The sequence below is a fragment of the Subtercola sp. RTI3 genome (assembly GCF_035018625.1).
Lineage (GTDB): Bacteria > Actinomycetota > Actinomycetes > Actinomycetales > Microbacteriaceae > Subtercola > Subtercola vilae.
In genome coordinates, this window is the sequence record NZ_JASJXO010000014.1 from 1 (window position 1) to 56,954 (window position 56,954).

The window sequence follows — 56,954 nt, forward strand, 5'->3', positions numbered from 1 at the left end:
AGATGTGTATAAGAGACAGTCCCTACTCCGCGACCTTCTGCAGCAGCGCGATGAACATGGCATCGGTACGGTGCCGATGCGGCCAGAGCTGCACCTGGGTGGGGTCGCTGCCGAGCACCAGCGGCTGCCCCGCGAACGACTGCAGCACCGACTGGGTCGACTGCGGCAGGGCGACGAGTGTGCCGGTGTGGCGCCGCAGAGCATCCGCAACCTGACCGCGCGTCTCGGCGACATGCGGCGAGCAGGTCACGTACGCCAGAATGCCTCCGGGCTTCAGCGCCGCGACTGCTGCATCGATGAGTTTCGCCTGCAGCAGCACGAGCTCGGCGACATCGCGTGGTGACTTGCGCCAGCGCGCCTCTGGCCGGCGGCGCAGTGCCCCGAGACCGGTGCACGGCGCGTCGACGAGAATGCGGTCGAAGTGGGCAGGAAAGGCGTCGCCCAGGGAGGTTCCGTCGAGCTCCCACACCTCGGGTGGTTCGGGTAGCGCGGCGACCGCATTGCGCACGAGCTCGGCCCGCGCCGCGATCGGCTCGTTCGCGATGACCGTAGCCCCGGCAAGCCCGGCCGACGCCGCGAGCACGGCCGTCTTGCCTCCGGGCCCGGCGCACATGTCGAGCCACAGCTCGCCCGCGGTCACGGGGGCAGCGTTCACGAGAGCCAGCGCAGCGAGCTGCGACCCCTCGTCTTGCACACGAACAGTGCCCTCACCCACCTGTGGAATGTCACGGGGGTCACCTGAATCGGTGATGAATCCGTACGGCGAATACGGTGCCGGATGCCCGTCTGCCCTGATCTCGCCCCGATCGGCCAGCCCGGGCAGGGCGATGAGCCCGAGCCGCGCGGCTTCGTTGTCGGCTTCGAGTAGTTCGACCAGGTCGACCTCCGCCTCGTCGGCTGTGGCGCCGTCGCTCAGCAGTGCGCGGCGGAACGCGCGGATGATCCAGGCCGGATGCGAGTACAGCACCTCGAGGCGCTCGTCGTCGTTCCGGGCCGACTCCAGCACCAGGTCTTGCCACTGCTCGGGCGTCGACCGGGTGAGGGTGCGCAGAACGCCGTTGACGAAGCCGGTGGATGATCGGGTGCCGACGGTTCGCGCCAGCTCGACGGCCTCGTTCACGGCCGCGTGACTGGCTACGCGCAGCGACAGCAGCTGGTGTGCCGCAAGTTCGAGCACGTCGACGATCACTCCATCGATCTCGGTGATGGGGCGCCGCGCCGCGAGTTCGATGACGCGGTCGTAGTACCCGCGCATGCGCAGGGTGCCGTAGGTGAGCTCGGTGGCGAGACCCGCGTCGGCGGTGTTCAGCTTCGCGCGGCTGAGCTTCGTGGGAAGCAACAGGTTGGCGTAGGCGTCGTCTTCGCGCACGGCACGGATGACCTCGAACGCGATGCGGCGGGCGGGCTGTACGGCGGTGGCGCTCTGTGTGCGCTCGCGGGGGCCGGGAGCGGTGCCCGAGCGGTCGCGAGGGGCGCCGCCGCCCTGACGGCCGCGGTCGCGGGTCGCGTTGCTACTGCCGGAGCCGGAACCAGACCGCGAGCCCAAACTCGCATTCGTGCCGTCGCGTCGCGGGCTCGACCCGTTGCGGCCCTGGTTCGAGCCTGCTCGGCCGTGCTTGGGGCGATCGCCGTGGCTGCTCGAGCCGCCAGAGCTGCCCGAACCACCCGAACCGCCCGAGCTGCCAGAACTACCCGAGCCACCAGAACCACCCGAGCCGCCCGAACCCGCCGCGCGCCCTTCGGCGCCGTTCTGCTCGTTCGACTCGCTCACTCTGCCACCACTTTCTCTGTCTCGCCGTTCTCCGTGTCGCCGTTGCCGTTGCCGCTACTGCTGATCCCGCGCCACCAGTCCTCGGCCCGCATGGGTTTCTTGCCGGCGGGCTGTACGCTCAGCAGCCGCAGTGGATGATCGCCGGTACCCACAACGACGACCCCGCCCTGCAGCCTGAACTCCCCCGGCGGCAGTTGCACCGCATCACGCGCGGGCTCGGCTTCGAGAATCTTGAACCGCTGGCCGCTGAGGAAGGTGAACGCGCCGGGTTCTGGCGTGACGCCGCGGAGACGTTGGTAGAGGAGGGCCGAAGGCTCGTTCCAGTGCAGCCGGGCGTCGTCGAGCGAGAGCTTCGGTGCCAGGGTGGCCTCGCCCGTCTGCTCGCGCGCCACGGCAACTCCGCTGGCGAGTTCGTCGACCACGCGAGCCGTGAGCGCGGCGCCATCATCAGCGAGGGAGGTGAGGAGGTTGCCCGCGGTCTGGTGCGCCCCGATGGTCTGGGTGATGGTGCCGAACACGGCCCCAGCATCCATCGCCGGCACCAGCTGGAAGACGGCGGCACCCGTGACCGCGTCGCCCGCGATCACGGCGTGCTGCACGGGCGCCGCACCGCGCCAGCGTGGCAGCAGGGAGAAGTGCAGGTTTACCCAGCCGAGGCGCGGGATGCTCAGCAGCGGCTCGCGCACGAACCCGCCGTAGGCCACGATGACCCCGAGCTCCGCTTTGAGCGCGGCGATCTGTGCGGTGACGTCATCGTCGAGGCGATTCGCTTTGATCACGGGCAGGCCGAGCGAAACGGCGACATCAGCGATGGGTGACGGGGTGAGAATGCGGCGGCGGCCCTGCGGCGCGTCGAGCCGGGTGATGACGGCGACGATCTCGTGCTCGGCGGCGAGTCGGCGAAGCGTGGGTTCTGCCACGCTCGGGGTACCGGCGAAGACAATTTTCAATCGAGGATCTCCGTGTCGTCGAAACGAACCCGCAGGCTGGGTGGCGGGCGGAAGTTGGCGGGGCGGCCGGGTATTTTGCGCCTGCTGGTGGCGTTTCTGATGACAGCAGCCCGCAGGGTGGCGGCCACGACCTGGCCGACCGAGTAGTCGAACCGCACGATGGATCGCACGAAATCGTCTTCGTCGGGTACGGGGCCCAACACGTCTATCTTCGCGCTATCTTCACCGTGAACCGAATCGTGGAGTTCTTTCACAGCGCCGGCCACGGCCTCGGGTGTTCCCTTCACTGTGGCGACGCGCACGGCCGGTGGAAACCTCAGCCGGCGGCGGTCGGCGAGCTCGTCGCTGGCGAAGCGGTTCTGCTGCCAGGTGACGAGGGTGCGGGCGAGTTCTCCGCCCACGCCCACGATGATGGCGGGAGCTCGCGGAGCGGCAAGGGCGATGGCGTTCGACCACCACCGCAGGCAGTCTTCGGCGACGGTGAGCGACTCGCGGGCGAGCATCCGTTCGCCGTCGAGAAGCAGAACTGCATGGTAGCCGCCGGCTGCGACGGGCTCGGCCCCGCGGGTGGCGATGACGAGTGCGGGGGCTTCTGAGACATCGGTGAGCGAGCGGGTACCGTCGGAGACGATGATGCGGGTGGCCGGAAACGCACGGCCCAGTTCTTCGGCGGTTCGTGCGCTGCCCTGGCCGATGAGCCGAAACGTGGTGCCCTCACAGTGCCGACACTGCCACTGGGCGGCGATGGCGCCGCACAAGACGCAGGAGGGAGGCGAGTTCTTCGACTGTGTGCGCAGCGGCCCGTCGCAGACCAGGCAGTGCGCCGGGTTGGTACAGCTCGCGCAGGCCAGAACCGGGGCGTACCCGGGGCGGGCGACCTGAATCAGCACGGGGCCCGTCTCGAGCGCTTTGCGGGCGGCCATCCACGCAGACGATGGGATGCGCGCCGACTGGGCGAACGCGTCGCCAGACACCTGCGCCGAGGTGGGGATGACGTTCGGCAGGAACTTCGGGTTCTGTGGCACGTCGTCGACGAAGCCGAGTTCGACGAGTCGCTGCACCTCGCTGCTGCGCGAGTGCGACACGAATGCGAGCGCCGAGCCCGACTGCGCCTGGCGGATGAGAGCGACATCGCGCGACGAGACGTACGGACTGAGGGGTTCGTCGTGCAGGGGGTCGCCGTCGTCCCACAGTGCGATGAGCCCGAGCTCGAACGCCGGCGCGTACACAACAGAGCGGTTGCCGATGATGATGCGTGGCCGCTCTTCGAGGCACGACAGAAAGTGGGCGTAGCGTTCGGGGTTGGTCTGGCGGGCATCGAGCCGGGCGATGTCGGCGTCGTCGACGTGGGCGCGGAGGGCCGTCTCGAGCTGGTCTTGGTCGCGGTAGTCGGGAACGACGAGAATGGATGACCGGCCGAGCCCGAGGGTGAACGCAGCCATGGCTGCCATGGTCTCGGCCCAGGCGCCCACCCATTCGCCGGCCGAGGTCTGCCGCACGGTCGGTATCGCGGTGATCGACAGACGCGCCCGGCGGTACAGCGCGGTCTCGATCACGTTGTCGCCGTAGCCCGCGATGGGGGTGCGGTTGGGAGTGTCTCCAGAGGGATCTGCGCTTTCGGGCGACTCTGTGTTTCCAGCAGCAGCAACAACCGCCGCAGTAGCAGCCGCCTCCGCGGCCTTCGCCCGACGCGCCACGAACGCCTTCTCGACCCGAACCTGTCGCGGCGGAACCGCGAGCCGCACCACGTCGCTCGCGTTGCCGGCGGCACGGTCGGCCACACTGCGGGCGAGCGCCCACACCTCGGGGGTGAGCACGGGCACCGCGGAGACGACCTCTTCGAGCTCGCTGAGGGTTCCGCTGAAGTCGGCGTGCGCCGTGACCTCGACGATGTAGCCCGAGGTCATGCGGCCGGCGGAACGGAGGGGTACTTTGACCCGAACGCCCGGCCGGGCATCCGGTGCCAGACGCTCGGGGATCCGGTAGTCGAACAACCGGTCGAGCTGGGGCAGCAGCGATTCGAGCATCACCCGGGCGATGAGGGTGATGCCGCCGTCACTCACAACTTCGCGGCGACCTGCAGGGCTTCGACGCGGTCGAGACGCTCCCACGTGAAGTCGGGCAGCTCGCGCCCGAAGTGACCGTACGTCGAGGTCTGCGCGTAGATGGGCCGCAGCAGGTCGAGGTCGCGGATGATGGCGGCCGGCCGCAGGTCGAACACCTCGCCGATGGCCGCGATGATGTCGTCGTCGGGCAGGTGGCCCGTGCCGAATGTCTCGACGTAGAGACCGACCGGAGCCGACTTGCCGATGGCGTACGCCACCTGAATCTCGAGCTTGTCGGCGAAACCGGCCGCGACGGCGTTCTTTGCCACCCAGCGCATGGCGTATGCGGCAGAACGGTCGACCTTCGACGGGTCTTTGCCGCTGAAGGCGCCGCCGCCATGACGGCTCGCGCCGCCGTAGGTGTCGACGATGATCTTGCGGCCGGTGACCCCGGCGTCGCCCTGGGGGCCGCCGATCTCGAACCGACCGGTGGGGTTGATGAGCAGCTGAGCGCCCGACACGTCAAGCGGGGCGTCGGCGAGCACGGGCCGGATGATCAGCTCGGCGACATCGCGCTGCAACTGTTCGGTCGACACCCGCGGCGTGTGCTGGGTCGACAGCACGACAGTTTCGACCGTGCGCGGGATGTGGCCCTCGTAGCCGATGGTGACCTGCGTCTTGCCGTCGGGGCGGAGGTACTCGAGCTGGCCGGTCTTTCGCACCTCGGCGAGCTTCTCGCTGAGCCGATGCGCGAGCCAGATGGGAATCGGCATGAGCTGGGGGGTCTCGGTGGTGGCGAAGCCGAACATGATGCCCTGGTCGCCCGCGCCCTGGCGGTCGAGCGGGTCGCCGTCGCCGCCGTCGGCCGTCTGCCGGGTCTCCCACGCGTTGTTCACGCCCTGCGCGATGTCGGGTGACTGGGCCCCGATGGAGACGGAAACACCACAGCTGCTGCCGTCGAACCCGATGTCGGAGGACGTGTAGCCGATGGCGTTCACGCGGTCGCGAACGATGGTGGGGATGTCGACGTACCCCTTCGTCGTTACCTCACCGGCGACGTGCACGAGCCCGGTGGTGACCATGGTCTCGACGGCGACCCGGCTCGCCGGGTCGACCTCGAGCAACGCGTCGAGGATGCTGTCGGAGATCTGGTCGCAGATCTTGTCTGGGTGGCCTTCGGTGACCGATTCTGAGGTGAAAAGACGAAGTTTAGACATTCTTCTCCTGGTGGTTCGGGTGCGCGTGCGTGCGGCTGGGAACAGCCAACGCACTGAGTATGCTGTGGGCCACTGACAGCTTGCTGCCCGCGGCCTCGATCACTATATGCCCGGTGCGATCGAGCAGAACGACCGTGTTGTGGTCTGTGGTGAAACCTTCGCTCCAGCCCACCCTGTTGAGGACAAGATAGTCGCAGCCCTTGCGCGCGATCTTGGCCTGACCGAGTTCGAGCAGTTCGTCGCGCGTGGCGGCGGTCTCGGCGGCGAAGCCCACGATCACCTGGTCGTCAGCACGCTGCGACGACAACTCGGCAAGAATGTCGGCGTTCTTCACCAGCTCGAGCGTCAGCACGTCTCCCGCGACGTCTTTTTTGATTTTGCCTTCGGCCACCTCGCTTGGGCGGTAGTCGGCCACGGCGGCAGCCATGATGATGATGTCGGCTCCGCCCTGGAGCGCCAGCATTTCGACACGCAGTTCTTCGGCCGTCTCGACGGAGTGCAGTTCGGCTCCGCGCGGTGGTGGCACTTCGAGGTGGGCGCCGACGAACGTGACCCGCGCCCCCTCTGCAATGGCAGCATCGGCGAGGGCGACACCCTGCTTGCCGCTTGACCGGTTGCCGATGAAGCGCACGGGGTCGAGGGGCTCGCGGGTTCCGCCGGCCGAGATGAGGATGCGGAGGCCTGCGAGGCTGGAACCCGCAGCGGCAACACCCGAACCCGCAGAACTGGCGTCTGCCGGCTCGCGCCCGTCGACGACAGTCGCCACCAATGCGAGCCCCGCCGCCACGATCGCGTCGGGCTCCGAGAGCCGCCCCGGCCCCGAGTCGGCGCCGGTCAGCTGCCCGCTGTCAGGCCCGATGAAGTGAAACCCGCGCGAGCGGAGGGTGGCGACATTCGCGACCGTCGCCGGGTTCTGCCACATCTCGGTGTGCATGGCAGGGGCCAGAAGAATGGGCGCGCGACTGGCCAGTATGGTGTTGCCGAGCAGATCATCCGCAATGCCGGCCGCGAGTTTGGCCAGGCTGTTCGCCGTGGTCGGTGCGATCACGATGAGGTCGGCGGCCTGGCCGATCGCCACGTGCCGCACCTCGGCGACACCCTCGTAGAGGTCGGTGTGAACCGTATTGCGCGAGATGGCTTCGAGCGTCGGCTTGCCCACGAAACGCAGCGCGTGCTCGGTGGCGATGACCTGAACCGAGTGACCGGCCAGCACAAAACCGCGAATCACGCTCACCGCCTTGTACGCAGCGATGCCCCCGGTGATGCCGACGACGATATTCATGTACCTACTCTGGCAGATCGGCGGGGGCGACGGCCCGGCCGGGATGGGGTTGCCCCCGCGGTGAAAAAGATGAAGCCCGCCACAACCAAGCGACGGGCTCCACGAAAGAAAATATAAACGCTACTCAGGGATGGGCGCGTTGGCCTTGACCGTGAGCTTGTCTTCGTTGATCTCGTGCAGGGCGATCGACAGGGGCTTGTCGTCGATGCCGGAGTCGACCAGCGGGCCGACATTGTCGAACAGGCTGCCTTCGTGCAGGTCGGCGTAGTAGTCGTTGATCTGGCGCGCGCGCTTCGAGGCAAAGATGACCAGGGCGTACTTCGAATCGACTTTCGACAGCAGTTCGTCGATGGGCGGGTCGATGATGCCGAGTGGCTTGGCTGGCATGGTGATGCTCCTTGGTTCGGGATAGGGGGAGAATTGCAAAGACGGGAGGCGAACGTCAGCCTACGAAATATTCATCAAGTCTACGACCTCGCGGGCCGCCTCGTCGACTTTGTTGTTCACGACCCGAAAATCGAACTCATCCTGGGCTGCGAGTTCGACCTTCGCGGTGGCCAGTCGGCGGGCCTGTTCTTCGGGCGATTCTGTGCCGCGCCCGATGAGCCGGCGCACCAGCTCATCCCACGTGGGCGGCAGCAGAAACACCAGAACCGCTTCAGGCATGGATGCCCGTACCTGCCGTGCACCCTGGATGTCGATCTCCAGCAGTACGCTCTTGCCTTCGCGCAGCGCCCTCCGCACGGGGCTTCGCGGCGTACCGTACCGGGACTGGTTGTGCACCACAGCCCACTCCAGAAACTCGCCTGACTCGACCATGCGGTCGAACTCGTCGTCGGTGACGAAGTAGTAGCTCACCCCGTCGACCTCGCCGGGCCGCGGCGCGCGAGTGGTGGCCGACACCGACAGCTGTACGTCGGGGTAGTTCTCGCGAATGTAGGTCGACACCGTGCCCTTGCCCACCGCGGTGGGGCCGGCCAGAACGACCAGCTTCGTCGACACCTCCGTCGGCGGCAGAGCATACCCCGTGCCCGGGGCGCGCACAGCGAGGTAGTCGAGCAGCTTCACCTGCTGGTGCCGGCCGAGCCCGCCGATGCGTTTCGAGGGCGAGATGGCGAGTTTCTCGAGTGCCTTGTCGCCCCGAACGGGCCCGAGGCCCGGGATGCACAACAGCAGCTCTCGTACCCGCAACCCCGCTTCGGGCGTGTCTTTGTCGGCGAGCCCCACGGTCACGACGCTGCTCGCGCTCCGTTCACCGGAGACAACGGCGTTCTTCACGCTTGCCCGCGCTCGGCGGGCGGCAACGGCTGCCCGTGACGCCGCGACGCGGTCGACCTCGGGGGGCTTCACGAACGGGCTCCGGCCAGCGCGTCGGCGAGTTCGCCGCTCTGCCGGGTGATCGCGTCGGCCATGCCGGCGGTACCCGAGCCACTGGCTGAACCTGCGGCGAGCACCGAACGCGAGACGGCCACCACCGTGCCGGGCGTCAGCGGCCCGAACACCGAGTGCACGTCACTGAAGCGCGCACCCTGAAAACCGAACCCGGGTGCAAGCACCGGGGTCATCGGGTTGGCCGCGAGGGCGTCGCGGTCGATCGAGTAGTCGAGAAGATTTTTTGTCGCACCTAGCACCAGACCGATGTTACCGAGGTGCGAGCCGCCGCCCGACCGCGCGCGGTTGTGTGTGCTCACGTCGTGCGCAACCAGCCCGGCAACGGAGTAGTCAGCTGCTGCCGCTGCTGCCTTCGCAGCCGGTGTCGACGTCGCAGCCGTCGCGGCCGGTGTCGACGTCGCTCCTGATATCGTCGGCGCCCCGACCGTACGCGCTGACTGCAGCGTGAACGACTCGGGGTTCGACGTGGCGCTCAGCACGAACGCACCCTTGCCCGTACTCTCGGCCAGGTCGAACACGGCCTGCAGCGAGCCGACACCGGCGTACGCCGTCAGCGTCACGGCGTCGGCCTCGAGCGGTGACCCCGGTTGGAGCCACGCGCGCCCGTAGGCTTCGGCGCTGGTGCCGATATCTCCGCGTTTGGCGTCGGCGATCACCAGCAGGCCGGCCGCGCGGGCCGCGGCCATGACCTCTTCGAGCGCCGCCACCCCGGCCGAGCCGAACAGTTCGAAGAAGGCCACCTGCGGCTTGACGATGCCCACGCGGCCCGCGGCGGCATCCACCACGCGGAGCCCGAACTCACGAACCCCCGCGGCCGTTCGGGGCAGCTCCCACGCGTCGAGCAGGTAGTCGTGCGGATCGATGCCCACACAGAGCTGCCCGAGCGTCGCGAACGTGATCGCAAGCCGCTCACCGAACGGAACGGGAGTGGTCACTGCCCGGCGCCCGCCCGCACGAGCTCTTCGGCCCGCTCGAGCGATTCGGCGCGTTCCCACGCGTACTCCTGCAGGCTGGTCACGGTGAAGCCGTCTTTCATGCCGTCGAACGACGCCACGGCCGCGCCGAGTTGCGCAATGGTGGTGAACAGCGGCTTGTCGGCCGCCACCGCCGCTGCTCGAATCTCGTAGCCGTCGGCCCGCGCCGAGCGACCGGAGGGCGTGTTGATGACGATGTCGACCTCGTTGCGATTGATGAGATCGACAATGGTCGGCTCATCGTTCGCCAGGTCGACGCCCTCACTGTACTTGCGAACGATTCGTGTGCGAATACCGTTGCGATTCAGCACCTCTGCGGTGCCGATGGTGGCCAGAATCTCGAAGCCGAGCTGCTGCAGCCGCAGCACCGGCAGCACGATCGCGCGCTTGTCGCGGTCGCTGACCGAGACGAACACGGCTCCGCTCAGCGGCAGCCCGCCGTACGCGGCCTCCTGGCTCTTCGCGAACGCCCGCGGGAAGTCGCGGTCGATGCCCATGACCTCACCGGTCGAGCGCATCTCCGGCCCGAGCACCGAGTCGACGACCAGACCCTCTTTCGTGCGAAAGCGTTTGAACGGCAGAACCGCTTCTTTGACCGAGACCGGCGCGTCGAACGGCACAATCGAGCCGTCGAGCTTCGGCAGCATGCCTTCGGCCTTCAACGCGGCGATCGAGTCGCCCACCATGATGCGCGAGGCCGCCTTGGCCAGCGGAATACCGAGTGCCTTCGACACGAACGGCACGGTTCTGGATGCCCGGGGGTTCGCCTCGAGCACATAGAGAACTCCCGCACCCACCGCGAACTGCACGTTCAGCAGCCCGCGCACACCCACGCCCTCTGCGATGCCGAGCGTGGCCTTCTTGACTCGGGCGATGACATCCTGACCCAGCGTCACGGGCGGAAGCGTGCAGCTCGAGTCACCCGAGTGAATACCGGCCTCTTCGATGTGCTCCATGATGCCGCCGATGTAGAGCTCGGTGCCGTCGTAGAGCGCGTCGACGTCGATCTCGATGGCGTCGTCGAGAAAACGGTCGACGAGCAGCGGATGCGTCGGCCCGACGATGCCCTGGCCGGCCACGCGCACAAAATAGTCTTCGAGCGAGGGGCTGTCGTAGACGATCTCCATGCCGCGACCGCCGAGCACGTACGACGGGCGCACGAGCACGGGGTAGCCGATCTCCTCGGCCACGACGACGGCCGAGTCGTAGTCGTGGGCGACGCCGTTCTTCGGTGCGAGCAGGCCCGCGGCATCGAGGATGCCCGCGAACAACCCGCGCTCTTCTGCAAGGTCGATCGCCTCAGGCGTGGTGCCGAGGATGGGCACGCCGGCCGCTTTGAGACCCTTTGCAAGCCCGAGCGCCGTCTGGCCGCCGAGCTGAACCACAACGCCGACCAGCTCGCCGCTCTGGCTCTCGGCGTGGATGACTTCGAGCACGTCTTCGAGCGTCAGCGGCTCGAAGTACAGCCGGTCGCTGGTGTCGTAGTCGGTCGAGACCGTTTCGGGGTTGCAGTTGATCATGATCGTCTCGTACCCGGCATCAGATAGGGCGAACGAGGCGTGCACACACGAGTAGTCGAATTCGACGCCCTGGCCGATGCGGTTCGGGCCCGAGCCCAGGATGACCACCTTGCGGCGTTCGCTCGGCATCACCTCGGTCTCTGAGTCGTACGACGAGTAGTGGTACGGCGTGAGCGCGGGGAACTCCCCCGCGCAGGTGTCGACCGTCTTGTAGACCGGGCGAACGCCGAGGCCGTAGCGAATCGCGCGGATCTCGTTTTCGGTCGTGCCGCGGAGCGCCGCGATCTGCACGTCGCTGAAGCCGTGGTCTTTCGCGAGCCGCAGCGTGTCTTCGTCGGTCAGGGGTGAGGCGGCGACCGCGTCGGCCACCTCGTTGATCAGCACGATCTGGTCGATGAACCAGGGGTCGATCTTGGTGGCTTCGAAGACCTCGTCGATGCTCGCACCGGCACGCAGGGCCTGCTGAACCGTCACGATGCGGCCGTCGGTCGGCACGGCGGCAACGGCGAGCAGCTCGTCTTTCGACAGTTCAGAGGCCGGCCCGTCCCAGTGGAACGACGATCCGCGCTTCTCGAGCGAACGCAGCGCCTTCTGCAGGGCGGTGGTGTAGTTGCGGCCGATGGCCATCGCCTCGCCGACCGACTTCATGGTGGTCGTGAGCGTCGCATCCGCTGCCGGGAACTTCTCGAACGCGAAACGCGGAACCTTCACGACCACGTAGTCAAGCGTGGGCTCGAACGACGCCGGAGTCACCTTCGTGATGTCGTTGGGAATCTCGTCGAGGCGGTAGCCGATGGCCAGCTTCGCCGCGATCTTGGCGATGGGAAAGCCGGTGGCCTTCGAGGCCAGGGCGGATGACCGGGAGACGCGCGGGTTCATCTCGATGACGATCACCCGGCCGTTCGAGGGGTCGATGGCGAACTGGATATTGCAGCCGCCGGTGTCGACGCCCACCGCGCGGATGATGTCGATGCCGATGTTTCGGAGGTTCTGGTACTCGCGGTCGGTCAGGGTCAGCGCGGGCGCAACCGTGATCGAGTCGCCCGTGTGCACACCCACCGGGTCGACGTTCTCGATCGAACACACCACGACCGTGTTGTCGGCCGTGTCGCGCATGAGCTCGAGCTCGTACTCCTTCCAGCCGAGGATGCTCTCTTCGAGAAGCACCTCGGTGGTGGGGCTCTGGTGCAGGCCGTCGCCGACGATGCGGCGGAGCTCGGCCTCGGTGTACGCGAACCCCGAACCGAGCCCGCCCATGGTGAACGACGGGCGCACAACGAGCGGGTAGCCGAGGTCTTCGGCGAACCCGACGGCCTCCTCCACGGTGTGCGCGATGTGCGAGCGGGCCACGTCGGCACCGCACTGCAGCACGAGTTCCTTGAAGATCTGGCGGTCTTCACCCTTGTTGATGGCCTCGAAGTTCGCGCCGATCAGCTCGACGTTGTACTTCTCGAGAATGCCGTGCTTGTGCAGGTCGATGGCCGCGTTCAGCGCGGTCTGGCCACCCAGGGTCGGCAGAATGGCATCCGGCATCTCTTTGGCGATGATGCTCTCGATGACCCGCCAGGTGATGGGCTCGATGTACGTCGCATCGGCGAAGTCGGGGTCGGTCATGATCGTGGCCGGGTTCGAGTTCACCAGAATGACGCGTACGCCCTCTTCGCGAAGCACGCGGCAGGCCTGCGTGCCCGAGTAGTCGAACTCGCACGCCTGGCCGATCACAATGGGGCCGGAGCCGATGACCAGAACGCTCTTGATGTCTTCTCTCTTGGGCATTACTTGCTTTCCGTTTCGAGAGTTGCGGTTGAAATATCGAGTCTGCCCGTCAGCACCATTTCGCGAAAACGGTCGAACAGGTACATCGAGTCGTGCGGCCCCGCGGCCGCCTCGGGGTGGTACTGAACCGAGAACGCATTGATGTCGAGGCACCGGATGCCCTCCACCACGTCATCGTTCAGACTCACATGGCTCACCTCGACCCGGCCGAAACCGGCGGGCGACTCGATGACGCCCTCGCGCGGCGCGTCGACGGCGAAACCGTGGTTCTGGCTGGTGATCTCCACGCGGCCGGTCGTGCGGTCGAGCACGGGCTGGTTGATGCCGCGGTGGCCGAACGGCAGCTTGTAGGTGCCGAAGCCGAGCGCGCGGCCGAGCAGCTGGTTGCCGAAGCAGATGCCGAAGTACGGCACCCCGGCGCGCAGAACGTCTTGCAGAACCTGAACATGGCCTTCGGATGCCTCGGGGTCGCCGGGCCCGTTCGAGTAGAACAGCGCGCTCGGCTCGAGGGCGAGCACCTCGGCGGTGGTCGACGACTCGGGCAGCACCTCGACGTCGAATCCGCGGTCGGCGAGATAGTTGAGGGTCGACTTCTTCACGCCGAGGTCGAGCACGGCCACAGATCCGATGCGCTCGCCCACGGCGGGAACGGTGTACCGCACGGCCGTCGAGACGGTGCTCGAGAGGTTCAGGCCGGTCATCTCGGCTCCCTGGCGCACGAGGTCGAGCTGGGCATCCGGTGACAGAGCGAAGTCAGCACCGGAGAAGATGCCGGCGCGCATGGCCCCGGCCGAGCGGATGTGACGGGTCACGGCCCGCGTGTCGATGCCGCTGATGCCCACGACCTCGCCCTCAACCAGGTCGTCGTCGAGCGAACGGATGGCACGGTGGTTCGAGACGACGCGCGAGGGGTCGCGAACGACGAAGCCCGCCACCCAGATCTTGGCCGACTCGAGGTCTTCGTCGTTCGTACCGGTATTGCCGATGTGCGGGGCCGTCATCATGACGATCTGGCCGGCGTACGACGGGTCGGTGAGGGTCTCTTGGTAGCCGGTCATTCCAGTGGCGAAGACGGCCTCGCCGAACGTGCGGCCACGGGCGCCATACGCCTTGCCGACGTAGCGGTGGCCGTCTTCGAGAACGAATACGGCGGGTTCAGTTACGATCACGCGATCGAGCCTTCCTGCATCGGGAGTTGAGGTTTCTGAAGAAGCGACTGCACGGTGCTGAGCACGCGGATGCTGTCGCCTGAGTCGAGAATGCGGGCGTACGATTCGACATCGGCGGTGGTGGCGTCGCCTGTCGTTGTGATCTCTGAAATCCAGTCGAGGCGCACAAGGCCGCCGGACTCGACCACGCGGTCGATCGTGTACGTCGAGGTGCCGATCGAACGGATGCGCGCGAGAGGTACGAACACGTCGCGTTCGCCGTCGAGCGAGAGGGTGATGCCCTTCTCCCAGACGATGAACGTTCCGCGGGCGCGAAAGGCGAGGCCCGGGATGGTGAGGCGTTCGAGCGGCTGGTTCGCGGGGGTCGTCGCCACGTAGAGCATGGGGGCTTCGAGCAGCAGCTGCCCAGCATCCTGAGGCGTCTCGGGCGCGGCGCTGTACCCGGCCTGGCGGCGCTTGCGGGCACGCCAGCCGAGCGCCATGCCCGCGTACAACAGAAGCAGAATGGCGAGAACGATGAGGGCGGGGCCGAGTCTATCCATGGGTTCTGCCTGCTTTCCAGGCCGCGGCGCTGGCCGCGACGGTCGTGCTGTCAACAACGGTGCCGCCGAGAACCGTAGGGTAGCCGTGGTGGAAGGTGTACTGAACCCGGCCGGGGAGCGTCAGCCCGAGGTAGGGCGAATTCGTGCTCTTACCAGCGAGCCGGTCGAGGTCGAATGTGCTCGAGCTCGACGGGTCGTAGAGGGTGAAGTTCGCCGGGGCACCGGGTTCGAATGCATGCGAGTGGTCTGCCAGGCGGCCGATCTCGGCCGGTTTCTGCGAGAGCACGCGGGCGATGTCGGCCCACTGCAGCAGGCCCGTGTCGACCAGGGCAGTCTGAGCCACCGAGAGAGCCGACTCGAGACCCACCATGCCGAACGACGCGGCATCCCACTCCGACTCCTTCGACTCGGTCGGGTGCGGGGCGTGGTCGGTGGCGATGATGTCGATCGTGCCGTCGGCGAGGCCCGCCCGCAGCGCCTCGACGTCTTCGTCGCGTCGCAGCGGCGGGTTCACCTTGTAGCGCGCGTCGTAGCTTCGCACGAGATCTTCGGTGAGCAGCAGGTGGTGCGGAGTGGCCTCGGCCGTCACGACGATGCCGCGGCTCTTGGCCCACCGGATGACCTCGACCGAGCCGGCCGTCGAGACATGACACACGTGCAGGCGTGCGCCCACGTGTTCGGCGAGCAGCACGTCGCGGGCGATGATCGACTCCTCGGCCACGGCGGGCCAGCCCTTCAGCCCGAGCTCGCTCGAGAGCGCACCCTCGTTCATCTGCGCGTTCTCGGTGAGGCGCGGGTCTTGGGCGTGCTGCGCGACCACACCGTCGAACGTCTTCACGTATTCGAGGGCGCGGCGCATCAGCAACGAGTCGTGGATGCACTTGCCATCGTCGGAGAAGACCCGAACCTGGGCGCGCGAGTGTGCCATCGCGCCGATCTCGCTCAGTCGTTCGCCGGCGAGGCCCACGGTGACAGCCCCGATGGGCCGAACGGTGGCGAACCCCGCGTCGTCGCCCAGGGCCATGACCTGCTCGACGACGCCCGCGGTGTCGGAGACCGGCATGGTGTTCGCCATGGCGAAGACGCTCGTGAAACCACCGGCTGCGGCGGCGCGCGACCCGGTCAGCACGGTCTCGCTCTGCTCGAATCCGGGTTCGCGAAGGTGGGTGTGCAGGTCGACGAGGCCGGGCAGCGCCACGAGGCCCTCAGCGTCGATGCGGATGGCGCCCGCCGTGCTGCTGTTCGACGTGTTCGGGGCGACGGGGGTGAGCCGGGCATCCTGAACCAGAAGATCAGTACGCTCGCCGGAGACAAGCGTGGCCCCGACTATGAGATAACTCGGGTTGCTCACGGTTGTACCTCTCGATCGCCAGACATGAGCAGGTAGAGAACTGCCATGCGTATTGACACCCCGTTCGTGACCTGCTCGAGTACCGTCGACTGGGCTGAGTCGGCGGCACCCGCCGAGATCTCGAGGCCGCGGTTCATCGGGCCGGGATGCATGACAATCGTATCGGGGCGAAGCGACGCGAGGCGTGCGTCGTCGAGGCCCCACTCGCGCGAATACTCGCGGGCGTTGGGAAAGAAGGCCGCGTTCATGCGTTCGCTCTGAATGCGCAGCATCATCACGACATCGGGGCGGGTGTCTCGAATGGTCTGGTCGAAGTCGTAGCTGATGCCCACGGGCCAGTCGGTTTCGGCGCCGAACGGTACCAGTGTGGCAGGAGCGACGAACGTGACGTGGGCGCCGAGCGTCTGCAGCAGCCAGAGGTTCGAGCGGGCGACCCGCGAGTGCATCACGTCGCCCACGATCACCACGCTGACGCCGTCGAGGTCGCGGCCACGACTTCTGTCGCCGAAGAGCCGGCGGCGAATGGTGAAGGCGTCGAGCAGGGCCTGGGTCGGATGCTCGTGGGTGCCGTCACCCGCGTTCACGATGGGTGCGTCGATCCAGTTGCTCTCGGCCAGAACGTGCGGAGCGCCGCTCGCATGGTGCCGAATGACCACGCCGTCGGCCCCCATTGCTGCCAGGGTCTGGGCGGTGTCTTTGAGGCTCTCTCCCTTCGAGACGCTCGAGCCTTTGGCACTGAAGTTGATCACGTCGGCGCTCAGCCGTTTAGCGGCCGCCTCGAACGAGATGCGGGTGCGGGTGGAGTCTTCGAAGAAGAGGTTGACCACAGTCTTCCCGCGGAGCGCGGGCAGCTTCTTGACCTCGCGCGTCGAGACGGCGGCCATGTCTTCGGCAACATCGAGAATCTGCAGCGCTTCGCCCTGGCTGAGGGTCTTGGTCGAGAGCAGGTGCCTCATCGGGTTCCCCCGTCGGGCTCGTCGCTGCCGTTGCCTGGTTCGGTGGGCTGCTCGGTGGGTTGTTCGGTGGGCTGCTCGGGCATCGTGCGGCTCTCGATGCTCACCTCTTCGACCTCGTCGACCTCGCTGAGGCGCACGTTGATACGTTCGTCGGTCGAGGTGGGCAGGTTCTTGCCCACGAAGTCGGCGCGAATCGGCAGCTCGCGATGCCCGCGGTCGACCAGCACAGCCAGTCGTACAACGCGGGGGCGCCCGATGTCGCTCAGCGCATCGAGCGCGGCACGAATGGTGCGGCCCGAGTAGAGCACATCGTCGACCAGCACGACGGTCTTGCCGTCGACTCCCCCGGCCGGAATCTGCGTCGGCTGCGGGGTACGCGTGACGTTGCGGCCCAGGTCGTCGCGGTACATCGTGGCGTCGAGGGCCCCCACGAGAGACGCCGGTGCGCCCGGTTCGATGCGCTGGATGATCGCAGCGATGCGCTGGGCCAGAAACACCCCGCGGGTCGGTACACCGAGGATGACAAGATCGCCGGCCCCCCGGTTCCACTCGAGGATCTCGTGCGAGATACGCGTCAACGCCCGGTTGATGTCAGCCTGAGACAGCACTACTCGTGCCATGACCGACTCCCTTCTCCGACTCACAGGCCGACTCTTAAAGGTTGTCTACGTCTTCCACACTATCGCACCGAATCGGTGCAACGAAGTTCTACTGCGTGACGCCCTTGGTCTGCGAGATCTTGGCCAGGATTCCATTGATGAAACCCGACGAGTCGTCTGTCGACATGAGCTGGGCAGCTTCGACGGCCTCGGAGATGGCCACAACATCCGGAACCCCGTCGTTGTAGAGAATCTCCCAGATACCGATGCGAAGAAGTGCACGGTCGATGTGCGGCATGCGGCCGAGGGTCCACCCCACGGCGTACGTCTCGATGAGCTCATCGATCTCGTAGCCGTGCTCGACCACGCCACCGACGATCTCGCGCGCGTACTCCCACGACGCCTCGCGGGCAGGCTCGGTGAGGGCGCGGGCAGCTTCGGCGGCCAGTGACTCGTTGATCGAGATCTGGCGCACGTCGGCGGCGTACAGAACGTCGAGGGCCCGCTTACGGGCCTTGGTTCGGGAACTCATCGGTGTTCGTCAGTCCCTAGTCGCTGACGCGGCCGAGGTAGTCGCCGGTACGCGTGTCGACCTTGACCTTCGTGCCCTGCTCGAGAAACAGCGGAACCTGGATCTCGTGGCCGGTCTCGACCGTGGCGGGCTTGGTGCCGCCGGTGGAGCGGTCGCCCTGCAGGCCCGGCTCGGTGTAGGTGATCTCGAGGATGACCGAGGCCGGCAGCTCGACGTAGAGCGGCGCGTCTTCGTGCAGAGCGATGGTGACGGGCTGGTTCTCGAGCATGTAGTTCTTGGCGTCGCCGACGACGGCGTCGGTCACGCTGAGCTGCTCGTAGGTCTCGGTGTCCATGAAGACGAAGTCTTGACCGTCGTTGTACGAGTAGGTGTAGTCGCGGCGGTCGACGTTGGCCGTCTCGATCTTCGCGCCCGCGTTGAACGTGCGGTCGACGACCTTGCCCGAGAGCACGTTCTTGATCTTGGTACGAACGAACGCACCACCCTTGCCGGGCTTGACGTGCTGAAACTCGATGACAGCCCACAGCTGGCCGTCGATCTTCATCACTACGCCGTTACGGATGTCGCTTGTCGAAGCCATAAAAAGGTGGTTCCATTCGGTTGAGAAAGTTCGGTCGTGCGGGTTTTCACCCGACAGTAGAGTGTAGTCGCTTTCGGCTACGAACCGATCTCCTGGTACGCGGCGAACAGCAGGGCGGTCTCCGGCCCCTGCAGAACGGTGGGCTTGGCGATGTCGTCGAGCACGATGAAACGCAGCATGCTGCCGCGCGCCTTCTTGTCACGTTGCATCGCTGCGAGCAGGGTGTTCCAGCGGCCCACGGGGTAGCTCGTGGGCAGGGTGAGCGATTCGAGCACGCTGCGGTGCCGGTCGACCGCGGCGTCTGACAGGCTGCCCGTCAATCGGCCGAGCTCTGCGGCGAACACCATGCCCACCGCCACGGCCGCACCGTGCCGCCACTGGTAGCGCTCGGTGTGCTCGATGGCGTGGCCGAGGGTGTGGCCGTAGTTGAGAATCTCCCGCAGGCCGGCTTCTTTGAAGTCTTCGCCCACGACGCGGGCCTTAAGGCCGATCGAGAGTTCGACCAGGCGCCGAAACTCGGGGCTGGTGGGGTCGGTTGCCTTCGTCACGTCAGCCTCGATGATGTCGAGGATCTCGGGTTCGGCGATGAAGCCCGCCTTCACCACTTCGGCGAAGCCGGCCAGCAGGTCATTACGCGGCAGGCTCACCAGGGTGTCGAGGTCGGCGATGACCTTGGTGGGCGCGTAGAAGGCGCCCACCAGGTTCTTGCCCTCGGCGGTGTTGATGCCGGTCTTGCCGCCGATGGCGGCGTCGACCATGCCGAGCAGCGTGGTGGGCATCTGGATGAGCTGCACCCCGCGAAGCCACGTGGCCGCGACGAAACCGGCGACGTCGGTGGTCGCTCCCCCGCCGAAGCCCACGATGGCATCGGAACGGGTGAAGTCGGCCTGACCGAGAATTTGCCAGAGGAATGACGCCACTTCGATGCGTTTGGCACCCTCGCCGTCGGGAATCTCGGCGAGCAGCACCTCGTAGTCGGCCTTGAGCTCAGTTCTGATCGAACTGGCCCAGTCGGCGAGCTGCGGGGCGTGTACGAGCAGTACCTTGCGAACGCCCGGAGCGAACGAGGACGCCAGGGTGTCGAGCACACCGCGGCCGACCACCACGTCGTATGGGTCGACACCCGAGACGCGGATGACCGTGGGGGTGCTGGGGGTGCTGGCAGTGCTGGCAGTGCTGGCAGTGCTGGCTGCTGAGTCGGTGGTGCCCTCGGTGGTCATACGTTCTCCTTCGTGAGCTGCGCTCGCACCCAGGCGGCGACCTCTTCGGCGATGTCGTCGGCTTTGCGGTGTGAAGTGTCGATGGTGAAGTCGGCCAGGTCGGCGTAGAGGTCGCGCCGGGCATCCACCACCCGCTGCCAGGCCTCGACGTCGGGTACGAGCGGTCGTTTCGAATTGCCGAGCCTGGCCTTGACCGCGTCGCTCGTGACAGTGAAGAGCACAACAAGGCAGGTCTCGAGGTCGAACTGGGTCGCCACGTTCAGTACGGCGCCGCCGCCGAACGACACCACTCCCCCAGCCGAGAGAGCGTGCACGACTTCGGCCCGTTCGAGCTGACGAAAATACGGTTCACCGTGTGTCTCGAAGATCTCGGGAATGGCGCCGTGCAGCGCGACGATCTGCTTGTCGGTATCGGTGAAGCTCTGCCCGAGCAGCTTGGCCACGCGACGGCCGATGCGGGTCTTGCCGGCGGCGGGCGGCCCGATGATGACGACGGTCATGACCTCGAACGAAGCGCTGGTGGGATGTTCGCGAGGTACGACTCGAGGTTGCGGCGCGTCTCGGCGATGGCGTCGCCGCCGAACTTCTCCTGAACAGCGTTGGCCAGCACGAGAGCGACCATCGCCTCGGCCACCACTCCCGCGGCGGGAACGGCGCAGACGTCAGAGCGCTGGTGATGAGCCGAGGCAGCCTCTCCCGTGGCGATGTCGACCGTGCGGAGGGCGTGCGGAATCGTGGCGATGGGCTTCATGCCCGCGCGAACGCGCAGCACGGTGCCCGTACTCATGCCGCCCTCGGTGCCGCCGGCCTTGTCGCTCGAGCGCTCGATCTCGCCGTCGACCTGAAAGAGTTCGTCGTGTGCATCGGAGCCGCGGCGAGTGGTGGTCAGAAAACCGTCGCCCACCTCGACACCCTTGATGGCCTGGATGCCCATCAGCGCAGCCGCGAGCTGCGAGTCAAGCCGCCTGTCCCAGTGCACGTGCGAACCGAGGCCCGGCGGCAGGCCGTACGCGAGCACCTCGACGACGCCGCCGAGCGTGTCGCCGTCTTTGTGGGCCTGGTCGACTTCGGCCACCATGAGCGCCGAGGTCGCCGGGTCGAAGCAGCGCAGCGGGTCTGCATCGAGGCGGTCGACATCGGTGGACAGGGGCAGGGGTGAGTTTTCGGGAACACGCACCGGGCCGATGGAAAGAGTGTGGCTCACGAGGGTGATTCCGAGTTCGCCCAGAAAGTTTCGGGCCACGGCGCCGAGTGCGACGCGCGCTGCCGTCTCACGGGCACTGGCGCGCTCGAGAATCGGGCGGGCCTCGTCGAAGCCGTACTTCTGCATTCCCACCAGATCGGCGTGGCCCGGGCGAGGCCGGGTGAGGGGTGCACCGCGGCCGGAGGTGGGCGTGGCCGGGCCGCCCGACTCGAAGTGCTCTTCGGGGGTCTGCTCGGGGCCGGTGACCGGCTCAGAGCCCATCACGTCGACCCACTTCGGCCACTCGGTGTTGCCGATGCGGATGGCCACCGGGCTGCCGAGCGTGAAACCGTGCACCACGCCGCCCGACACCGTCACCTCGTCTTGCTCGAACTTCATGCGGGCGCCGCGCCCGTAGCCCAGCTTTCGTCGAGCGAGGTCGGTGCGGATATGAGCGAGAGTGACCGGGACACCCGACGGCAGACCTTCAATGATGGCAATGAGTTCTGGGCCGTGCGATTCTCCGGCTGTGAGCCAACGAAGCATGACTAAAATCCTCCCACAGTCTCAGCGCCCAGGCCGACCGCTGAGGCCCACTGCGTCGGCCATGGCCTCGAGAACAGCAGGTTCGTCGTCGAGCACGAGCTCGGGATCGCCCAGCGTGAAGACGCGAACCTGCAGCAGTGCCTGGTGCAGCAGCATCGACAGCCCCGAGACGACGGTGCCGCCGGCACCCTGCCAGCGCGCAGCGAGGGTGCTCGGCCACGGGTGGTACGCCACATCGAGGAGGGCTGAGCCCGGGCTGACGCGCAGGCCGCCGATGTCGTCGGCGGTGAGGGCTTCCCCGGGCAGGGTGCTGATTGTGAGGTCGCCCGACGTGCCGGCGAGTGCTGCGCTGAGCGGAACAAGCTCGACGATGACGCCCACCTGGGCACCGAGCGAAATGAGCTCGGCTGCCTTCGAAGGCGTACGTGCGGCCACGGTGACCAGTTGGGCGCCGAGTTGCGCGGCCGCGACAAGAGCCGACTTCGCGGTGGCGCCGGCGCCCAGAATGAGCACGTGCCGGGCCTGATGGATGCCCGCCGCTTCGACGGCGCGAACGATACCGGCCACATCGGTGTTGAATCCGAGGAGGGTCGGCCGCCCATCCGGTGCCGACGACGAGGCCGAAGCGAGCGCGGCACGCTGCTGCATGTCACCCTGCTGCATGTCACGCTGCGGCACCGCCGGGCCGAACAGCACGGTGTTGGCCGCGCCGGTGAGGCCCGCCAGGCGATCGACAGACGCGAGCAGGGGCAGAACTTCTTCTTTGAGCGGCATTGTGAGCGAGAGGCCACGCCACGAAGCGTCACGGCCGCCGACAAAGTCGGCCAGCTCGCCAGAGCCCACCTCGATCGCCGAGTACTCGGCATCGAAGCCGAGCACCCGGTAGGCGGCTGCGTGCAGCAGCGGCGATTTCGAATGTGCGATGGGAGACCCGAGCACAGCGAGTCGGAGCCGCGGCGGCATCAGACCTACCCGCCCGAACCGGGGTTCGCCGCCGACCAGGCCTGGTACTGCGCGACGGCCTTGTTGTGGTCGTCGAGGTTGCTCGAGAAGACCGTCTCGCCCGTGTCGAGGTTCACCGTCACGAAGTAGATCCAGTCGCCGGCGACAGGGTGCAGCGCCGCGTCGATGGCGGTGTCGCCCGGGTTCGAGATGGGGCCGACGGGCAGGCCCTTGTACACATAGGTGTTGTATTTGTTCGACTCGTCGTTGCGTTCGGCGTCGGTTGTGTCGACGCGCTTCGCACCGGTGCCGTACGCGACGGTAGCGTCACTCTGCAGCGGCATACCGTCGGCAATTCGGTTGACGAACACCCGGGAGACCTTGTAGAAGTCGGGTGTCTGCGCGGCCTCCTTCTGGATGACCGAGGCCAGCGTCAGCGTCTTCTCGCGGTCGGCGGGTGCGACCCCTGCGGCATCGAGCGACTGGAACGCGCGGTCGACCATGGTCTTGATCAGGTCGTGCGCGCTGGTGTTCGGTTCGAACGTGTACGTCGCCGGAAAGAGGTAGCCCTCGATGTTGGGCGCCGAAGCGTCGATTCCGAACTGCGTGAAGTTGGCGGCCTGGGCCTGCAGATCGGTGAGAGCCACCCCGGTGGCGTCGGCGACTTTGGTCAGCACATCGGCGGCGACGGTTCCCTCGGGAATCACCACACTGATCGTGACATGGTTCGTCGGGTTCTCGAGGGCGGTGAGCGCCGACTGCGAGCTCATCTGCTTCGCCAGCGTGTAGGTGCCGGGCTGGAATACCACTGCCGTGGGTTGTTTCAGCAGCAGTGCGTAGAAAGTTGCCGACGACTTGACCACGTCGGCCTTCTGCAGGTTGGTGCCGATCACGTCGCCGGTGTCGCCGCTGGCGATCACGAAACTGACCTTGTCGGCCGTCCCGTCGCCAGAGTAGTCCTCGACGGTCTTAGCGCCGAAGATCTTGTTGATCTGGGGCTCGTACGAGAAGTAGATCGACGTACCGATGGCGCCGAGACCACCCACCAGCACAATCGCCACGATGAGGGTGATGATTCCCCGCAGCGGCCGTCGACGCCGGGGCTCACGGGGGTGGCGGCCAGGATTCGCCGCCTCGCGGGCAGCCCGTCTGCCGTGGTGCTGTGAGCCTTCGGGGGCTTCACGAAAGAATTCGGCAAACGGGTGAGAGTCGGGTGGCTGCGGGTCAGTCACTATGAAATCCTTGAGGTCTTGTCGACGACGACGCCGGGCGGTCTGCCCGAGGCGCGCTCGACATCGAGGGCGTGCTGCAAAAGTATAACGGCGGCAACTTGATCGATCACTGAGCGTGAGTTCTTCGTGGTGCGACCGGTCTTGTGCAATGCGGACTGCGCCGAAACAGTGGTCAACCGCTCATCGATCATGCGCACCGGATGCTCGAATACCTGCGCACATCGGGCCGCGAACTCTTCGGCGTCGGCCGTCGAGGCCGTCGAACCGCCCGACATCGACAGCGGCAGCCCCACGATGAACTCGATCGCGTCGATCTCCCGGGCGATGCTGAGGATGCGCGCGATGTCGGCACCGCCGCTCGCGGCCCGGGCGACGGTCTCGACGGGGGTGGCGAGAATGCCGTGGAAGTCGGAGCGGGCGATGCCCACCCGAGCCTTCCCGACATCGATGCCCAGCCGAACGCCCGAGCGCATGGCTGGGCGTTCGGGCGAGCGTTCGGCTGCCGTGCTGTTGTCGCTAATGCGTCGAACCCACGGCCTGGCGAATGCCCGCGAGAGCATCGTCGAGAGCGTCGACGTTCGTGCCGCCGCCCTGGGCGAGGTCGTCTTTGCCGCCCCCGCCACCGCCCAGAATCGAGGCGGCGAGCTTGGCCAGCGCGCCCGCCTTGAGCGAGGCGCTGCGTGCTTCTGCCGTGGTGGCCACGATGACGACAGGCTTGCCGGCCACGGCGGCGGCCAACGCGACGACTGCCGCGTCGGAGCCGAGGCGTTCGCGAACACCGGTGACGAGCATCCGGAGGTCATCGCTCGAGCGAAGCTCCCCCACGTTCTCTGCGACCAGGCTGACGTCGCCGACGCGCACGACGTTCGCGACAAGTGCAGGCACTCGGGAAGAGAGCGCGCTCGCTTCGTAGGCGGCGATCTTCTTCTCAGCGGCCTTGAGGTTCGCGGCCAGGTCTGCAATGCGCGCGGTGAGTTCGTCACGCGGGGCCTTCAGCGACGACGAGAGCTGCGAGACGATGGCACGCTCGGTGGCGAAGTCCCTGAACGCGTCGGCGCCGACAAGCGACTCGATGCGGCGGTTGGTCGACCCGACAGACGATTCGCCCAGCAGGTTGATCAGACCGATCTCTGACGTGTGCACCACGTGAGTGCCGCCGCAGAGCTCGCGCGACCAGGGGCCGCCGATCTCTACCATGCGCACGACATCGCCGTACTTCTCACCGAACAACGCCATCGCGCCGAGCTTCTTGGCGTCGTCGACGGCCATTTCGCGGGTGATGACCTCGAAGTCGTTGCGCACGGCCGTGTTGGAGATCTCTTCGATCTCCGACTTGGTCTCTGCCGATAGCGGCTGGCTCCAGGTGAAGTCGAGTCGCAGGTAGCCGGCCTTGTTGTACGAACCCGACTGGTGCGCGGTCGAACCGAGAATCTCGCGAAGCGCGGCATGCACAATGTGGGTTCCCGAGTGCGACTGGGTCGCGCCCTTTCGCCACTCGTGGTCGACCACGCTGCGCGCGGGGTCGCCCACGGCGACCTGGCCGCTCACCACGCGGGAACGGTGGCTGATGAGCCCCCTAACCGGCTTCTGCACGTCGAGCACCTCGAGCTCGAACCCGTCGCCGACGATGGAACCGGAGTCGGCCTCCTGGCCCCCCGACTCGGCGTAGAGGCTCGTCTCGGCGAGAATGACCTCGACGAGCTCACCGGTCACGGCCGTGGCCACCGACTGGCCGTCGATGATGAGGCCGAGCACGCGCGACTCTGTCTCGAGCTCGGTGTAGCCGGTGAAGACGGTCTCACCCACAGCGCGGAACTCGGCGAAAGCCGACAGATCGTTCGCGCCGAGCTTCTTGGTCTTCGCGTCGGCCTTTGCACGCTGCTTCTGTTCGGTCATCAGACGCTCGAACGCAACGCGGTCAACCGCGAGGCCGGCCTCTTCTGCGATCTCGACCGTGAGGTCGATGGGAAAACCGAAGGTGTCGTGCAGCTGAAAAGCGGTGTCTCCGGCCAGAGCCGTGGTGCCCTCTGACTTCGTCTTGAGCACGGCGAGATCGAGGATGCTCGTGCCACCCGTGAGCGTGCGGAGGAACGCCTCCTCTTCGGCGTACGCCGTGCGGGAGATGCGCTCGTAGTCGGCCTCGACCTCGGGGTACGCGGCCGACATCGCGTCACGCGACGCAGGGAAGAGTTCGGGAAAGGTCGAACGGTCGACACCGAGCAGTCGCATGCTGCGCACGGTGCGGCGCATCAGGCGGCGAAGTACGTAGCCGCGCCCCTCATTCGACGGAGTCACACCGTCTGACATGAGCATGAGCGCCGAGCGAACGTGATCGGCAACCACGCGCATCCGTACGTCGTCGTCGTGGTCGGCGCCGTAACGGCGACCAGAGAGGTCGGCCGCGAGGTCGAGCACGGGCCGCACCTGGTCGATCTCGTACAGATTCTCGACCTTCTGCTTGATGAAAGCCACCCGCTCGAGACCCATTCCGGTGTCGATGTTCTTGCGCGGCAACTCACCGAGGATGTCGAAGTCGACTTTCGACTTCACATTGCCGATGAGGTACTGCATGAACACGAGGTTCCAGATCTCGATGTAGCGGTTCTCGTCGGCCGCAGGGCCGCCTTCGGCGCCGTACTCGGGGCCGCGGTCGAAGTAGATCTCCGAGCAGGGGCCAGCGGGGCCGGGCTGGCCGGTCGACCAGTAGTTGTCTTCTTTGCCGAGGCGCTGGATGCGGTGGTCGGGCAGGCCCGCCGTCTTCTTCCACATCGCGATGGCTTCGTCGTCGTCTTCGTAGACGGTGACCCAGAGATCTTTTTCGGCAAAACCGAGCCCGCCGTCGGCTTCGGGCGTTGTCAGAAGCTCCCACGCGAACTCGATGGCCTGCTCTTTGAAGTAGTCACCGAACGAGAAGTTGCCGTTCATCTGAAAGAACGTGCCGTGGCGGGTGGTCTTGCCCACCTCTTCGATGTCGAGGGTGCGGATGCACTTCTGCACGCTGGTGGCACGTTTGAACGGCGCGGGTACCAACCCCGACATGTACGGGATGAACGGCACCATTCCGGCGACCGTGAAGAGCAGTGTGGGGTCTTCGCTGACCAGCGATGCAGACGGAACGACCGTGTGCCCGCGATCGGCGAAGAACGTCAGCCAGCGCTGGCGGATGTCGGCGGTGAGCACTACTTCGCAGCTGCCTTCTTCACGGTGTCTTTCACCGTGTCGCCGGCGTCGCCGATGGCGGCGCGCAGTTCGGATTCACGCTCGTGATAACCGTCGACCAGTGCGTCGGAGAAGTCTTTGATCTTCGAGTCGAGCTCGGCGAAGATCTTCTTGCCCTGGGCGGTCTGGTTGAACTGGTGTGCGGCCAAGACGCCGACCGTAATACCGGCGGCAAACCACAGAACTTTCTTCACGACGCGCTCCTTGTGTTTCATGTGTGTATCAGTGTGAAATCGATGACCAGTTTAGTGCGTGTCAATAGTCTGACCGCGGGGCCTTCGGCTTCTTTGTGGATGCCCGGGCCGCGCGTCGCCCGGTGGAGGAGTTGCCTCCCGTATTGGTGTTCTCCTCAGCAAGGTCTCGGCCGCCGCGGATGGCCGCGCGCACCGCTGCGCTGAAGCCCGCGATCTTGATCAAGGGGCCGCCGACACTCGCTGCGAACAGCGCCACAAGCGAGTTCACGTTGCCGGTGACCTCTGCCACGTTCGACGTGATCGCGTCGACCCGGGCGAGCTGCTTGTTCGCCTCCTGAATCGTGACGGTGCTCTCTTCGAGGATGGGCGTGATGCCCTTGCTCACATCACGGATGGCGAGGGTGGTCTCATCGAACACCTTGCCGAGTTTGACCAGTGGGAGCGCCAGGATGGCGACCAGAATCGCGAACACTCCGGCGGCAATCAGACCTGCGATGTCTCCACCCGACATGGGGCACTCCTCTTCGGTTCGATGATTCAGGGTTTGTGATGCACGAGTGATGAAAAAAGGGCGGGCCACCCGAAGGTGACCCGCCCCAAGCGTAGCTGGCACGAACTGCCAGAACGACGTCGCCGGTCAGGCGAAGACGAAAACTAGCGAGCCGCGTAGTACTCGACGACGAGCTGAACTTCACAGGTCACGGGAACCTCGGCGCGCTTGGGGCGACGCTCGAGACGGGCCTGAAGCTTGTCGATCTCGACCGAGAGGTAACCGGGAACCTTGGGCAGAACGTCGACGTGGCCACCGGCTGCGGCAACCTGGAACGGAGGCAGCGCCTCTGAACGAGCGTGAACGTGAATCATCTGGCCGGGCTTGACGCGGAACGACGGGCGGTCGACGCGCGCACCATCGACGAGGATGTGACGGTGAACGATCAGCTGGCGAGCCTGGGCCGTGGTGCGGGCGAACCCGGCACGCAGAACCAGTGCGTCGAGACGCATCTCGAGCAGCTCGACCAGGTTCTCACCGGTCAGTCCGCCGCCGCGACGAGCCTCTTCGAACGCGATCTTCAGCTGGGCCTCGCGAATGCCGTACTGGGCACGCAGACGCTGCTTCTCGCGGAGGCGCACCGCGTAGTCGGAGTCGGTCTTGCGCTTCGTGCGGCCGTGCTCACCCGGAGCGTAGGGACGCTTCTCGAGGTACTTGGCCGCCTTGGGGGTCAGCGCAATGCCGAGGGCCCTCGAAAGGCGGGTCTTGCTGCGGGTACGTGACTTGGTAGACACAAACATCCTTCAAAAGTAGAGATCTGAATAAGAAATGAGACGTGCACTCGTTCGCCCACTGGGCTGTCGAGTTTCATACGCGTTCGCCGGCCGAGGGCAGGCGAAGCAATATATTCAGAGGGATGGGCCAGGCGGTTCGGCTAAAGAACTCGCTCTTCCTTGTCTGGGGTCTCTCGCAGCCGCGCTAAAGACGCCCAAAAGTAGGCCTTGAGAAGATTATCACAGTCACGGAGCCGAAACAGGCTCAACCACGCGTGATCTTACGGATCTTCTCCAGCCGCGCCGCCACATCCCGCTCGTTGCCGTGCTCGGTGGGCCGGTAGTACTCGGTTCCGGTCAGTTCGTCGGGCAGGTACTGCTGCGCTAGCACCCCGAGCTCGGCATCGTGCGGGTATTTGTAGCCCTTGCCGTGCCCGAGTCGTTTCGCGCCCGGATAGTGCGCATCGCGCAAGTGTTTGGGCACGCGCCCGGCCTTTCCCGCGCGCACATCGGCGATAGCCCTATCGATCGCCAGGTACGACGCGTTCGACTTCGGCGCCGTCGCGAGGTACACGACGGCCTCGGCCAGTGGGATGCGCCCCTCCGGCATTCCGATGAACGCCACTGCGTCGGCCGCGGCAGTTGCAATGACCAGCGCCTGCGGATCGGCCAGCCCGATGTCTTCGGCCGCCGAGATGATGATGCGCCGGGCGATGAAGCGTGGGTCTTCGCCCGCCTCGATCATGCGTGCGAGGTAGTGGATGGCCGCATCCACGTCAGACCCGCGCACCGACTTGATGAAGGCGCTGATGACGTCGTAGTGCTCATCACCGTTGCGGTCGTAGCGCAGCAGCGCCCGGTCGACGGCCTGAGCCACGATCTCCGCGGTGATCTCCGGCGTGACGTCGGAGTCGAGAGACACTCCGGCGAGCACCGCTGTCGACGCGGCTTCGAGGGCGGTGAGGGCTCGCCGGGCATCGCCTGATGCGAGCCGGATGATCGTGGCCCTCGCCTCGTCATTCAGGCTCACCCGCCCGGCGAGCCCCCGGGCATCCAGAACCGCCCTGTCGACGAGAAGACCGAGGTCGTCGTCGCTCAGCGGCTCGAGGGTGAGCAGTAGGGAACGCGAGAGCAGCGGTGAGATGACCGAGAACGAAGGGTTCTCGGTGGTGGCCGCCACCAGGATGACCCAGCCGTTCTCGACCCCGGGAAGCAGAGCGTCTTGCTGCGCCTTCGAGAAGCGGTGGATCTCGTCGAGAAAGAGAACCGTCGACACGCCGTAGAGGTCACGGCTTCGAAAAGCCTCTTCCATGACTTGGCGCACGTCTTTCACGCCGGCGGTCACGGCCGACAGCTCGACGAACTTGCGGTTCGAACTGTGCGCGATGGCCTGCGCCAGCGTGGTCTTGCCGGTACCCGGCGGGCCCCACAGGATGATCGACACCGACCCCTGCGCACCACTCTCGTCGGTCGCCAGATTCACCAGCGGTGAGCCGGGCCGCAACAGGTGTTTCTGGCCCGCGACCTCATCGAGGCTCTTCGGGCGCATGCGTACCGCCAGCGGAACGGCTCCCGCGTGGAGCCCGGGCTGCGAGGTGACCATGCTCTTATTGTAAAGTTCTCGGGGGCCTGCGCGTTTTTCGCGCCGGACGCAACACAACGTTCTGCCGGTCGACCCGGTGGTGGAGGATTCGTGGCACCGACCAATTCCGAGCGCGAGGCACGCGAAGCCAAGCAGAGGCTCCGCAACTACCAGGCGCGCCAGAGCGTGCATGCCAGCCAGGTCACCCGTCGAAAGCGCGACAACATCGTCTCGGTGATCGTGGTGCTCGTCGTCGTGGCCGTGGCCATCGTGGTGCAGACCCTCTACTTCACGGGTGGCCCGGGCGCGCCGGTGCCGTCGCCCTCGGCCACGGCGTCTGTGGCCCCCACTCCGTCGGCCACGCCGAACGCCTCGGCCAACAGCGGAACCGTGCCCGCAGCCACCATCGCCGCCGGTCGCGACTGGACGGGTACGCTCACCCTGAACCAGATCGCTCTCGGCTTCACCCTGAACGGTGCCGCAGCGCCCCAGGCCGTGTCGTCGACCATCTCGCTCATCCAGGCGGGCTTCTACACCGGCGTCACGTGCCACCGCCTCACCGTCACGGGTATTTTCGTACTGCAGTGCGGCGACCCCACCGGCACGGGCAACGGTGGCCCCGGCTACTATTACGGCCCCGTCGAGAACGCTCCGACCGACAACGTCTACAAGGCGGGCACCATCGCCATGGCTCGTGTCGGAGACCAGGCCTACAGCGAAGGCAGCCAGTTCTTCATCGTCTACGCCGACAGCACGATTCCGGCAGACACGGTAGGGGGCTACACCGTCATCGGCCAGGTCACCAGTGGCCTCGACCAGCTGCGGAGTGGGGTGATTGCCGCCGGTGTGACCTCAGGAACCGAGACTCCGGCTGTTCCCACCACAATCACCAGCGTCACTGTGCAGTAGGGTGAATTTCGTGACCAGTACTGACCAGCATCCATGGGGACGCGTTGACGAGACCGGAACGGTCTACCTACGCGAAGCCTCTGGCGAGCGTGTGGTGGGCCAGTTTCCCGACGGCACACCCGAAGAAGCTCTCGCCTATTTCGAACGCAAGTACACCGACCTTGCCGGCCAGGTGACTCTCCTCGAACAGCGTGTCAAACGCGGCGCCTCGGCGTCTGACGTGAGCAAGGCCGTTTCGACGCTCTCGAGTGCCATCACGACTGCGAACGCCATCGGCGACCTCGAGTCGTTGAAGAAGCGGGTCGATGCACTCTCCGAGGCCGTTTCGTCGCTGACAGAGAAGCAGCAGGGTGAAGCCAAGGCGTTGCTCACCGACGCCATCGCTGAGCGCACGGCCATCGTCGAAGAAGTCGAAGCCCTGTCACTCGAAGACCCGGCCAAGGCCCAGTGGAAGCAGGTGACCGCCCGCCTCGACGAGATGTTCGCGCGCTGGCAGAAGCACCAGCAAGACGGCCCGCGCCTGCCTCGCACCGAAGCCGGCGAGCTGTGGAAGCGTTTTCGCGACGCCCGCACGATCATCGAAGGCCACCGCAAAGCATTCTTCGCCGAGCTCGACACGGCTCACCGTGACGCCCGTTCGAAGAAGCAGCAACTCGTCGAACGCGCTGAGGCGCTGCTGCCGAAGGGCGCCGACGGCGTCAACGCCTACCGTGACCTGCTCACGGAGTGGAAGAATGCGGGCCGCGCAGGCAAGCGTGTCGACGACACTCTGTGGGACAAGTTCAAGGCCGCCGGCGACCTGCTCTACGCCGCCCGCGGTGAAGTCGTGGCCAAAGACGACGAAGAGTTCTCCGAGAACCTCGCAGCCAAGCTCGCGCTGCTGACCGAAGCCGACCCTCTGCTCACCGAGACCGACCGAACCATCGCTCGCGACAAGCTGAGCTCCATTCAGCGCCGCTGGGACGAGATCGGCAAGGTTCCTCGCGACCAGGTGAAGGTCGTCGACGAGCGGCTCCGCAAAATCGAAGCCGCCGTTCGCAAGCTCGACGAAGACTTCTGGCAGAAGAACAATCCCGAGAAGAAGGCGCGTGCAGAGGGCCTCGCCGGCCAGCTCACCGATGCCATCGCCAAGCTGCAAGGCGAGATCGACGCGGCCAAGGCCGCCGGAAACACCTCGAAGGTGGCCGAGCTTCAAGAGGCTCTGGATGCCCGCAAGGTGTGGCTCGACGCACTGAACTAGCGCGGGCGGGGGTTATCCCCCGTCTGTCGTGGCGGAGTAGTTCTCCACAGATGGCTCTGTGACGCGTCGGAGCTGGGCGACAGAGGCTCATGCTGGGCCCATGTCATCATTCGTTGCTGTGTCTTCTTCTCTGTACTCGTCTCGGTCTTTGTCTAGGTCTTCGTCTTCGTCTTCGTCTTCGTCGTTCGCTCGTTCTTCCTCGTCACTGGGCCTTGCCAGCGCGTTCAGCGTTGCCGAGCTCTCTGCGCTCCGACTCGACGGCGAGGTGTTCGCGGTCGACGAAGAGTACGCGAGTGTGGCCGAACCCGAGACCGTGTTGCTGCGGGCGCAGGCGGCCCTCCGCAGTACACCTCGGTGGGGCATCCTCGAGCGCCGCAGTGCGCTGTGGTTGTACGGGGCCCTCGGTCGGGCGCCGACTCCTCACCAGGTCTGCGTCGAGGCACAGAGCTCGCGTCGGGCTTCGTCGTCACACGACTTCGAGATTCGTGAGGTCGTACTGGGTGCGGGTGACGTGGTTCTGGTGGGTGGGGTTGCCGTAACCTCGCTCATTCGAACGGTCATCGACATTGCCCGAACAGCGCAGACGTTCGAGAGCACGACGGTGGCCGCCCTAGCGGCTCTCCTTGTCACGTCGGGGGTCAGCTTCGACGACATTGCCAGCCGTCTGCGGCCCGCCCGCGGTCTTCCGCACAAGCTCGTGGCGCTGCATCGCCTGAGACGTGTGTTCGACCTGATCGAGGCCGAAGAGCCCGAGGCCCAAGAGCCCGAGGCCGAAGCGACCGGTCGCCTATCCCCCGCTGACGCGGTACACGTCGTAGACGGCGTCGATGCGCCGCACCGCGTTCAGTACGCGGTCGAGGTGGGTGGTGTCACCCATTTCGAAGACGAACCGGCTGATGGCCAGGCGGTCGCGTGACGTACTGACCGTAGCCGACAGAATGTTCACGTGGTGCTCAGACAAGACGCGGGTGACGTCGGAGAGAAGACCCGAGCGGTCGAGTGCCTCGACCTGGATCTGCACCAGGAAGACACTCTTCGACGATGGAGCCCAATCGACCTCGATCATGCGTTCGGGTTCGAGCAGCAGCGACTTCACGTTGTGGCAGTCCGACTGGTGAACCGAGACACCGGTGCCGCGGGTCACGAAGCCCACGATGTCGTCGCCCGGCACCGGAGTGCAGCACTTCGCGAGCTTCACCAGAATGTCGGGGGCGCCACGAACCAGCACACCAGACTCGCTGTGTGATGAGCGTGGGCGTCGGCCCACACCGACGTCGATCTCGCTGTCGTCGCTCTCGACCTCGGTCTGCAGCGACTGCAGCACCTTCTCGATGACCGACTGCGTCGAGACGTGGCCCTCGCCGATGGCCGCGTACAGAGCCTCGACGTTGTCGTAGTTCAGCTGGGCGGCCACCTCGGTGAACGAATCCTGGCTCATCAGTTTCTGCAGGGGCAGATTCTGCTTGCGCATGGCCCGTGCAATGGAGTCGCGACCCTGCTCGATGGCCTCGTCGCGGCGCTCCTTGGTGAACCATTGGCGAATCTTGTTGCGCGCCCGAGGGCTCTGAACGAACGTGAGCCAGTCTTGGCTCGGGCCCGAGTCGGGGTTCTTCGAGGTGAAGACCTCGACAACATCGCCCGTCGTGAGTGAGCTCTCTAGCGGAACCAGGCGACCATTGACCTTGGCGCCCATGGTGCGATGGCCTACTTCGGTGTGCACCGCGTAGGCGAAGTCGACCGGGGTGGCACCGGCAGGCAGGCCGATGACCCGGCCCTTCGGAGTGAAGACGTAGACCTCTTTGGCACCGATCTCGAATCGCAGCGAGTCGAGAAACTCGCCCGGGTCGACCGTTTCGGCCTGCCAGTCGGAGATGCGGGCGAGCCACGCCATGTCGGCGTCTCCCCGGTCGTCAGCCGTGGCGGTCTTACCGGAGTTGACGCGCTCTTTGTACTTCCAGTGCGCGGCGACACCGAACTCGGCCCGCTGATGCATCTCGTTGGTGCGAATCTGAATCTCGACCGCCCGGCCGCCGGGGCCGACAACCGTGGTGTGAAGAGACTGGTAGAGGTTGAACTTGGGTGTCGCTATGTAATCTTTGAACCGGCCGGGCATCGGTGTCCAGCGGGCGTGAATCGCGCCGAGAACGGCGTAACAGTCGCGAACCGAGTTCACGAGTACGCGAATACCGACGAGGTCGTAGATCTCATCGAACTCCCGCCCCCGCACGATCATCTTCTGGTAGATCGAGTAGTACTGCTTGGGTCGGCCCGCGACCTTGCCGCGAATCTTCGACGTCTTCAGGTCGTCGGTGACCATGTCGATGACCTGCTGCACGTACTCTTCACGCTGAGGCGTTCGCTGTCGCACGAGATTCTCGATCTCGACGTAGAGCTTCGGTGACAGAACGGCGAACGAGAGGTCTTCGAGCTCCCATTTGATGGCCTGGATGCCCAACCGATGAGCGAGCGGCGCATAGATCTCGAGGGTCTCCTGCGCCTTGCGGGTCGACGACTCGGGTGACACGAAGCCCCAGGTGCGGGCGTTGTGCAGCCGGTCGGCCAGCTTGATGATCAGTACCCTGATGTCTTTCGACATCGCCACGATCATCTTTCGAACGGTCTCGGCCTGCGCGCTCTCGCCATACTTGACCTTGTCGAGCTTGGTCACGCCGTCAACCAGCATGGCGACCTCGTCACCGAACTCGGCCCGCAGTGAGTCGAGGGAGTAGTCGGTGTCTTCGACCGTGTCGTGCAGCAGTGCCGCAGCGATGGTCTTGGTACCGATTCCGAGCTCCGCGAGAATTTGCGCGACGGCGACCGGATGCGTGATGTACGGCTCGCCGCTGCGTCGCTTCTGGCCGTCGTGGGCACGTTCGGCAACCGTGTAGGCCCGCTCGATGATGCTGAGATCGGCCTTGGGGTGATTCGACCGAACGGTGCGAATGAGCGTGTCGACCGCGCCGGCAGGTTGCGCACGGGAGAACAGACGCGGTACGAGACGCCTCAACGACGCGTTGGTCGAAGCCGTGGTTTCGGTCATGTCATCGCCTCCGGTCTAATTATCGCTCGCCCGGAGACGCCCCGTGAACCTCACGCCGAAATGCTCTCGCTCTCAACCTGCTCGGCCCGTTGTGTGCGTTGCGCGATGACCCTCTGGTTGATCTTTCTGATCTTCGGTTCGCGGTCACGCAGCTGAGCGTAGATGGGCGAGGCGATGAAAATCGTCGAGTACGTGCCTACAAAGATGCCGATGAGCAGAGCCAGTGAGATGTCGCGGAGGGTTCCCGCCCCGAGCACAAACGCGCCGATCACGAGAATCGAGGCGACGGGCAGCATGGCCACCACCGACGTGTTGATCGAACGAACGAGGGTCTGGTTCACCGCCAGGTTCACTGTCTCGCTGAAGGTACGGGTTGGTTTCTCGCCCATCTCCGTGGTGTTCTCGCGGATCTTGTCGAATACCACCACCGTGTCGTAGAGCGAATAGCCGAGAATCGTGAGAAAGCCGATGACCGCTGCAGGGGTGATCTCAAAACCGGTGATGCCGTAGATGCCCGCTGTGATGACGAGGTCGTGCAGCAGAGCAATCATCGCCGACAGCGCTATCTTCCAGGTGCGGAAGTAGATGGCCATGAAGATGGCCGCGAGAGCGATGAAGATCAACAGACCGCGGATGGCCTGACCGGTGATATCGGCGCCCCAGGTCGGCCCGATGAAGTTGATCGTGACGTCAGACGGCTGCACCTTGTAGGCCGCGGCCACGGCGTCGCGAACCTTGCCCTGTTCGGCGTCGTTGAGCTGATCGGTCTGGATTCGGATTCCGCTCGCGCCCAGTGTCGTGACGAGAGGTACGACACCGGGGTCGACTGACTTGACCGCATCGATTCCGACCTGCTGGTTGGTGTCGGAGACCTGCGAGATGGAGAACTGCGAGCCACCGCGAAACTCGATACCGAAGACGAACCCGCCCCGAAGGAACGGCCCGACGATCGAGATCAGGATGAGCGCACCCGCGATGGCGTACCAGAGCTTGCGCCGCCCGATGATGTTGAACGAACGCTTGCCGGTGTAGAGGTCGTTGCCCAAATCGCTGAACTTGGCCATCAGGACTTCTTTCCCTTGTTCTTCGCATCGGCGCTGTTGGTGTCGGTGCTGTTCGTGTCTGCTGCCGGAGCATCGATCACGAGTGTTGACGAACCGGCCGCCTTGCGCTCGGCGATGGTCTGGCGACGGGCTGCCTCGCGGCTTGCAGACTCCTGCTTGCCGCGGGGTGTGTTCGATGCAGGCGTCTTGAACTGTGCACGGCCACGGTAGACAGCACCGAGCTGTCTCGGGTCGAGCCCGCTCGTCTTATGACCGTCTCTGAAGTAGGGAAGCTCGGCGAGCAACGTCATGATCGGATGCGTGAACATCATCACGACGACGAGGTCGATGATCGTGGTGAGGCCGAGGGTGAGCGCGAAGCCCTTCACGCTGCCCACCGCGACGATGTAGAGCACCACTGCGGCCATCAGGTTGATGAGGTCTGAGGCGAAGATGGTGCGGATGGCCCGCTTCCACCCGGCCTGAACCGATGACTCGAGCCCTCGGCCGTCACGCAGCTCGTCACGTATTCGTTCGAAGTACACGATGAACGAGTCGGCTGTGATACCGATGGCCACGATGAGACCGGCCACCCCGGCGAGCGACAGCCTGTATCCGGCTCGCCACGAGAGAATATCGACGACCAGGAAGGTCAGCGTTCCTGCCACCACCAGTGAGGCGATGGTCACAGCACCCAGCACGCGGTACTGGGCGATCGAATAGAGAACCACGAGGATGAGCCCGATGAGCCCGGCGATGAGGCCGCTGAGCAGCTGGGTCGAACCGAGTGTGGCCGAGATGGTGTTCTGGCTCTGCACCGTGAAGCTGATGGGCAGGGCACCGAACTTCAGCTGGTCGGCCAGGGTCTTCGAGCTGTTGGCGTCGAAGTTGCCCGAGATCTGAGGTTCGCCGTTGGTGATGACGGCGAGCGTACGCGGAGCAGAGATGACCTTGCCGTCGAGCACGATGGCGAACTGGTTCTGAGCGCCGGTGAGACCCGATAGGCGGGTGGTCACGGCGGCGAAGGCGCTGGTGCCTTTGTCATTGAAGAAGATGTTCACGACGAACTGGCCGGTCGACGAGCCGGAGCTCGTTGTCGCGACGCCGCTCGTGGCATTGCTGATGGTGTCACCCGCCACCTCGACCGGGCCGAGGATGTACTTTGCGCCGTCGGCACCACAGGCGACCAGAGGCTGGGCCGCTGGAGCCTGGCCCGCATCGGTGGCCGCGGTTGAGCTGCAGTCGATGTTCAGGAACTGGTCTTCGAGCGCCGGGGTCACCCACGCGAGGTCGCTGGCATTCGTCGGCGATGCCGTAGGGGTGCTGTCGAGGCCGGCAGTGGGCGTCGTGGTCGGCACCGTTGCAGTGTCGGAGACGAGCACCGCGCGAAAATCGAGCTTCGCAGACGCTTCGATGCGCTGCAACGTGGCGTCGTCGGGCGTTCCCGGGATCGACACGACGATGTTCTGGCCACCCTGTGTGGAGATCTGCGCCTCAGACACTCCACTCGCGTCGACACGCTGCCGGATGATCGACACCGCCTGTGACACCTGCTGGTCTGACACTGTCTCGCCGCTGGCGAGCTTCGGCGCGAGGATGATCTCGGTGCCACCCTCGAGGTCGAGAGCGAGCTTCGGAGCCCACGAACCACCGCCCCACAGTGCCCCTGCAGCATTGACGCCGGCGAGGGCGATGAAGATGACAAGGAGCCAGACGAGCGTGCGTCTGGCTCTCTTGACGGCGGTTGATTTTGCCACCTGCGAACTCAGCTTTCTTTAACGACCCCGTGACACAGTACTGCCCCCGAAGGGCAGAGGTGTGCCGCGGCGCCGCGAAGGGTACGTGGAACTACTCGGCCGACTTGTGGTCGGTGCGGGGTTTGCCGTTCTCATCGAGCGGAACACCGTTGAGTACCGTACCCGATTCTGCCTTCGTGTCGCTCACGCGTGCCTCATGGATGCGCTCACCGAACTCGGGCTCGGTGCCGTCGTCGATCATCGCGGGCTCGTCGATGGAGACAGCCTCTTCGGTGGGAACAACACGGGTCACCGTCTGGCGGTGCACCTTGAGCACGGTGCCGGGGGTGGTCTCGAGCAGAATCTGGTTGTTCTCGACGTCGATCGTCAGAATGGTGCCGTACACGCCGAAGTTGGTCATGACGTAGGCGCCTTCGGTGATCTTCTGCGACAGCTCTTCTGTCTCGCGCTTGCGCTTGCGGCTGTTGCGCACCATGAAGATGATGAGGACGGCCAGAACGGCCAGCATGACGAGGGTTAACGGATCCATTGCGGGTGAGAGCCTTCCAAAATTTTGGGGGGAGATGACGGCCCTAGTGTACTGATCGGGGCTGAGCGCCAGCTTGAATTATAGTTCATCTCCGAAGAGCGTCTCGTTCTGCGGGCTCATGCCGAGGTGCTGCCAGCCGGCTCGGGTCGCCACCCGCCCTCGGGGGGTGCGAATGATGAGACCGATGCGCACCAGAAAAGGTTCGACGACCGACTCGATCGTCTCCGACTCTTCACCCACCGACACGGCGAGTGTGTTGAGCCCCACCGGCCCTCCGTTGAAGCGAGTGAGCAGAATCTGCATGACCGCACGGTCGAGCCGGTCTAGCCCCCGCTCGTCGACGTCGTACAGTTCGAGCGCCGCCCGCACCACATCTCGACTCGCTGCTCCCCCGTGCACGAGGGCGTAGTCGCGCACACGACGCAGCAGCCGGTTGGCGATACGCGGTGTTCCCCGTGAACGCCCCGCGATCTCGATCAGCGCCGACTCCTCAATACTCAGCTCGAGCATCACTGCGGCCCGGCGGAGCACGTGCACCAGCTCTTCTGGGTCGTAGAACTCGAGGTGCGCGGTGAACCCGAATCGGTCACGAAGTGGGTTCGGCAGGAGGCCGGAGCGAGTGGTTGCCCCCACCAGGGTGAACGGCGCGAGGTCGAGCGGAATCGACGTCGCACCCGCCCCCTTGCCCACCATGATGTCGATGCGGAAGTCTTCCATCGCAAGGTACAGCAGCTCTTCGGCCGATCGCGCCATGCGGTGGATCTCGTCGACGAACAGCACCTCACCCGGCACGAGCGACGACAGCACTGCGGCAAGGTCGCCGGCGTGCTGAATGGCTGGTCCGCTCGACATGCGCAGGGGGCGACCGCTTTCGTGCGCGACGATCATCGCGAGCGTGGTCTTGCCAAGCCCTGGAGGCCCGGCGAGCAGAATGTGGTCGGGAGTACGGTTCTGGATGGTCGCGGCATCCAGCAGCAATTGAAGCTGCCCACGAACCCGCTGTTGCCCCACGAACTCGGCGAGGCTCTTCGGGCGAAGGGCGCCCTCGAAGGCGATCTCGGCCTCAGTGCCCATCATCTCGGGCTGCAGCAGTTCGTCGCTCATCGGGGGCCCGCCGAGCTCTGACGCGGGCCGAGTTCGGTGAGCGAGCGTCGCAGCAGCACCTGCACACTCTGCTGATCGGTGTCGCTGGCCGCCCCGAGAACGGCGTCGAGGGCGTCGGATGCACTGCGTTCGTTCCAGCCGAGACCCACCAGTGCCACCAGTACGTCATCGCGCACCGACGGCGCCGCGGCGAACGAGGGCCGGCCTGCGTGCCCGGCGCCGAACGCAGCGACCTTGCCCGCGAGCGACAGCACGATGAGCTTCGCGGTCTTCGGGCCGATGCCAGACACCCGCCGGAACACGGCGTCGTCGTCAGTGTTCACGGCGCGGGCAATCTCGGCTGCACTGAGCTCGGCGAGCACGCCCATCGCCGACTTCGGACCGACGCCGGTGACGCCGACCAGCAGCGCAAAGATCTCGAGCGATTCGGTATCGACGAACCCGAACAGCGACAGCGCGTCTTCGCGCACGATGAGATTCGTCAGCACGAACGCCTCCACGCCGACGCGCAGCGAGAGGGCGTGCGGAGGCGTCAGTTGCACGGCATACCCCACGCCGCCGACCTCGATCACGGCCCCTGTGCCGACCACTCCCAGCACTGTTCCGCGCAGACTCGCTATCATCCCACCACTGTATTACTCGTACACCTGTTCGAACGCCCCTCCCTCGGCGCGCCGCCTTCCTCAGCTCTCCAATGCTCACGTTGAGGTACGGCCTTTCTACACTTTCGACGCCCCCAGCCGAGCAAAACCCGTACCTCAACCAACGCGAGCGGCGCGGAGGGGCGGAAGGAGGGTGGCGAGGGTGGCGAGGAGGCGAGGAGGCGAGGAGGGAGGTCAGCGGCGGAGGCCGCGCCGCTCGGGGCTGGCGGCCTTGGCGGCCTGTTCGGCGGCGAGCCACGCCGCCTGGGCGTTGGTGAGGGCTGCGGTGGGGCGATCGCGCGAGGCGGCTCCCCCGTGCAGATCGGCGGTGCCGCGGCCGGCGAGGGCGCCGAGCGGGGTTCGCCAGGCGTGGCAGATGGCCAGCGCGAGGGCGTCAGCGGCGTCGGCCGGCTTCGGGATGGCGTCGAGGCCCAGAATCTTGGCCACCATGGTGCCGACCTGCTTCTTGTCGGCCTGGCCGTAGCCGGTCACGGCCGCCTTGACCTCGGTGGGGGTATGCATAGCGACCGGCAGTGAACGCCGGGCCGCAGCGAGCATGGCGATGCCGCTCACCTGGGCTGTGCCCATGACGGTGCTGACGTTGGTGTCGGCGAACACGCGCTCGAGAGCCACGCGGGCCGGCTTGAACTCATCGAGCAGCTGGTCGAGGGCGTTGCCAATGGTGAGCAGACGGTTCTCGTGCTGCTCACCGGCGGGGGTGCGGATGACCGTGACATGCACGAGCGTGGCCCGGCGGTCGTGCGACACATCGACAATGCCCACGCCGCACCGGGTCAGCCCGGGGTCGATGCCGAGAATCCTCACGTGCTCACGTGCTCACGTGCTCACGTGCTCACGGTGCACCGCGCCGCTGCGAAGCTCGCCAGCACGAACCCCGCCAGCTTGAAGCGTGCCGCTGCGAACCGCGTCGGCGCGTAGCTCGTCGGTGCGGGACGTGCCAGTGCGAACCCTGCCACCGCGATCCCCGCCCCCGTCGCCATGGTGTTAGTCGGCCTCGAGCTCGGCCTGAACCTCGGGAGTCAGGTCGAAGTTGCTGTAGATGTTCTGCACGTCGTCGTTGTCTTCGAGGGCATCGATGAGGCGGAATACCTTGCGGGCCGTCTCGGCGTCGATCTCTACCTTGAGGGCGGGCACGAACTCGATGTCGGCGGAGTCGTAGTCGATTCCGGCGGCCTGCAGCGCCGTGCGGTTCGCAACGAGGTCTGAGACCTCGGTGACGATCTCGAACGAGTCGCCGTGGTCGGTGACCTCTTCGGCGCCCGAGTCGAGAACGGCCATCAGCACGTCGTCTTCAGCGAGCGTTGGGGTGTGCTCGACTTTGATGACACCCTTGCGGTGAAAGTTGTACGCGACGCTGCCCGGGTCGCCCATGGTGCCGCCGTTGCGAGAGACGATGGCACGCACGTCGGCCGCCGCGCGGTTCTTGTTGTCGGTGAGGCACTCGATGAGCATGGCGACGCCGTTGGCCGCGTAGCCCTCGTAGATGATGGTCTGGTAGTCGACGGCGTCGGCGCCCACACCCGCACCGCGCTTGACGGCACGGTCGATCAAGTCTTTGGGAACAGAGGTCTTCTTCGCCTTCTGAATGGCGTCGACCAGGGTGGGGTTGCCCGTGAGGTCGGGGCCGCCGAGCTTTGCCGCGACCTCGATGTTCTTGATGAGCTTCGCAAACGACTTCGCACGACGTGAGTCAGTGACAGCCTTCTGGTGTTTGGTGGTGGCCCATTTGGAATGACCTGACATTGGTGTTCTCCTAAAAAATTCTCACCCAGTCTAAAACACTGGGAACACGGCCCGCAGTGAAAACGGTCAACTGTGAAATGCGGTGGCGAGAACGCGGTTGTAGAAACGGCGGTGAAAACGGTAGTCGTCGGTCATCTCGGGGTGAAACGACGTGCCGAGCAGGTTGCCCTGTTCGACCGCGATGACCCGGCCGTCGTCGAGGGCGGCGAGAATGGATGCCCTCTCCCCCACTTCTTCGACAACGGGAGCCCTGATGAACACGGCGTGCACGGCCGGGTCGCCGAGTTCGGGCACATCGATGTCGACCTCGAACGATTCGCGCTGATTGCCGAAGGCGTTGCGTCTGACGACGATGTCGAGGCCGCCGAAACTCTGCTGTCCGGCGATCGCATCACGAACAGTGTCGGCCAGCATGATGAGGCCGGCACAGGTGCCGTACACCGGGAGGCCAGCAGCGATGGCGGCTTTCAGCGGTTCGGCCAGCCCGAACATACGCGAGAGCTTGTCGATGACACTCGATTCGCCGCCGGGGATGACCAGCCCCGAGACCAAGGCTAGTTCGGAGGGCCGACGCACCGTGATGACGTCGGCTCCGAACGAGCTCAGAACCCGGGCGTGCTCCCGAAAGTCGCCCTGGAGCGCCAGCACACCGACCGGGCCAACACCGCGTGAAGCGTTACCAGCCACGCTCGGAGAGGCGGTGGGGAGCCGGCAGGTCGGAGACGTTGATACCGACCATGGCCTCACCGAGCCCGCGCGACGCCTCGGCAATGACCTTCGGGTCATCGTAGAACGTGGTGGCCTTCACGATGGCCGCCGCACGTGCTGCCGGGTCGCCCGACTTGAAGACACCCGAACCGACGAACACGCCGTCGGCGCCGAGCTGCATCATCATGGCCGCATCGGCCGGGGTGGCCACGCCACCGGCGGTGAACAGCACAACGGGGAGCTTGCCGGTCTGGGCGATCTCTGCGACCACGTCATACGGCGCCTGCAGCTCTTTTGCCGCGACGTAGAGCTCGTCGGGCGCCATCGCGCTGAGCGCCCGGATCTCGCCGAGGATCTTGCGGATGTGCTTGGTGGCCTCAGACACATCGCCGGTGCCGGCCTCGCCCTTCGAGCGGATCATGGCTGCGCCCTCGTTGATGCGGCGAAGCGCCTCACCGAGGTTGGTGGCACCACAGACGAACGGAACCGTGTAGTTCCACTTGTCGATGTGGTTGACGTAGTCGGCAGGGCTCAGCACCTCTGACTCGTCGATGTAGTCGACGTCGAGCGCCTGCAGAATCTGGGCCTCGACGAAGTGACCGATGCGGGCCTTCGCCATGACCGGAATCGACACGGCTTTCTGGATGCCCTCAATGAGGTCGGGGTCGCTCATGCGTGCCACCCCACCCTGTGACCGGATGTCGGCGGGAACGCGCTCGAGCGCCATCACGGCGACCGCGCCGGCGTCTTCGGCGATGCGGGCTTGATCGGCGTTCACCACATCCATGATGACACCGCCCTTCAGCATTTCTGCGAGACCGCGCTTGACGCGATTGCTGCCGACGGAAGACGAGGTGGAGGAGTCAGTCATAATGTTCCTATTCTAGCTTTGCTGCGCTGCAGGCCACGCCGCCGCGACAGAGGCGCGAACGTCTCCCAGAAGCTGCGGCAGGGCCTTTGTCTTGGCGATGATGGGGAAGAAGTTCGAATCGGTGGCCCAGCGCGGCACGATGTGCTGGTGCAGATGGTCGGCGATGCCGGCACCAGCGATGCGGCCCTGGTTCATGCCCAGGTTGAAGCCGTCACAATTCGAAACTTCCCGCAGAACCCGCATAGCGGTCTGCGTGAGCGAAGCAATCTCGGCCGTCTCTTCGGGTGTCGCCTGGTCGTAGAGCGGTACATGCCGATACGGGCATACGAGCAGGTGACCGCTGTTGTACGGAAACAGGTTGAGCAGCACGTACGCGTGCCGACCTCGCGCAACGATCAGCGAACTCTCATCGTCCATCGAGGGCGCAACGCAGAACGGGCACAGGTCTTCACCCGGCTGCTGGCCGTGCTGGATGTACACCATGCGGTGCGGAGTCCAGAGGCGCTGAAACTCGTCGGGCACGCCGGCGAGCCCGCGCGAACCCGAGATGTCGACACCCTCGAGCTCGTCAGCGCCGAAACCAGCATCGCCGAAACCTGCATCGCCGATGCCACCGCCGAACCCCTCACCGCCGAACCCCTCGCCTGCCCCGAACTGCTCGGCCATCAGATCTGGCCCACCGTGGTGACCTGCGCCTTTGTCTCGATCGACGCGATGATGCGGTCGACCGCGTCGTCGATGGCGACACCGTTCTCCTGCGTGCCGTCGCGGAAGCGGAAGCTCACGGTACCCGCGGTGCGGTCTTCGTCGCCGGCGATCAGCAGAAACGGCACCTTCTCTTTGGTGTGTGTGCGAATCTTCTTCTGCATACGATCGTCAGAGTAGTCGAGCTGCGCACGAACGCCCCGGGCCTTCAGCCGGTCGATGATGGGCTGCAGATAGTCGACGTACTGCTCGGCGATCGGGATGCCCACCACCTGTACCGGCGACAGCCACACCGGGAACGCGCCCGCGTAGTGCTCGGTCAGCACGGCGAAGAATCGTTCGATCGACCCGAACAGTGCCCGGTGGATCATCACCGGCCGGTGCTTCTCGCCGTCGGGGCCCGTGTACTCCAGCTCGAAACGCTCGGGCTGGTTGAAGTCGAGCTGAATCGTCGACATCTGCCACGTGCGGCCGAGAGCGTCGCGCGCCTGCACCGAGATCTTCGGGCCGTAGAAGGCCGCTCCCCCGGGGTCGGCGACGAGCTTCAGCCCCGATTCTTCGGCGACCTGGCGCAGCGTTTCGGTTGCCGACTCCCACAGATCGTCTGGCCCGAGAAACTTGGGGTTCGTGGCGTCGCGGGTTGACAGCTCGAGGTAGAAGTCGTCGAGTCCGTAGTCTTTCAGCAGGTCGAGCACGAACTTCAGGGTGGAGGTCAGCTCAGGCTTCACCTGCTCCTGCGTGGTGTAGATGTGTGCGTCGTCTTGCGTCATGCCGCGCACGCGGGTGAGGCCCTGCAGCGTGCCGCTCTTCTCGTAGCGGTACACCGAGCCGAACTCGAACAGGCGCATCGGCAGCTCGCGGTAGCTGCGGCCCCGAGCCCGGAAGATGAGGTTGTGGTACGGGCAGTTCATCGGCTTGAGGTAATAATCTTGCCCCTGCCTGGTGATGTTGCCCTCGGCGTCGCGCTCCTCGTCGAGGTGCATGGGCGGAAACATGCCGTCGGCGTACCACTGCAGGTGGCCGCTGGTCATGAACAGGTTCGCTTTGGTGATGTGCGGGGTGTTCACGAAGTCGTAGCCGGCCGCGGTGTGACGCTGACGGGAGTAGTTCTCGAGTTCCTGGCGAATGATTCCGCCCTTGGGGTGGAACACCGCGAGCCCCGACCCGATCTCTTCGGGAAACGAGAAGAGGTCGAGCTCTGCGCCCAGCCGACGGTGGTCGCGCTTCGCGGCCTCCTCCTGGCGGGCCTGGTAGGCGCGCAACTCGTCTTTGGTGGGCCACGCGGTGCCGTAGATGCGCTGAAGCTGCGGGTTCTTCTCCGACCCGCGCCAGTATGCGGCGGCGAGGCGGGTGAGCGCGAAGCCGTTGCCGATCATGCGCGTGTTCGGAAGGTGTGGGCCTCGGCAAAGGTCTTTCCAGACAGTTTCGCCGGTCTTCGGGTCGACGTTGTCGTAGATGGTCAGCTCGGTGCCGCCCACCTCGACCGACTCGTCTTCGGCAGCCGAGCCGCCCTTGATGCCGATCAGTTCGAGCTTGTACGGCTCGTCTGCCAGTTCGATGCGGGCTTCGTCGTCGGTCACGACACGGCGAACGAAGCGCTGGCCCGAGCGGATGATGCGCTCCATGGCCTTCTCGAGAACCTTGAGGTCGTCGGGGGTGAAGGCAGTGGTCACGTCGAAGTCGTAGTAGAAACCGTCGGTGACGGGCGGGCCGATGCCGAGCTTCGCCTCGGGGTTGATCGACTGCACGGCCTGCGCCATGACGTGGGTCGCCGAGTGACGCAGAATGTTCAGGCCGTCAGGCGAGTCGATGGTGACGGGCTCGACATAGTCGCCGGCCATAGCGGTCGCCGCGAGGTCGCGCAGCTCGCCGTTCACCTTCATGGCGACAATCGTTCGGTCGGAGAACAGTTCGAACCCGGTGTTGTTCTTCTCGATCTGAATGATGTCGCTCACGTGCCGTTGGCTCCCTGCCGTTGAATTCTGTGTGCCTACAACTTTAGCGCCGGTGTACCGTGCCGGTTTCCGTGCAGCGCGCTCACGGCCTGAGCCGCGAAGATAGACGCATGACCACAGTCTCCGGTGCTCCGGATGCCCGCGCTGCTGCCGCTCACACTGCAGCCCGCCCGACCGGCCTTTATCTACCCCCGCTCGCCCACCCCGTACGAACCATCGGGCAGCGCACCTTCGACTTCTCACGCCAGATCGCCGTCATGGCCATCGTGAACCGCACCCCTGACTCGTTCTACGACCGCGGGGCCACCTTCGCCCTCGATAAGGCGATCGAGGCAGGCATCTCGGCCGCGAACGAGGGCGCCGACTGGGTCGACGTGGGCGGCGTTCCCTTCGCGCCGGGGCCCGAGCTGGCGATGGAAGCCGAGCGCGACCGGGTGATTCCGGTCATCGAGGGGCTCTCGGCGGCGAGCGATGTGGTGATCTCGGTCGACACTTTTCGTGCTGAGGTGGCGTCGGCGGCGATTCGGGCGGGGGCGTCGGTGATCAACGACACCACGGGCATCCGGGAGCCCCGCCTGGCCGACGTGGTGGCCGACAGCGAGGCGACACTCGTGATCACCCACAGCCTTGCCACACCCCGGCAGTCGCACCCGCGGCCGCAGTATGCCGATGTGGCGGGCGAGGTGGCCGAGTTTCTGCAGCGCCGGGTCGACTTCGCCCTCTCGCGCGGGGTGCGCGAAGACCGTATCGTGGTCGACCCCGGCCACGACCTGAACAAGAACACCCGGCAGACACTCGAGCTGACCCGGCGGCTGGGCGAGGTGGCGGCGCTCGGATTCCCGACGCTGGCCGCGGTGTCGAACAAAGACTTCGTGGGCGAGAGCCTCGGGCGCGACAAGCCCGATCGGCTCGAGGGGTCGCTGGCCGCGGCCACGGTGAGCGTCATGCTCGGAGCCCGCATCGTGCGCATGCACCAGGTGCGGGCATCGGTCGATGCCATGCGCATGGTCGAAGCTATTCTGGGCTGGCGGCAGCCGGTTTCTGCGGTGCACAATGTCTGAACTGCCGAGCGACATCACCCAGCTTCTGCCCGTGCGTTCGGTCGGGGTTCCGGATGCCCTGACCGACGCCGAGCTGCTGACGCTGTATTCGACGGCCGACCCCTCGCTGACGCTCGTGCGCGCCAACTTCGTCGCCAGCGTCGACGGATCGGCCACGGCGGCCGGGCTCTCAGGCCGGCTGGGCGCCCCGGCCGACAAGCGCGTATTCGACCTGCTGCGCCAGCTCGCCGACGTGGTGGTGGTCGGTGCGGGAACAGTGCGCGGTGAGGGCTACGGAGCCATGCTGCTGGGTGACGCTGCCGCCGCGTGGCGGGTTGCCCGGCACCGCCCGGCGCATCCTGTCTTCGCCGTCGTGAGCGCGAGCCTCAGCCTCGACCCGGCGAGTGACGTCTTCACGAAAGCCCCCGTACGGCCGCTGGTGCTCACTTCGTCGAGCGCTGACCCGGCGCGACGGCAGGCGCTCGAAGCCGTCGCCGACGTGGTCTCGTGCGGTGAGCAGAGAGTCGAGCCGTTACGACTGGTGGCCGAACTCAGGCGTCGCAGACTCACTCAGATTCACTGCGAGGGCGGCCCGAGCCTGCTTGGTGACCTCATCGCCGCCGACGTGCTCGACGAGCTCTGCCTCACGGTGAGCCCGACGCTTGAGGGCGGTGCAGGCCCGCGCATCACGCGGGCGCCGGCCGGGCCGCCCCTCGATCTGCGGGCTCTCACCCTCGACCACCTGCTGCTCTCGGGCAGCATGCTTCTGTCGAAGTATTCGCGCGCCCGCTGAGGTTCGGCGAAGTCAGGCCGCAGCGCCTCGACCATATGTGCCGGCACTCACGGAGCTCTGGAGCGTGAAAGCCGACTTCGGAACGTGCTTCTCGGTACTGGACTTCGAAGGCCGCCTGATTTCCGAAACGGTCTCGTCTTTCGAAACGATTGCCACCGTACTAGTGGCCAAGACGGACTGAGGTTGGCACGCCCGGTCGCGGGCGTTCAGGCTCGCGGCCGCTCGACCTCCGCGTTCGCCTCGGCCTCATGGATCATCTCTTTGAGCTCGTGCCACGAGCGGCGGAGAGCGGGGTGAAGGTCGAGCTTGTCGACATCATCGAGGGCGACCCACTGAAACTCGATCGATTCCCAGTTGAGCCGCGGCACAAACGCCCGCTTCAGTCGCGCCACGACAGTGGAATAGTGCCAGTAACCGAGATCGAACAAGTGCACCCGCCCGATCGTCACGTCGTCGGGTGACAACCCGCACTCCTCTTCGGCCTCCCGCATCGCCCCGTCGACGGCGGTCTCGAGGTGCTTCAGGGCGCCGCCCGGAGTGCTCCAGATACCACCGTGCTCTGTCGCGTCTGAGCGCTTCTGCAAGAGCACACCGAGGGTGGCATCGGCGACAAGGATGCCTGCAGCGCCGAACACGCCCCAGTGCCTAGAACCGTCAGGGCCGTAGACGAAGTCTTCGCCGTCTCTCATACTGAACGATTGCATTGGAGAACAGACGCTAGCAGCCTTTTCTGGGGGTGGGTGGCCTGGCGCCTGTGGATCACGGCCCGACTCGGGCGGAGGCGAGCTTTGATCGCGCGAGCACCAGCGTTTTCGCGCTGCTCCTCTCCTGCGGCACCGCCGCCAGCGCGAACTCGCTGATGGCTCCGTGGCGAAAGACGAGGCACTCGGTCGACCCGCCGAACTGGAAGTACCCCAGCTCGTCACCCTTGGCGAGGCGGTGACCGGCCTGAATGTCGGCGCCGATCCTGCACGAAGACACCTCGAGCATGCCCACCGCGATGAAGGCGACGGTGCCGATGACCGGGTTGTCAGCTTCGATCACAATGATGGCGCGAGTAGCGACGTGGGCGAGGTAGCCCTGCGAATTTCCCGGCTCAACTGCCTCCGGGCCTTCTGAGTCGGCTTCGGAGTAGTACGTACCGGGCTCGACGAATGCACGCACGACGGTGCCGGCCACGGGGCTGTGCCACCGATGGTAGTTCGTCGCGCTCAGGAAGCCCTGGTACACCGTGCCTCCCACGAACGCGTCGACTGAGCTGTCGCCCGCCAGCATCTCTTCAAGCGAGTAGGGCTGGCTCTTGATCCAGAACCGGTCGCGGCGCTGCACGTTCGTGCTGATCGCGTAGGGGGTTGATTCGCAGGCGCTGACGATGACCGACGGGTCATCGGGCGAGACCACGGGTCGCTCACCGGCCTTGAACCGGCGGGTGAAGAAGTCGTTCCACGAGGTGAACCCCCAGTAGGGGTCGGCGGGGTCATACTCGTACTGCTCCATTCCGACGGCCAGTTGGGCTTCAGCGCTCTTCCAGCCGGAGTCAGAGTCATTGAGAACGTAGCGCGAGTCGGGGCCGCTCAGAAACTCGCACCACACATCGAGGATCTTTTTCAGCATCGCATTGATGCGCGTATCGCGGTAGGCCGCGAAACCTGCCGGGGTTCCCATCGTCCAGTCGAGAATCGCGGTGAGGGGCGTCATGACCATCGTGTCGCGACCGAACTCAGGTGCGAGGGTGAGTACCTCGTTCATGAGCTTCAGCAGCTGATCGACGCTCGTCAGGTGCCGCTTCTTGTATGGCCTGGCCGTCGGCACCTGAGCGATCATCTCATTCATGTACAGGCGCACGACGGCATCGGTGTCGATCAACCGCTGAAATTCGACGATGACCGGGTGCAGCACGATGTCGTCGCCCAGGGCATCCACCCGCTCTGCGTGCCCGGCGAGCCACGATTCGAGATCGTCTTGGTTGGCAGGCAACCAGCCGGCCCGACGACGCACGTCTTTTTCAGCCGGTGCGCTCATGGTCTCTTCTCCTGACGTGTCATGACAGAAGCTTGCTCGCGTTGCCGCCGCCGCGGCATCCCTTGCCCGCAGGCCGACCCGCTGCTACAAGGGCGTCTCGCGGGCCAGCACGATCGTTCGGTCGCGGGGCAGCTCGATGAGGTCGAGCGGGTCGGGCGCGAGGCGGTCGAGCGCCAGGAACAGAACCTGGGCCCACCGAAACATTTTGCTGGTGTTGTTGAACCGGGGCACCGGCGTCGAGATGAAGAACGTCGCCCGGGAAGCAGCAAAGTCATCCAACGCGTTCTTGTCGACCGCGCGCGCCTCTGTGAGCAGTGTCGTCATGCGTGGATGCTCGCGGAAGCCCACCTTGGCCACCACCCGCACGATTCCGGAGGGGAACGTCTCGACCGTGATGCGCTTGTTCATACCGAGCGTGGTCGGCACATCGACCGTCGACCAGCTGAGCAGAATGGCGCGTTTCTGCAGAGCGTGGTTTCGAGTGACCATTGTTCGAAGTGCCACGGGCACGATGGTGGGGTTGCGCGTGATGAAGACCGCGTCACCCGAGACCCGGTACAGGTCTGCCTTGTGGCTGGCGATGAAACTCTGAAGCTCGTCGATCGGCATCTCACCGAGGCGACGGGCAGCGCGGATGCGCTGTTGGCCGGCCCACCACACCGTCATGATCGTGAACACAATTGCGCCGATGGCCAGCGGAAGCCACCCGCCAGAAGCCGCCTTCGGCAGGTTGGCCACCAGAAACGACACAGTGACGACAAGGATGCCGCTCGCAACGACGATTCTCACGGTGATGCGCCGCGAGTGCGCCCAGCTCCAGGCGATGTAGACGACAGTTGTGATCGAGATGGTGGTGGTGACGGCGATTCCGTACGCAGATGCGAGGGCGGCCGAGCCTTGGAAACCGATGGTGACCGAGAGAACGGCGACAGCGAGCAGTGCGTTGATCGCCGGAACGTAGATCTGGCCCTCACTCTTGGCCGAGGTGTGGATGACCCTCAGCGGCGGGAAGAACCCGAGCCGCCAGGCCTGGTGGATCACCGAATACGTTCCCGAGATGACAGCCTGCGAGGCGATGATCGTGGCGATCGTGGCGAGGATCACCATGGGAATCTGGCCCCAGCCGGGCACGAGGCCGAAGAAAGACGCTGCCGCGCGGTGCGGATCCCTGATCGCCAGGCTGGCCTGGCCCAAGTAGTTCAGTACGAGTGCAGGGAATACGACGAAGACCCATGCCTGAGTGATGGACTTTCGGCCGAAGTGCCCGAGGTCTGCGTACAGCGCTTCGGCTCCCGTGACAGCCAGAACGATCGCGCCGAGCGCGAGAAACGCCGTTCCCGGCTGTTCGGCGAAGAACATGATCACCCAGTGCGGAGAAAGAGCCTGAAGCACGGCCGGGTGCTGCAGGATCGACGCACCACCGGTGACGGCGAGGGTCACGAACCAGAGCAGCATGATAGGGCCGAAGAGACGCCCGATGGTTCGGGTACCGAACTGTTGAATCGCGAAGACGCCGACAAGGATCACAACGGCAATCGGCACCACGAGAGACGCGAGCTCCGGCTGAACGAGTTCGAGCCCCTCGACGGCCGACAACACGGAGATCGCCGGTGTGATGACGCTGTCACCGAGGAACATCGCCGCGCCGACCATCGCGACGACGGTGAAGACCGCGACAGTGCGCGCCTTGAGACTGCTACGACGCAAGAGACCGAACAGCGCGAGCAGCCCGCCCTCACCCCGGTTGTCGGCGCGCATCAGGAAGCGCACGTACAAGACGGTAACGATCAGTGCGAGGGCGTACAGGATGGTCGCTGTAGAACCGTAGATGTAGTCGGTGGTCGGCCCGGCAGTGCCAGAACTGCCGACGCCGAAAGTTGTGGATGCGGCGTACAGCGGGCTGGTGCCGATGTCGCCGAACACCACACCCATTGCGGCGATGACGGGCCCCGCCGCCAACGCGGGTTTGCGGGCGTTGAACTTACCGAACGTCACTTGCGATCCTCCAGGCCGACACGAACACCAGCGCAGCTTATCCTCCTGGGCGGGCACTCCAGCGCCGAACGCCTCGATGGCGTGAGGGGGCAATCGCAGTCTGCATCTGCAGCCCGTTCAGAGGTACGGTTGAGGATGCCCGTTTCGCCAGAAGTATCGACTCAGCTCCAGCGGAGGTAGTTCAGCTCTGATGGCCCAAAGTTTCGTAGTGACAGCGAATGCGCTGACTCTGACGGAAGCGCATGAGTCGGCACTTTCCGGCCCGTTTCTGCGGTTTCTCGACATAGATGGTGCGGCTGTCTCGACCATCGGCGCCGTGCTCGGCTCTGAGACGATCTCGGCGAGTGATGCGCTGGCTGCCCGACTCGACGAGATTCAGTTCGACCTGGGCGAGGGTCCCTGCTGGGATGCGCTCAGCACCGCGAACCCTGTGCTCGAGCCTGACTGGATCCATCACGAGCGCTCATGGCCTGGGTTCGAGGCCGCTCTCGGCGTCAGCAGCGTCGGTGCGCTGTTCGCGTTTCCTCTCATGATCGGGCCGCTTCGGCTGGGAGCCATCGATCTGTACACGGTTCGCCCCAAGATGCTGAGTGACGAGCAGGTCTCGCAGACGCAGTTGCTGGCAAAAATCGTCAGTCGAATGGTGCTCAGGCGCGCATTGCGGCTGAGTGAAGACGAGTGGGTCGACCCACCCGACACAAAGTATTCCCGACGGGTTGTTCATCAGGCAACGGGTGTCGTTCTTGCGCAGCTTCGCATTGCACCCGATGACGCACTTCTCCTCATCAAAGGGCACGCTTTCTCCGCTGGTCGCAGCGTGATCGACATCTCGACCAGCATCGTCGACGGGCGGCTGAAGATTACGAACGACCTCATTGAGACGAAGGACTCAGATTGACGAACACGACGAGAGAGAATCTTCTCTTCGAAACTTTCACGACGGTTTCTGACACGTTGGTCGACGAATACGATGTCGTCGAACTGCTGCAGACCCTCGTCGACAGCTGCACCGAGATCTTCGACATCGCCGCCGCGGGTATTCTGCTCGCTGACAAAGACGGCAGCTTAGAACTGATCGCATCGACAAGCGAGGCGAGCCGACTGGTCGAACTGATGCAGCTCTCTGCCGTCGCTGGGCCGTGCATCGAATGCTTCGCGACCGGCCAGACCGTGTCGGTTCCCGATATCGGTGCCAGTCCAGACGAGTGGAGCGAGTTTCGCGACAGCGCACTCGATCAGGGCTTCTCCTCACTGCTCGGCATTCCGCTCCGGCTTCGCGACGAAGTCATCGGCGCGCTGAACCTCATGCGGGTTGAGACCGGCGAACTTGCCGAAAGAGACGTGCGCGCAGCCACGGCCCTCGCGAACGTGGCGACGATCGGCATTCTGCAGGAACGAAACGTACGAGAAGTCGGCCTCGTGAGCGCGCAACTCGAATACGCTCTGAGCTCGAGGGTGATCATCGAGCAGGCAAAGGGTGTTCTGTCACACACGCACACGATTTCGACTGATGAAGCCTTCAACCGCCTGCGCGGCTACGCTCGCGGTCACCACCTGAAATTGGCTGACGTGGCCCATCAGGTCGTGGCGCTCGAACTGCACGTCTGACGCCACCGCCTGCATGCCGTCATGGGGGTAGACCCAGCAGCGTTGCCTGTTCTACCCTTCTACTACCCGTTAGTCGCGCGCGCACCAAGACCCTGTCTGTTCTTGACCCGGCGGATTTCGACGGGGAGACCGTGCCTGAAACTGGTGCATCGTGGTACGGCCCACGCGTGGCGGCTTTCTGGTCGCGGGTACTGGGCGACCGTTCGTCGACAACGGAGCGCCGAACGCCCAGCGGGCGCAATCGCTCAGGCGAGTGGCTGTCGGCCTCTGCGGGGCACGCCCCAGACAACGATGAAGTCGAGACAGAGCATCCGGAAGGCGAACGGTGGTTCACCGCCATTCTCGAGTACCCGGGGCAACAGCGGCCGTTCGTACTGCACGAAGTTCAGTTCTTCGGCAGCGCGCCTCCCGAGGAGATCAGCCGGCTATGCGAAGTCGACAGCACTACCGAGTTCTTTGTGCTCATCGACGCCCGGGCCTGGCCCACGGTCGCTCGGTACGCTCGCGATTTCACACGCCCCGCTTCGGGCCATCAGTAGGCTGGCCGGGTGAGCGCCCCACGCGCTGGTCGTCGTCGTTGCCGGGGGTCTGCGTACCTGCTTCGAATTCGGCGATGACGGCAGCGCGAATCTCTTTCGTGAGCGCGTGAATGAGCTTGGTCACATCAGTGTTCTCGACCAGCATCTGCTCTGTGGTCGAGTAGTCCCGGTCGGCCTTCGCCTGCTGGAACGCCGCCTGGCGGTTCTGGCCGATCATCACGAAGGTCGACAGGAAGATCGCCTCGAGCGACACGATCAGGGTCAGTGTCGGCCACGGGCTTGCCTCGAAGAACAGCATCCACGCTGCGAACAGCACGACGTGCAGATAGACGAAGTTCATCGAGCCGGCAAACGCCGTAATGGCGTCGGCGATACGGAGCTGGATGCTCGCGGCCCTGATCTCCGCCTGGTGAAGCACGGCCGGGTGCGTCGTCTGCGGGTTGCTGTCTTCGACGATCTTCGACGGCCGAAGGCTCCGGCGGCGACGCGCGGTGGGCTGTGGCGGGGCGGTGGTTGTGGGCATACGGCGTCATTCTCCTTGGTGGCGGCCATGGTGGCTTCTCCTGCACGGCCATCTTGAAATGTACTGCGTCAGCGCCCGCGCCAGGGGCGATTTCAGGTGAGAGAAAAATCAGAGAGACCGGCCTCATCGCGAGTCGGCAGAAGGGGCAACGCTTCGCACGAGGCGGTCGGCGATGAGGGCGTCAGAGGCGGCCCAGAGTCGCGCCGCTTCTGCCGGATCGAGGGCGTAGTCAGCGAAGCCGCGTCGCACTCCTGGTACGAGCGCGACTGCTTCGTTGCAGTCTTCGAAGTAGCGACCGCCGATGCCGTCGAGGAGGGGCGACGACGCGAGAAAGACCGTCGTCGCAGCGCCCTGCTCGATGGTCTTCATCGAGACACCGGTGCTGCTGGCAATGCCGGGGGCAACAGAGGGGGGTGTGCTCGGGAGGTGCCGCATCAGACCTGTGGTCGGGATGCGGCCGGGGTTGAGGGCATTCGCGGTGATTCCGTCTGCGGCCCACCGTTTGCTGGCTTCGACTGCGAAAAGGATGTTTGCGGTCTTCGATTGCCCGTACGCGGCCCACTCGTTGTATGGGCGGCGTTCGAACATGAGGTCGTCGAAGTCGATCTTGCCGTCGATGTGCCCGACGGAACTCACCGACACGACTCGGGCGTTGCCGGCCGCAGCGAGGCCACGGTGAAGGCCCGACGCGAGGGCGAAGTGGCCGAGGTGGTTCGTGGCGAACTGCATCTCCCATCTGTCAGCGCTCTGCCGGAGTTCGGGCAAGGCCATCACACCGGCATTGTTGACCAGAATGTCGAGCGGCCCCACCCAGCCCGCCACGAAACGGCTGACAGAATGCTGGTCAGACAAGTCGAGCTCGCGCACCTCGACCTGGGTGCCGGTGCTGGCGCTTACCGAGTCGGCCACCGCCCGTGCCGCTTCGACATTCCTCACCGCCAGAGTCACGAGTGCCCCCGCAGAGGCGAGAGCTCGGGAAGTTTCTCTGCCGAGCCCTGACGAACCGCCGGTGACGATGACTCGCTTGCCCGTCAGGTCGATTCCTGCGATCACGTCAGAGGCAGTCGATTCTGCGCCGAACGGTGTGATGATGCGATCTGTCATGACTCCCCCACGTTGTGCCTGTCGTTCTCCACGGTCGAACTGACCGCTGTGAGCTATCGTCGCACTCTCACCGGCACAGCCCGGTCTAAAATTCGAGAGTGAGCTATATCGTCGACGACACCCGTGACCGAATCGACATCGACGTGGTCTGGGGCGCACTGCGCGAGGCATACTGGGGCAAATGGCGAAGCCGCGACGACGTCGCCACTCAGATTCGGCAGGCGTGGCGAGTGATCGGTGCCTACGACGAGCAAACCGGTGAGCAAGTCGGCTTCGCACGCGCCGTCTCAGATGGCCTCGGCTTCGCATATCTCGCCGATGTCATCGTGCTCGAGCAGCACCGCTCACACGGCCTGGGCAAGCGAATCGTCAAGGCCATGATCGACGATGGCCCCGGGGCGAGCTTTCGGTGGACCCTGTTCACCAGCAACGCCCACGGCCTCTATGAGCAGTTCGGATTCGCAGCGCCCGGGCCAACTGCCCTCGTTCGCCCGGCGGCCGCGCTCCCCGCGCACCCGACGCAGTCGGCACTGCTCGCCTGAGTCGCCGGCTGGCGTCGGCTGAACCCGCAAGGGGCGGTCCGCGCCGGATGTCTGGTCAGCTAGCATTTCGGGATGACGCACCCGACTCCAATCGAAGACGTGACGATCGGCGGCGACGTCATTCGTCTCGGGCAGTTCCTCAAGTTCGCAGGGTTTCTCGACTCGGGTGGTCAGGTGAAAGACGCCATTGCCGAGGGCCATGTGATGGTGAACGGGGAAGTCGATCTCCGCCGCGGGCGGCAGCTGCAGCTCGGCGACATCGTCACGTTGGAGGGGCGCAGGGTGCGCGTCTGCCCCTGACCATATGATCAGTGGCATGGCCATTCCCGACATGCGCAACAACGAGACCGGGCTGATTGGCGATTGTGAAGTTCTGGCTCGTCATTCAGAGCTGAGAGATTGGGCCGGGCCCGCATGACAGGCCAATGCCCAAGGCGTCTCCGAAGCCGTGCTCGAAGGCGTCAGCCGGGCCCGACAGCAGTTCA

The 56,954-nt window shown here is 65.5% G+C and carries 53 protein-coding genes; 9 read left to right on the forward strand and 44 right to left on the reverse strand.

Going from position 1 to position 56,954, the window contains the following annotated elements; translation table 11 throughout:
- Positions 1 to 22 precede the first annotated feature (22 nt).
- The 27 genes from QN358_RS07425 to QN358_RS07555 all read right to left on the reverse strand — a co-directional run bounded on the left by QN358_RS07425 (position 23) and on the right by QN358_RS07555 (position 30,058).
- The gene (locus QN358_RS07425) at positions 23 to 1,771 is read right to left on the reverse strand and encodes an RsmB/NOP family class I SAM-dependent RNA methyltransferase (protein WP_323512007.1); all 1,749 of its coding nucleotides are present in this window, start codon (positions 1,769 to 1,771) and stop codon (positions 23 to 25) included.
- On the reverse strand, positions 1,768 to 2,721 hold the full coding sequence (fmt, locus tag QN358_RS07430; protein ID WP_323512008.1) for a methionyl-tRNA formyltransferase: 954 nt from the start codon (positions 2,719 to 2,721) through the stop codon (positions 1,768 to 1,770). The genes QN358_RS07425 and fmt overlap by 4 nt, the downstream gene beginning before the upstream one ends.
- Positions 2,718 to 4,784, reverse strand: a complete 2,067-nt coding sequence (locus tag QN358_RS07435) for a primosomal protein N' (RefSeq protein ID WP_323512009.1) — start codon at positions 4,782 to 4,784, stop codon at positions 2,718 to 2,720. The genes fmt and QN358_RS07435 overlap by 4 nt, the downstream gene beginning before the upstream one ends.
- Positions 4,781 to 5,983 (reverse strand): methionine adenosyltransferase, encoded by a 1,203-nt coding sequence (gene metK, locus QN358_RS07440; RefSeq protein ID WP_136641747.1) that lies wholly within the window; start codon positions 5,981 to 5,983, stop codon positions 4,781 to 4,783. The genes QN358_RS07435 and metK overlap by 4 nt, the downstream gene beginning before the upstream one ends.
- A complete protein-coding gene (gene coaBC / locus QN358_RS07445) occupies positions 5,976 to 7,265 on the reverse strand; it encodes a bifunctional phosphopantothenoylcysteine decarboxylase/phosphopantothenate--cysteine ligase CoaBC (protein ID WP_136641746.1) in 1,290 nt (429 codons plus the stop codon). The genes metK and coaBC overlap by 8 nt, the downstream gene beginning before the upstream one ends.
- A gap of 120 nt (positions 7,266 to 7,385) precedes the next feature.
- Positions 7,386 to 7,652 (reverse strand): DNA-directed RNA polymerase subunit omega, encoded by a 267-nt coding sequence (gene rpoZ, locus QN358_RS07450; protein WP_104243599.1) that lies wholly within the window; start codon positions 7,650 to 7,652, stop codon positions 7,386 to 7,388.
- A gap of 60 nt (positions 7,653 to 7,712) precedes the next feature.
- A complete protein-coding gene (gmk, locus tag QN358_RS07455; RefSeq protein ID WP_136641745.1) occupies positions 7,713 to 8,615 on the reverse strand; it encodes a guanylate kinase in 903 nt (300 codons plus the stop codon).
- Positions 8,612 to 9,592: an orotidine-5'-phosphate decarboxylase gene (gene pyrF / locus QN358_RS07460; protein ID WP_136641744.1), complete on the reverse strand. Its 981-nt coding sequence runs from the start codon at positions 9,590 to 9,592 to the stop codon at positions 8,612 to 8,614. The genes gmk and pyrF overlap by 4 nt, the downstream gene beginning before the upstream one ends.
- A complete protein-coding gene (carB, locus tag QN358_RS07465) occupies positions 9,589 to 12,927 on the reverse strand; it encodes a carbamoyl-phosphate synthase large subunit (RefSeq protein ID WP_323512010.1) in 3,339 nt (1,112 codons plus the stop codon). The genes pyrF and carB overlap by 4 nt, the downstream gene beginning before the upstream one ends.
- On the reverse strand, positions 12,927 to 14,093 hold the full coding sequence (gene carA, locus QN358_RS07470; protein WP_323512034.1) for a glutamine-hydrolyzing carbamoyl-phosphate synthase small subunit: 1,167 nt from the start codon (positions 14,091 to 14,093) through the stop codon (positions 12,927 to 12,929). The genes carB and carA overlap by 1 nt, the downstream gene beginning before the upstream one ends.
- A complete protein-coding gene (locus QN358_RS07475) occupies positions 14,093 to 14,638 on the reverse strand; it encodes a hypothetical protein (protein ID WP_136641742.1) in 546 nt (181 codons plus the stop codon). Before QN358_RS07475 ends, carA begins: the two co-directional genes overlap by 1 nt.
- A complete protein-coding gene (locus QN358_RS07480; protein WP_323512011.1) occupies positions 14,631 to 15,989 on the reverse strand; it encodes a dihydroorotase in 1,359 nt (452 codons plus the stop codon). The genes QN358_RS07475 and QN358_RS07480 overlap by 8 nt, the downstream gene beginning before the upstream one ends.
- Positions 15,986 to 16,945, reverse strand: a complete 960-nt coding sequence (locus tag QN358_RS07485) for an aspartate carbamoyltransferase catalytic subunit (protein ID WP_136641740.1) — start codon at positions 16,943 to 16,945, stop codon at positions 15,986 to 15,988. Before QN358_RS07485 ends, QN358_RS07480 begins: the two co-directional genes overlap by 4 nt.
- Complete coding sequence (pyrR, locus tag QN358_RS07490; protein WP_323512013.1) at positions 16,942 to 17,565, reverse strand: bifunctional pyr operon transcriptional regulator/uracil phosphoribosyltransferase PyrR; 624 nt, start codon at positions 17,563 to 17,565, stop codon at positions 16,942 to 16,944. The genes QN358_RS07485 and pyrR overlap by 4 nt, the downstream gene beginning before the upstream one ends.
- A gap of 88 nt (positions 17,566 to 17,653) precedes the next feature.
- Positions 17,654 to 18,076, reverse strand: coding sequence for a transcription antitermination factor NusB (gene nusB / locus QN358_RS07495; protein WP_136641738.1), 423 nt, complete (start codon positions 18,074 to 18,076; stop codon positions 17,654 to 17,656).
- A gap of 16 nt (positions 18,077 to 18,092) precedes the next feature.
- Positions 18,093 to 18,656 (reverse strand): elongation factor P, encoded by a 564-nt coding sequence (efp, locus tag QN358_RS07500; protein WP_136641737.1) that lies wholly within the window; start codon positions 18,654 to 18,656, stop codon positions 18,093 to 18,095.
- A 77-nt stretch (positions 18,657 to 18,733) separates the two neighbouring features.
- On the reverse strand, positions 18,734 to 19,876 hold the full coding sequence (aroB, locus tag QN358_RS07505; RefSeq protein WP_323512014.1) for a 3-dehydroquinate synthase: 1,143 nt from the start codon (positions 19,874 to 19,876) through the stop codon (positions 18,734 to 18,736).
- Positions 19,873 to 20,376, reverse strand: coding sequence for a shikimate kinase (locus tag QN358_RS07510; RefSeq protein ID WP_136641735.1), 504 nt, complete (start codon positions 20,374 to 20,376; stop codon positions 19,873 to 19,875). The genes aroB and QN358_RS07510 overlap by 4 nt, the downstream gene beginning before the upstream one ends.
- Positions 20,373 to 21,605: a chorismate synthase gene (gene aroC, locus QN358_RS07515; RefSeq protein ID WP_136641734.1), complete on the reverse strand. Its 1,233-nt coding sequence runs from the start codon at positions 21,603 to 21,605 to the stop codon at positions 20,373 to 20,375. Before aroC ends, QN358_RS07510 begins: the two co-directional genes overlap by 4 nt.
- Positions 21,606 to 21,626: 21 nt before the next feature.
- On the reverse strand, positions 21,627 to 22,568 hold the full coding sequence (locus QN358_RS07520; RefSeq protein WP_136641733.1) for a shikimate dehydrogenase family protein: 942 nt from the start codon (positions 22,566 to 22,568) through the stop codon (positions 21,627 to 21,629).
- Positions 22,569 to 22,573: 5 nt separating this feature from the next.
- Positions 22,574 to 23,779, reverse strand: a complete 1,206-nt coding sequence (gene mltG / locus QN358_RS07525) for an endolytic transglycosylase MltG (RefSeq protein ID WP_161580390.1) — start codon at positions 23,777 to 23,779, stop codon at positions 22,574 to 22,576.
- Positions 23,779 to 24,252, reverse strand: coding sequence for a Holliday junction resolvase RuvX (gene ruvX, locus QN358_RS07530; RefSeq protein WP_136641731.1), 474 nt, complete (start codon positions 24,250 to 24,252; stop codon positions 23,779 to 23,781). Before ruvX ends, mltG begins: the two co-directional genes overlap by 1 nt.
- Positions 24,253 to 24,295: 43 nt before the next feature.
- On the reverse strand, positions 24,296 to 26,959 hold the full coding sequence (gene alaS / locus QN358_RS07535; RefSeq protein WP_323512015.1) for an alanine--tRNA ligase: 2,664 nt from the start codon (positions 26,957 to 26,959) through the stop codon (positions 24,296 to 24,298).
- On the reverse strand, positions 26,959 to 27,192 hold the full coding sequence (locus QN358_RS07540) for a hypothetical protein (protein ID WP_237280311.1): 234 nt from the start codon (positions 27,190 to 27,192) through the stop codon (positions 26,959 to 26,961). Before QN358_RS07540 ends, alaS begins: the two co-directional genes overlap by 1 nt.
- A gap of 61 nt (positions 27,193 to 27,253) precedes the next feature.
- On the reverse strand, positions 27,254 to 27,703 hold the full coding sequence (locus QN358_RS07545) for a DUF948 domain-containing protein (RefSeq protein ID WP_136641728.1): 450 nt from the start codon (positions 27,701 to 27,703) through the stop codon (positions 27,254 to 27,256).
- A gap of 143 nt (positions 27,704 to 27,846) precedes the next feature.
- Positions 27,847 to 28,482, reverse strand: coding sequence for a 30S ribosomal protein S4 (rpsD, locus tag QN358_RS07550; RefSeq protein ID WP_201799257.1), 636 nt, complete (start codon positions 28,480 to 28,482; stop codon positions 27,847 to 27,849).
- A 238-nt stretch (positions 28,483 to 28,720) separates the two neighbouring features.
- Positions 28,721 to 30,058: a replication-associated recombination protein A gene (locus QN358_RS07555; RefSeq protein ID WP_136641726.1), complete on the reverse strand. Its 1,338-nt coding sequence runs from the start codon at positions 30,056 to 30,058 to the stop codon at positions 28,721 to 28,723.
- Positions 30,059 to 30,148: 90 nt separating this feature from the next.
- On the opposite strand from QN358_RS07555, the gene QN358_RS07560 reads away from it, so the two are divergent.
- Both QN358_RS07560 and QN358_RS07565 read left to right on the forward strand, forming a co-directional pair.
- Positions 30,149 to 30,946: a peptidylprolyl isomerase gene (locus tag QN358_RS07560; protein WP_323512016.1), complete on the forward strand. Its 798-nt coding sequence runs from the start codon at positions 30,149 to 30,151 to the stop codon at positions 30,944 to 30,946.
- 10 nt (positions 30,947 to 30,956) lie between these two features.
- Positions 30,957 to 32,186: a DUF349 domain-containing protein gene (locus tag QN358_RS07565; RefSeq protein ID WP_136641724.1), complete on the forward strand. Its 1,230-nt coding sequence runs from the start codon at positions 30,957 to 30,959 to the stop codon at positions 32,184 to 32,186.
- A 787-nt stretch (positions 32,187 to 32,973) separates the two neighbouring features.
- On the opposite strand, the gene QN358_RS07570 is transcribed toward QN358_RS07565, so the two are convergent.
- The 12 genes from QN358_RS07570 to thrS all read right to left on the reverse strand — a co-directional run bounded on the left by QN358_RS07570 (position 32,974) and on the right by thrS (position 46,231).
- On the reverse strand, positions 32,974 to 35,226 hold the full coding sequence (locus QN358_RS07570) for a RelA/SpoT family protein (RefSeq protein ID WP_136641722.1): 2,253 nt from the start codon (positions 35,224 to 35,226) through the stop codon (positions 32,974 to 32,976).
- Positions 35,227 to 35,276: 50 nt separating this feature from the next.
- The gene (secF, locus tag QN358_RS07575) at positions 35,277 to 36,290 is read right to left on the reverse strand and encodes a protein translocase subunit SecF (protein ID WP_136641721.1); all 1,014 of its coding nucleotides are present in this window, start codon (positions 36,288 to 36,290) and stop codon (positions 35,277 to 35,279) included.
- The gene (gene secD / locus QN358_RS07580; RefSeq protein ID WP_136641720.1) at positions 36,290 to 38,026 is read right to left on the reverse strand and encodes a protein translocase subunit SecD; all 1,737 of its coding nucleotides are present in this window, start codon (positions 38,024 to 38,026) and stop codon (positions 36,290 to 36,292) included. The genes secF and secD overlap by 1 nt, the downstream gene beginning before the upstream one ends.
- A 91-nt stretch (positions 38,027 to 38,117) precedes the next feature.
- Positions 38,118 to 38,555, reverse strand: a complete 438-nt coding sequence (gene yajC, locus QN358_RS07585; protein WP_136641719.1) for a preprotein translocase subunit YajC — start codon at positions 38,553 to 38,555, stop codon at positions 38,118 to 38,120.
- A 78-nt stretch (positions 38,556 to 38,633) separates the two neighbouring features.
- A complete protein-coding gene (gene ruvB / locus QN358_RS07590) occupies positions 38,634 to 39,659 on the reverse strand; it encodes a Holliday junction branch migration DNA helicase RuvB (protein ID WP_136641718.1) in 1,026 nt (341 codons plus the stop codon).
- The gene (gene ruvA / locus QN358_RS07595; protein WP_136641717.1) at positions 39,656 to 40,282 is read right to left on the reverse strand and encodes a Holliday junction branch migration protein RuvA; all 627 of its coding nucleotides are present in this window, start codon (positions 40,280 to 40,282) and stop codon (positions 39,656 to 39,658) included. The genes ruvB and ruvA overlap by 4 nt, the downstream gene beginning before the upstream one ends.
- 213 nt (positions 40,283 to 40,495) lie before the next feature.
- Complete coding sequence (ruvC, locus tag QN358_RS07600) at positions 40,496 to 41,125, reverse strand: crossover junction endodeoxyribonuclease RuvC (RefSeq protein ID WP_136641716.1); 630 nt, start codon at positions 41,123 to 41,125, stop codon at positions 40,496 to 40,498.
- A gap of 180 nt (positions 41,126 to 41,305) precedes the next feature.
- A complete protein-coding gene (locus QN358_RS07605; protein WP_136641715.1) occupies positions 41,306 to 42,064 on the reverse strand; it encodes a YebC/PmpR family DNA-binding transcriptional regulator in 759 nt (252 codons plus the stop codon).
- Between the two features lie 66 nt (positions 42,065 to 42,130).
- The gene (gene pdxT, locus QN358_RS07610; RefSeq protein WP_323512017.1) at positions 42,131 to 42,751 is read right to left on the reverse strand and encodes a pyridoxal 5'-phosphate synthase glutaminase subunit PdxT; all 621 of its coding nucleotides are present in this window, start codon (positions 42,749 to 42,751) and stop codon (positions 42,131 to 42,133) included.
- Positions 42,741 to 43,643, reverse strand: a complete 903-nt coding sequence (pdxS, locus tag QN358_RS07615) for a pyridoxal 5'-phosphate synthase lyase subunit PdxS (RefSeq protein WP_136641713.1) — start codon at positions 43,641 to 43,643, stop codon at positions 42,741 to 42,743. The genes pdxT and pdxS overlap by 11 nt, the downstream gene beginning before the upstream one ends.
- A gap of 12 nt (positions 43,644 to 43,655) precedes the next feature.
- A complete protein-coding gene (locus tag QN358_RS07620) occupies positions 43,656 to 44,309 on the reverse strand; it encodes an HIT family protein (RefSeq protein WP_136641712.1) in 654 nt (217 codons plus the stop codon).
- A complete protein-coding gene (thrS, locus tag QN358_RS07625) occupies positions 44,309 to 46,231 on the reverse strand; it encodes a threonine--tRNA ligase (RefSeq protein WP_237280313.1) in 1,923 nt (640 codons plus the stop codon). Before thrS ends, QN358_RS07620 begins: the two co-directional genes overlap by 1 nt.
- A gap of 182 nt (positions 46,232 to 46,413) precedes the next feature.
- Between thrS and folP the strand changes: the two genes are divergently transcribed.
- Together folP and QN358_RS07635 are read left to right on the forward strand one after the other, a co-directional pair.
- Positions 46,414 to 47,364, forward strand: coding sequence for a dihydropteroate synthase (gene folP / locus QN358_RS07630; protein WP_323512018.1), 951 nt, complete (start codon positions 46,414 to 46,416; stop codon positions 47,362 to 47,364).
- On the forward strand, positions 47,357 to 48,136 hold the full coding sequence (locus tag QN358_RS07635) for a pyrimidine reductase family protein (RefSeq protein WP_323512019.1): 780 nt from the start codon (positions 47,357 to 47,359) through the stop codon (positions 48,134 to 48,136). The genes folP and QN358_RS07635 overlap by 8 nt, the downstream gene beginning before the upstream one ends.
- Positions 48,137 to 48,342: 206 nt before the next feature.
- Here the strand turns inward: QN358_RS07635 and QN358_RS07640 are convergent, their stop codons facing one another.
- The 3 genes from QN358_RS07640 to QN358_RS07650 all read right to left on the reverse strand — a co-directional run bounded on the left by QN358_RS07640 (position 48,343) and on the right by QN358_RS07650 (position 52,153).
- Positions 48,343 to 48,840 (reverse strand): NUDIX domain-containing protein, encoded by a 498-nt coding sequence (locus QN358_RS07640; RefSeq protein WP_136641708.1) that lies wholly within the window; start codon positions 48,838 to 48,840, stop codon positions 48,343 to 48,345.
- Positions 48,841 to 48,895: 55 nt separating this feature from the next.
- A complete protein-coding gene (locus tag QN358_RS07645) occupies positions 48,896 to 50,158 on the reverse strand; it encodes a phosphatidylserine decarboxylase family protein (protein WP_323512020.1) in 1,263 nt (420 codons plus the stop codon).
- A gap of 84 nt (positions 50,159 to 50,242) precedes the next feature.
- Positions 50,243 to 52,153 (reverse strand): KUP/HAK/KT family potassium transporter, encoded by a 1,911-nt coding sequence (locus QN358_RS07650; protein WP_136641706.1) that lies wholly within the window; start codon positions 52,151 to 52,153, stop codon positions 50,243 to 50,245.
- A gap of 190 nt (positions 52,154 to 52,343) precedes the next feature.
- On the opposite strand from QN358_RS07650, the gene QN358_RS07655 reads away from it, so the two are divergent.
- From QN358_RS07655 to QN358_RS07665, 3 genes are all read left to right on the forward strand, one after another.
- On the forward strand, positions 52,344 to 53,051 hold the full coding sequence (locus QN358_RS07655) for a GAF and ANTAR domain-containing protein (RefSeq protein WP_136641705.1): 708 nt from the start codon (positions 52,344 to 52,346) through the stop codon (positions 53,049 to 53,051).
- A 56-nt stretch (positions 53,052 to 53,107) separates the two neighbouring features.
- A complete protein-coding gene (locus tag QN358_RS07660) occupies positions 53,108 to 53,761 on the forward strand; it encodes a GAF and ANTAR domain-containing protein (RefSeq protein ID WP_323512021.1) in 654 nt (217 codons plus the stop codon).
- 131 nt (positions 53,762 to 53,892) lie between these two features.
- A complete protein-coding gene (locus tag QN358_RS07665; RefSeq protein WP_323512022.1) occupies positions 53,893 to 54,300 on the forward strand; it encodes a hypothetical protein in 408 nt (135 codons plus the stop codon).
- Here QN358_RS07665 and QN358_RS07670 read toward each other — a convergent pair.
- Positions 54,272 to 54,823: a DUF1003 domain-containing protein gene (locus tag QN358_RS07670; protein WP_323512023.1), complete on the reverse strand. Its 552-nt coding sequence runs from the start codon at positions 54,821 to 54,823 to the stop codon at positions 54,272 to 54,274. The genes QN358_RS07665 and QN358_RS07670 overlap by 29 nt on opposite strands.
- Before the next feature lie 123 nt (positions 54,824 to 54,946).
- The gene (locus tag QN358_RS07675; protein ID WP_136641701.1) at positions 54,947 to 55,927 is read right to left on the reverse strand and encodes an SDR family NAD(P)-dependent oxidoreductase; all 981 of its coding nucleotides are present in this window, start codon (positions 55,925 to 55,927) and stop codon (positions 54,947 to 54,949) included.
- 98 nt (positions 55,928 to 56,025) lie between these two features.
- Between QN358_RS07675 and QN358_RS07680 the strand changes: the two genes are divergently transcribed.
- Both QN358_RS07680 and QN358_RS07685 read left to right on the forward strand, forming a co-directional pair.
- Positions 56,026 to 56,469: a GNAT family N-acetyltransferase gene (locus QN358_RS07680; RefSeq protein WP_136641700.1), complete on the forward strand. Its 444-nt coding sequence runs from the start codon at positions 56,026 to 56,028 to the stop codon at positions 56,467 to 56,469.
- 72 nt (positions 56,470 to 56,541) lie between these two features.
- Entirely contained in the window at positions 56,542 to 56,769 is a 228-nt protein-coding gene (locus QN358_RS07685; protein ID WP_136641699.1) for an RNA-binding S4 domain-containing protein, read from the forward strand.
- Positions 56,770 to 56,954 lie beyond the last annotated feature (185 nt).

Excerpts from the sequence above, each read along its gene's own strand:
- metK (WP_136641747.1), bottom strand. The coding sequence starts at position 5,983 with ATGTCTAAACTTCGTCTTTTCACCTCAGAATCGGTCACCGAAGGCCAC.
- coaBC (WP_136641746.1), bottom strand. The coding sequence starts at position 7,265 with ATGAATATCGTCGTCGGCATCACCGGGGGCATCGCTGCGTACAAGGCG.
- rpoZ (WP_104243599.1), bottom strand. The coding sequence starts at position 7,652 with ATGCCAGCCAAGCCACTCGGCATCATCGACCCGCCCATCGACGAACTG.
- carB (WP_323512010.1), bottom strand. The coding sequence starts at position 12,927 with ATGCCCAAGAGAGAAGACATCAAGAGCGTTCTGGTCATCGGCTCCGGC.
- QN358_RS07475 (WP_136641742.1), bottom strand. The coding sequence starts at position 14,638 with ATGGATAGACTCGGCCCCGCCCTCATCGTTCTCGCCATTCTGCTTCTG.
- QN358_RS07485 (WP_136641740.1), bottom strand. The coding sequence starts at position 16,945 with ATGAGGCACCTGCTCTCGACCAAGACCCTCAGCCAGGGCGAAGCGCTG.
- pyrR (WP_323512013.1), bottom strand. The coding sequence starts at position 17,565 with ATGGCACGAGTAGTGCTGTCTCAGGCTGACATCAACCGGGCGTTGACG.
- nusB (WP_136641738.1), bottom strand. The coding sequence starts at position 18,076 with ATGAGTTCCCGAACCAAGGCCCGTAAGCGGGCCCTCGACGTTCTGTAC.
- efp (WP_136641737.1), bottom strand. The coding sequence starts at position 18,656 with ATGGCTTCGACAAGCGACATCCGTAACGGCGTAGTGATGAAGATCGAC.
- aroB (WP_323512014.1), bottom strand. The coding sequence starts at position 19,876 with ATGACCACCGAGGGCACCACCGACTCAGCAGCCAGCACTGCCAGCACT.
- QN358_RS07510 (WP_136641735.1), bottom strand. The coding sequence starts at position 20,376 with ATGACCGTCGTCATCATCGGGCCGCCCGCCGCCGGCAAGACCCGCATC.
- aroC (WP_136641734.1), bottom strand. The coding sequence starts at position 21,605 with ATGCTTCGTTGGCTCACAGCCGGAGAATCGCACGGCCCAGAACTCATT.
- QN358_RS07520 (WP_136641733.1), bottom strand. The coding sequence starts at position 22,568 with ATGCCGCCGCGGCTCCGACTCGCTGTGCTCGGGTCTCCCATCGCACAT.
- ruvX (WP_136641731.1), bottom strand. The coding sequence starts at position 24,252 with ATGCGCTCGGGCGTTCGGCTGGGCATCGATGTCGGGAAGGCTCGGGTG.
- QN358_RS07545 (WP_136641728.1), bottom strand. The coding sequence starts at position 27,703 with ATGTCGGGTGGAGACATCGCAGGTCTGATTGCCGCCGGAGTGTTCGCG.
- rpsD (WP_201799257.1), bottom strand. The coding sequence starts at position 28,482 with ATGTTTGTGTCTACCAAGTCACGTACCCGCAGCAAGACCCGCCTTTCG.
- QN358_RS07555 (WP_136641726.1), bottom strand. The coding sequence starts at position 30,058 with ATGGTCACCTCGCAGCCCGGGCTCCACGCGGGAGCCGTTCCGCTGGCG.
- QN358_RS07570 (WP_136641722.1), bottom strand. The coding sequence starts at position 35,226 with ATGACCGAAACCACGGCTTCGACCAACGCGTCGTTGAGGCGTCTCGTA.
- secF (WP_136641721.1), bottom strand. The coding sequence starts at position 36,290 with ATGGCCAAGTTCAGCGATTTGGGCAACGACCTCTACACCGGCAAGCGT.
- yajC (WP_136641719.1), bottom strand. The coding sequence starts at position 38,555 with ATGGATCCGTTAACCCTCGTCATGCTGGCCGTTCTGGCCGTCCTCATC.
- ruvB (WP_136641718.1), bottom strand. The coding sequence starts at position 39,659 with ATGAGCGACGAACTGCTGCAGCCCGAGATGATGGGCACTGAGGCCGAG.
- ruvA (WP_136641717.1), bottom strand. The coding sequence starts at position 40,282 with ATGATAGCGAGTCTGCGCGGAACAGTGCTGGGAGTGGTCGGCACAGGG.
- QN358_RS07605 (WP_136641715.1), bottom strand. The coding sequence starts at position 42,064 with ATGTCAGGTCATTCCAAATGGGCCACCACCAAACACCAGAAGGCTGTC.
- pdxS (WP_136641713.1), bottom strand. The coding sequence starts at position 43,643 with ATGACTGACTCCTCCACCTCGTCTTCCGTCGGCAGCAATCGCGTCAAG.
- QN358_RS07620 (WP_136641712.1), bottom strand. The coding sequence starts at position 44,309 with ATGGCCGAGCAGTTCGGGGCAGGCGAGGGGTTCGGCGGTGAGGGGTTC.
- thrS (WP_237280313.1), bottom strand. The coding sequence starts at position 46,231 with ATGAAGGTGAACGGCGAGCTGCGCGACCTCGCGGCGACCGCTATGGCC.
- folP (WP_323512018.1), top strand. The coding sequence starts at position 46,414 with ATGACCACAGTCTCCGGTGCTCCGGATGCCCGCGCTGCTGCCGCTCAC.
- QN358_RS07635 (WP_323512019.1), top strand. The coding sequence starts at position 47,357 with ATGTCTGAACTGCCGAGCGACATCACCCAGCTTCTGCCCGTGCGTTCG.
- QN358_RS07640 (WP_136641708.1), bottom strand. The coding sequence starts at position 48,840 with ATGCAATCGTTCAGTATGAGAGACGGCGAAGACTTCGTCTACGGCCCT.
- QN358_RS07645 (WP_323512020.1), bottom strand. The coding sequence starts at position 50,158 with ATGAGCGCACCGGCTGAAAAAGACGTGCGTCGTCGGGCCGGCTGGTTG.
- QN358_RS07655 (WP_136641705.1), top strand. The coding sequence starts at position 52,344 with ATGGCCCAAAGTTTCGTAGTGACAGCGAATGCGCTGACTCTGACGGAA.
- QN358_RS07670 (WP_323512023.1), bottom strand. The coding sequence starts at position 54,823 with ATGCCCACAACCACCGCCCCGCCACAGCCCACCGCGCGTCGCCGCCGG.
- QN358_RS07675 (WP_136641701.1), bottom strand. The coding sequence starts at position 55,927 with ATGACAGATCGCATCATCACACCGTTCGGCGCAGAATCGACTGCCTCT.
- QN358_RS07685 (WP_136641699.1), top strand. The coding sequence starts at position 56,542 with ATGACGCACCCGACTCCAATCGAAGACGTGACGATCGGCGGCGACGTC.